Raw genomic sequence first — 57,367 nt, 5'->3', positions numbered from 1 at the left:
TCCAGCTTCATCAGCGCATCCCGATAAACCGCGCAAAGCTATATGAAACAAGGCTTTGCAAGCTTTCGTTGAGAATGCTCATTGAAGACGAACGATGCTTAGAAATACTGGTAATCGGGCAATCGTGAGCTTCGACGGTCCATCGCGACTCACCCTTCACCGGCTCCCGCAATGTCTCACCTTTGCGTCTCGACAGGCTATGCTTTGCGCGCCTCATCCAACCATTAGCGCGATCCGTCTACATGCTGTCATCGTTCTTCACGCCGCTCGTTACGATCATCCTGCCGATCTTCGGCCTGATCTTCGCGGGCTATGCATGCCGCAAGCTGAACTGGCTCGGGCCGCATGCGTCGTCGGAACTGAACCGCTTCGTCGTGTATCTCGCGCTGCCCGCGCTGCTCTTCGACATCATGGCGAAGACGCCGTGGAGCATGCTCGACGAGCCGTCGTTCATCGCGGTGTTCGGAATCGGCTCGGGTGTCGTCTTTGCCGCGACGGTGTTCGTGCGGCTGAAGCAGTCGCGCCATCTCGCCGACGCAAGCCTCGACGGCCTCAACGCCGCCTATCCCAACACCGGCTACATCGGCCTGCCGCTCTGCCTGCTCGCGTTCGGACAGCCGAGCCTCGCGCCCGCCGTCATCGCGACGATCATGACCGTGTGCGTGCTGTTCGCCGTCGCGATCGTGATGATCGAACTCGGCTTGCAGAGCGAGCGTCACATCGGCGCGACGATGCGGCGCGTCGCCAGATCGTTGATGCTGAATCCGCTGTTGATCGCGCCGCTCGCGGGCGCGTTGTGGAGTGGGGCGGGTTTGCATGTGTCGGGCGGCGCGCAGGCGTTTCTAAAACTGCTCGGCGGTGCGGCGAGTCCCTGCGCGCTGGTCGCGCTCGGACTTTTCCTTGGAGAGAAATCTCACGCACGCGATGCCAGGACGGCGAGCGCGCTGGTCGCGGCGAAACTCGTCGCGCAGCCTTTGCTGACGTGGTGGCTCGCGTTCCATGTATTCACGCTGCCGCCGATGTGGGCGAAGACGGCCGTGCTCCTGAGCGCGCTGCCGACGGGCACGGGCCCCTTCATGCTCGCGGAGTTTTATCGACGGGAGGCGGCGGTGACATCGACGGCGATTCTTTTTTCGACGCTCGTCTCGCTGGTCACGGTCACGCTTTGTCTCGCGGCGATGCTTGCGTGAAAACGCAAAAAAAGCGCCCGGCGGGGATGAGACGCCGGGCGAAACCACCATCTGACTGATGGGTGGAGGAGGCCTGTTCTTCGCGCTAAGGCTTCAGGTCACTGCGTGCGTTGCGCACGCATCGCGACGGTCTGCGCATGGCGCTGCTGATACGGCAGCAATTGCGGGTACGTACTGATGTTGACGGCGTCGAGGTCGCCATTGCGGCGGGCGGTGGCCAATTCGGCCTTCACTTCGGCGCGCGTTTTGGCGCCATCGGCGGTCGCTTGCGCTTGCACGTATTCGGCGGCAAACGCGGGCGCGGTGGCGACGAGAGCGGTGGAAATCAGCAATGCTTTGATCAGAGTGCGTTTCATCAAGAGTCTCCTTTGGCCCATGCAGTCCCATGCAGAGGAAGTGCATCGGTTGAATGCAGTCTAGGAGAAAAGCTATCGGACATTAATATCGATTGAACCAACACATTGTTGTCGTTAATCGTGGAAATGCTGGCATGCAGCGCTTTGGTGCGCGAGCGTCCGATCGTTCTAATTATTGTGAATTCAGTAAGAATTAGTTGGCGGTATCGGGATTTTTCTGCGAACGCTCCATAGTTAAGCTTCGTTCCACTCGATCGATTCCGATCGTTTCAACGAACTTCCCGAAGGTGTCTCATGAAACGCATCCTCTCCGCACTCATCGCTTCTGTCGCTCTGCTGGCCGCCGCGGGCGCCGCGCAAGCCGCCGATGCATCGTCGACGTCGTGCCAGGGCCCGGCATCGCAATGCAACGTATTTTTCGGACAGTAAGCGCGACGAGTTGGCCGCGTTTGACCAGAAAGAGCGCCCGAGGGCGCTCTTTCCACGTTTACCGTTTCAAAACTAAACGTGATGCCACCATCTCCTCAACTTATCCACATTTTCTGTGCATAACTTTGTGGAAATCGCGGTCGGAAGGGCGAGGGCATGCGCCATCGCCCGGGTTGCACCGCTATTGCGCACTGCACACTTGGCGCGCATGCAGGTTCGCAATCCGGCGCCTATGATAAGCAGTCGTATAAGCGGTTCGTCGGCGGCCTCATGCGGCGAGATGTGCCGAAGCGTTCGTCGATATCCGCCGCCGCCCGATGTCTTTGTTCACTCATTCACAGGAAACCAAGTCATGCCCTACAAAGTTGCGGTGGTCGTCGGAAGCCTGCGTCGTGAGTCGTTCAACAAGCAGCTCGCGCACGCGCTCGTCTCGCTTGCGCCGGGCGATTTCACGTTCGAGTTCCTCGATATCGGCAACCTGCCGCTCTACAGCCAGGACTACGACGCCGATTTCCCCGAAGCCGCGCGCACGCTCAAGCAGAAGCTCACCGAGGCGAACGCGCTGCTGTTCGTCACGCCGGAATACAACCGCTCGATTCCGGGCGTGCTGAAGAACGCGATCGACTGGGGCTCGCGGCCGTGGGGACAAAGCGCTTGGGGCGGGAAGCCGGGCGCGGTGATCGGGACTTCGGTCGGGGCGATCGGGACGGCGCTCGCGCAATCGCATCTGCGCAACGTCTGCGCTTATCTCGATGTCGCGCTGCTGGGACAGCCGGAGATGTTCATCAAGCACGACGAGACGCGCATCGATGCGAACGGAAACATCGTGAGTGAGGACACGCGCAAGTATCTGCAGGGGTTCATGGATAAATACGTCGCGTGGGTGAAGGATCACGCGAACGTTTGATCCGCTCAACGCATCTCAGAAAAAACGGCCCGCACTAGCGGGCCGTCGTTCATTGTGAGCTTGCTTCCGACGTCAAACGTGGTGATGCCCCGTCACGCGGTCCCAGCCATGACGTACTGCAGCCTTGAAGCGCTCCCACGTATCGCCGCCGCCATCCGGATGGCGGCCTTCCCAGTCGCGTTGCAGCTCGTATTCCATCTGGTCGTCCCACTGGCGGTTGCGGAAACGATCGTCGTTGCCGAGTGTCGCGCCGTAGCGATACGCGCCTTCGTAATCCTCGTACGGCAAGCCCGACTCCGCGTACTTCGAGTCATAGTGCGTGCGGAAATCGCCCTCGTATTCCATGTACTCGTCGGGGACGGTTTGCGGGCCGAGCGCTCCCGGCGCACCGACCGGCGTTGCAGAGGGCACTGCACCGCGCGTCGCGAAGGAATCGTTGGCGGCGGCGTCGGTGCCGTCGAGCGCGTTCACCGGGCGCCAGTCGGCCGCCGTATCGCTACGCGTGCCGGGCAGCGGATCGCGGGCGGCTGCTGCGGCTGCGTCGCGATTCTTTTCCGGATCGTACTCATACGTCGCATCGCGCCCGCCGAGCGCATCGCTATCGGCGATGGCGTCGCGCACCGCCGATCCCGCCGGGCTCGCGCCGAGCGCACCGTGGCCGGCGAGCGCATCGCGTTCAGAGACGGAATCGGCCCCAAGCGGATCGCGCTGGGCGGGCGAGCCGATGTCGCTCGCCGTCAGCGGATCGCGTCCGGCGGGCGCGCCGCGAGCGAGTGAATCTTCGCGCGTCGCGGGCATGTCGAGCGGTCCGAGCGGATCGGCGGCGGGGCTTTCGGTGAAGGTGTCACGCGGCGCGAGGGTCGCGGGGTCCTGCGCACGCAACGGGTTGCCGAGCGGATCGGCGAGCGGATCGAGCACCGGCTGCGCCGCTGCGACCGACGGATCGCCGACGTCCGCGCGCGGATACGCCCGCGCGCGATTCACCTCCGACGACGTGCGATACACGGAATCCTCATCCACCGGCCGAGTCCCCGGCACGGCGCTGCCGCTACCGAGGCCAAGTTCGTCGAGCAGCGAATGATCGCGGGTATCCGATGCTGGCGCCGATGGCGAATGGCCGAGCGTGCCCCAACTGGCGGCGCGTTCGTCGATGTCAATCGCGCCCTGGTCGGCGAGCGTCGTGCGGGCGATGTCGGCCTGCGCTTCGCTGTCGGTATCGACGGCGACAAGGACCGCCCCGCGCCGAACCGCTTCCGAATAATGCGCGACTTCCGGCGGCTGGTCGCGCCCGCCGAACAGCATCGAGAAGAAGCGCTCGATGTTCGCGAGCACGCCCGGTTCGGCGTGTGTTTCGGCGTCGGGTGCGAGCGACGGTTCGGCTGCATCGTCGCGCTGCGGGTTAGCCTGCAATTCGATGTCGCCGTGCGAGAAGCCGGCGGCCGTCAGGGCCGAACGCGCGTTATCGGCCTGGCCGTAAGTGTCGAAAACGCCGATGACGGTGTGTCGCATGATGCCTCCTGCAAAGGGATGTGGTCTCTGGACGCGGCACACGCGAAACCGGTGCGGCGCATGTCACAACCCTCACGCAACTCGCGTGCCGGATGCCGCCCGGCGATCGACGCGCGCGGCGTGCGGTATCGGCGGCGCGCTTTTTTTACAAAATCGGTAGAAACGAAGCGACTTCCACGATCGGCTTCAATGAGCCGCGTCGCCGGTCGCGCGATCGGCGGAACGCGTTGCGCGGCGGGCCGCCTCGCCGCCTTCCCGGATCGCCTGCAGGAGCGAGTCGAGCAGTGCGATGTCGAACGGCTTCGACAGCACGCGTGCATCGACCTGGCGCGCGCGGTCGAGCTCTTCCGCATAGCCGGTGACGAGGATCGTCGGCACGGGCGGCGCGAACGTCTGCAAGATTTCAGCGAGATCGATACCGTTCAGCCGCCCCGGCATGTGGATGTCCGAGAGCACGACATCGAACGGAAATGCGTCGGCGGGCGGATCGGCGTCTCGCGCGGCTTCGAGCAGGACGAGCGCGGCATCGGCGTTGAAGACGCACGTCACGCGGTGGCCCATCATCGCGAGGAGCGCCTCGGTGCCCGCCGCGACCTCCTCGTTGTCTTCGACGAGCAGCACGTTCAGCCCGTGCGTTTCGACGCGCGCCGCCGGTTCCTCCTCGACGGCCACGCTCGGCGGATTCACCGCGCCCGCGCGCGGCAGGTAGAGTCGCACCGACGTGCCCGCGCCGATCGCGCTGTCGATCGTGGCGAGCCCGCCCGCGCGCTCGCAGAACGCGAACACCTGCGGCAGACCGAGGCCCGTGCCCATGCCTTTCGGCTTGGTCGTGAAAAGCGGCTCGAACGCGCGGCCGAGCACGTCGGAACTCATGCCGGCGCCAGTGTCCTCGAGCGTCAGTTGCACGAACTCGCCGACGAGCGGAAAGCCGTCCTCTTGCCGGAAGGTGATGTTGTCGGCGAGCACGGTGAAGGTGCCGCCGTTGGGCATCGCGTCGCGCGCGTTCACCGCGACGTTGATGAGCGCGAGCTCCAGTTCGGCGGGATCGACGCGGATCGGCCAGGCGTCGGGCCGCACTTCGACGCTCAGCGCGACCTTCGCCCCGAGCGACGCGCGGAGCAACTCGCGCGCGGCCGTGATCCACTTGGCCGGAGCGATCGTCTCGCTGCGCAACGGTTGCTTCCGCGCGACGCCGAGCAATTGCCGCGTGAGCGACTGGCCGCCCTTCAGCGCGCGTTCCATCGCGGAAAGCTCGCGGTCGAGGCCGAGCGCGCCGCGCCGGCGGGCGATCTGCACGTTGGTGGACACGATCATCAGCAGATTGTTGAAGTCGTGCGCGACGTTGCCCACCAGGTTGCCGAGCGCTTCCATCTTGCGCGCCTGCCGGTACGCGGATTCAATCGAGCGCCGCATCGACGCCTCCGCCCGCCAGCGCTCCCACGCTTCCTCCTCGGTCGCCAAACGCCGGAGCGACAGCCCGATCACGCCCCACAGCACGATGCACGGCGCGAACAGCGACACCGCGAGCACGGTCAGATGTCGATACCATTCGGCCCAGATCGTCGAGATCGGATAGCCGCTCGACACGTACACCGGATATTTGCCGACCCGCCGGAACGCGACGATCTTCATCTCGTTATCGAGCCCCGAGCGCATTTCGACGGTGCCGCTTCGCGTGCCTTCGCGGTACGCCGCACGCAGCGGCGAATGCGGCGCGAGACTCATCCGGTCGGGCGGGCGCGGCGGATACCACGCGAGCACTTCGCCGTCCGAGCGCGACAGGCCGAGCGAGACGGTCGGCTGGTCGCCGATGAGCTCGCGGTAGAACGCATTGAAGTACGCGGGCCGCAGCGCGATTGACACCATGCCGCCGAATCCGCCGCCGCTTTTGAAGCGCGTGACCGCCGTATTGAATACCTGCTCGCCCGCGACGCGCCCTGTCATCACGCGCGACACCTGCTCGAGCGTCTCGCCGCCCTTCAAACCGGCGAAATCCGGGCGGTCGGCGACGGAGACGGACGGCGTCGGATAGGCGCGGCTCGTCGCGAGGAGCGTGCCGTCGGCGCCGAAGATCGACACCGACGCGACCTGCGGATAGCTGCCGCCCATCGCCTTGAGCTTCTTGTAGATCGTGAGGTCGTCGCGGCGGATGGCGACGTCGTCGAGGCCATCGACGAGATCGACCGCGCGCTCGTTGAGCATCACGTTCATGTCGAAGACCTTGAGCGCGTGTTCCTCGGCGACGCGCGCGTTGCGCGTGGCGAGGTCGGTGGCGGCGGCAACGCGCGAGCGGTAGTCGAAGAACGACGTGAACGCGACGTAGATGAACGGCAGCACGATCGCCGCGACCAGCAGCGCGTAAAGCGTCAGCCGCTGGGCGGCGAAGTTGGGCTCGGGCACGACCGGGAACGGCGGCTCGTCCTGCCATTGCTCGGCGGCAGGCCCGCCGTCGGGCTCCTCACGTAGCGACGTCATGGAAAGAACGTTTTGAAATTTTTAACGGGCAGAAAGCGGTCATCTGGAGTTAAAAGAATTGGCGTGCCCTTACTGCAAACGTTTGGCGCGGTATATCGAATGAATAACGCGATTTAACCACGCCGAATCCCTGACCGCCGCATAAAACATGCCGAAAGATAATCGGCTGCCGATTCAAGAGCGGTGATTATTTCCGATTGCTTCCCCTCCGCAACAAATCGAAATCAGCGAGATTTCCATAAGCGCAAACGTACACAAAAGAATGAAGAATATCACTCATAAAAAAACTGAGAAGTATTTTCTCGTTTGACGTAAAAAAACGTAAAAATTGCGTAATGTCGGGGTTTTGGTGAGTTGCTTTGATATCTCATTGATCGGACAATCCAATCGTCTGATGGACTCGCGCCCTAAAGAGCGCAGCCGCAGACCAAGGACCTTTGCGCAGCGTTCTTCCGGGGAAGACACGGGCAAAGCGGCCACGAGCCGCCAGCGCCACGACTGTACAAAGGCAAAACCAAGAACGATTCGGCCGATTGGCGCGAATCCTGCACGGGGCTGGCTTCATGATGCCGAACGACACCCTTATTGCGCGCGCGCCGACCACGCCGCGCACCATCGCCGCCTGGCGTGCCTACGCGCACCTGCGCCGCACCTTGCCGGCTGCCGCCGGCACGCGCCGCCGACAGCGTCCGATCATTTCAAGCGCGCCGAAAAGCGCCCTGGAAAATCGGCCGAATCGTCACGAGCGGGCTTTGTGCGCATTTCCCGCGCATTTCTAGACGATTTCATCTACGCAATTTCCGGGCGTTTCATAAAGACCGCACCGAGTGCCGCCGTAAACGTCTCCGTATGCGCGTCGCACGCACTCAATGAATGCGCACGGCCAAATAAACCGTTTTATCGATCCCGCCGACCATGCCCTTGCCGATTGTTATTGCCGACGATTCCCTGCTCGCCCGCAAGGTATTGACGCGCGCGCTGCCCGAGGACTGGGACGTCGAGATCTCCTACGCCACCAACGGCCGCGAAGCGCTCGACCACTATCGCGCGGGCCGCGCGGCGGTCATGTTTCTCGACCTCACGATGCCCGACATGACGGGCTATCAGGTGCTCGACGCCCTCCAGCACGAGGACCTGAACACGTTCGTGATCGTCGTGTCGGCGGATGTGCAGCCGCTCGCGCAGGAACGCGTGCGCGCGCTCGGCGCGGTCGCGTTCTTGCCGAAGCCCGTGACGCCCGAGGCGTTGCGCCCCGTCCTGAAGGAGTTCGGTCTCCATGCCTGATCCAGCCATGAACGAAGACCAGCGCGACGCGCTGCAGGAAGTCGCCAACATGGCGATGGGCCAGGCGGCGACGCGTCTGTCGAAACTGCTCGGCACCTTCATCGAACTGTCGGTGCCGCGGGTGCGCGTGGTGAGCGTCGCCGAGGCGTCGGCGGCGTTGCGCGCGATGACCGGCATCACCGGAACCGTCACCGCCGTGCGTCAGGGCTTTCGCTCCGACATCAAGGGCGAGGCGATCGTGCTGTGCAAGAGCGGCAGCGTCGAGCAACTGTGCGCGCTCGTCGACGATCCGTACGCCAAGTCGACCTACGAGACGACCTCGCAGACCGAGCTGATCTTCGACGTCGCCAACGTGCTGATGGGCGCCTGCGTGTCGTGCATCTTCGACCGGCTCGGCCGCGCGCCGATCTTTTCGCCGCCGGGCATGCTCGGCACCGATCTCGCCCTCGACGACGTCTTCCAGCCCGACATGCTCGCCTGGAAAACCGCGCTGCTGCTGGAAGTGAATTTCGCGCTGGAGGATCACAGCTTCCGCGCGCACCTCGTCATGCTGATGGCCGAAGACGCGATCCAGCGCATGAACGAAGCGCTCGACGCGCTTCTTTCCAGCTTATGAACGAACTGCGGCTCGTGCTGAGCGAACTGGTCGTCGAGCGGGTCGGATTCGGGATTTTCGTGCTCGATCGCGACCTGAACGTCGTGATGTGGAACCGTTTCATGCAGGACCACAGCGGCAAGACGGCCGAGCAGGTGATCGGCAAATCGATTTTCGCGAGCTTTCCCGAGCTTCCGCGCGTGTGGCTCACGCGCAAGGTCGAAAGCGTGTTCCAGCTCGGCAGTTTCGCGTTCAGCTCGTGGGAGCAGCGGCCGTATCTCTTCAAATTCGACCACGACCGGCCGATTACGGGCGGCGTCGACTTCATGCAGCAGGACTGCACGTTCATGCCGCTCACGCGCGAGCGCGACGTGGTGGCGGTCTGCGTCACGATTTCCGATGCCACGCACGCGAGCATGATGCAGCGCGCCCGTGACGAAGCGGTCGCGAAACTCCAGGAATACGCCGATCGCGACGGCCTGACGGGCATCGCGAACCGCCGCTATTTCGAGCTGCGTCTTGCCGACGAATTCGCGCGCTGGCATCGCTACGGCGGCGAGCTGTCGCTGCTGCTCTTCGACATCGACCATTTCAAGCGCATCAACGACGAACACGGCCATCTGGTCGGCGACACCGTGCTGCGCGTGATGGCCGGGCGCGTCGCGCAGACGGTGCGCGTGCAGGACGTGTTCGGCCGCTTCGGCGGCGAGGAATTCGCGCTGCTCTTGCCGTGCACCGGCTTCGACGACGCGATGTTCGTCGCCGAGAAAGTGCGGCGCGCGATCTGCGAGACGCCAATCGACGTGCACGGCACGCGCGTGACCGTGTCGGCGAGTTTCGGCGGCACGCAGGCGAGAAAGGACGCGACCTCGTCCTACGAGGCGCTCATCAACGAAGCCGATGCCGCGCTCTACAGCGCGAAACGGCAGGGACGCAACCGCAGCGTCGGATTCGTCTGATTGCGCGCGCGGCCGAAGCACCGGCCGGATGAGCGCGAAAAGGGCCGATTATTGCTATACTTTTCGCCGCTTCCGGTGCTGTGCGGACCGGCGCGCGCTGGTCTATCTGTTCGCTTTCGGCAATTTGCCCCCGCCTTCGGGACGCGTGAGCGCAGCGCGCGATCCCTTAAATTGCCCGTGGGGGCGCCACAGCGGAGTTCGACTTGGCCGTTTCCAATCTGAGCGTCGACGATGCCGCCCCTGATGCCGCCAAGGTGAGCACGGGCAGCTCGTTCTATCTCGCGATGCGCATCCTGCCGGCTGCGCAGCGGGACGCGATGTACCAGATCTACGCGTTCTGCCGCGCAGTCGACGATATCGCCGACGAAGGCACGCTGCCCCGCCGCGAGCGCGCGGTCGCGCTCGACCGCTGGCGCGCCGACATCGACGCCTGCTATACCGGCACGCCTAAGAAGTCGCTCGAAGCGCTCACGCGCCACATCCACGCCTTCCAGCTTTCCCGCGACGACTTCCACGCCGTGATCGACGGCATGGCGATGGACGCCGCCGGCGATATCGTCGCGCCCGACGAAGCCACGCTCGACGTGTATTGCGATCGCGTCGCGAGTGCGGTCGGGCGGCTGTCGGTGAGGATATTCGGGATGCACGAAGACGCCGGCCGGCGCCTGGCGCATCATCTCGGCCGCGCGCTGCAACTGACCAACATCCTGCGCGATATCGACGAAGACGCCGGCATCGGCCGCGTGTATTTGCCGCGCGAACTGCTGTCGCGCGAAGGCATCTCGACGACCGATCCCGCATCGATCATCGCCGATGCGCGCTTGCCGGCCGTCTGCGCGCTTCTCGCCGAACGCGCTCGCGGGCACTTCACGCAATCGAACGCGATCATGGCCGCGTCGCCCCGCGCCCAGGTGCGCGCGCCGCGCATCATGGCGGGCGCGTACCGGTGCGTGCTCGACGCCAATCTCAAGCGCGGCTTCGACCTGCCGCGCACGAAAGTCCGTACGCCGCGTTCGCGCCTGTTGTGGATCGTCGCGCGTAACGTTTTCTGATGTCCCGACTCGTGCACGTGATCGGCGCCGGCCTGTCGGGCCTCGCCGCAGCGGTCCAATTGCAGCGGCGCGGCGCGCGCGTCGTGCTGCACGAAGCCGCGCCGCACGCGGGCGGGCGCTGCCGGTCGTATTTCGACGCGACGCTCAACGCCACGATCGACAACGGCAACCACTTCATCGTGTCCGGTAATTACGCGACGCTCGCGTATGCGCGCGCGATCGGCGCGGCCGAAGAACTGGTCGGCCCGACGCAGCCCGACTATCCGTTCTTCGATTTGAAGGACAGCGCGCGCTGGACGCTGCGTCTGTCGTCCGGCCGTCTGCCGAAGTGGATCTTCGACCCGCAAGCGCGCGTGCCCGGCACGCAGCCGGCCGACTATCTGCCGCTCGCGTCGCTGTTGTGGGCGAAGCCAGGCCGCACGGTCGCGGAGTCGATGCGCGCGCAGGGCCGTGTCTGGGACGCGCTCGCGCGGCCGTTCCTGCGCGCGGCGATGAACGCCGAGCCCGCCGAGGCGAGTGCGCTGCTCGCCGCGCAAGTGCTGCGCGAAACGCTCGCGGCGGGTGGGCAGGCGTGCCGGCCGCTAACGGCGAAGGCTGCCTTGGGCCGCGCGTTCGTCGAACCGGCGCTGAGGCTTCTGCAATACGGCGGCGCCGATATCCGGCTCGGCGCGCGGCTCGAAGGCATCGGCTTTACCGGCAGCGATTCTCAGCCGCGCGTGAGTTCGCTCGATTTCGGCAGCGGGCCGCTCGCGGTCGCGGCGAGCGACGGCGTCGTGCTCGCCGTGCCGCCGGACGTCGCGCAGACGCTCGTGCCGGAACTGACGGCGCCGAATGAATTCCGCGCGATTCTGGTAGCACATTTCGCGGTCGATCCGCCGCATGGCTTCCCGCCGATGACGTGCGTGCTGAACGGCGTCGGCCACTGGCTTTTCGCCTACGACGGCCGGATGTCGATGACGGTCAGCAGCGCCGACCGTTTGATCGACACGCCGCACGACGAACTCGCCAAAATGCTCTGGCGCGAGGTGGTGGCCGTCGCCGGATTGCCCGCCGCGCCGATGCCGTTGTCGCAAATTGTCATTGAACGGAGCGCGACTTTCGCCGCCATCCCAAGCCAGGAAAGCCTGCGCCCCGCGACGCGCACGCGCTGGCCCAATCTGATGCTGGCGGGCGACTGGACCGCCACCGGCCTGCCCGCCACAATTGAGGGCTCGATCCGCTCCGGACAGCAGGCCGCGGATGCGCTGATGAACCCATCGATGGAAAGATCATGAACGACACCACCATGCCGGGCCTCGAGCGGCTCGCTCCTGTTGCCTCGCAGGGGGCCCGGCTCGACGCAGCGGTCGCGAAAGCGACGGACACGCTGCTCGACGCCCAATTCGCCGACGGCTACTGGCTCTACGAACTCGAAGCCGACGCCACGATTCCCGCCGAGTACGTGCTGCTCGTGCATTACCTCGGCGAGACGCCGAACCTCGAACTCGAAGCAAAGATCGGCCGTTATCTGCGACGTATTCAGCTCGATGACGGAGGATGGCCGCTTTTCGCCGAGGGTGCGATGAACATCAGCGCGAGCGTCAAGGCGTATTTCGCGCTGAAGATGATCGGCGATTCGCCCGATGCCGAGCACATGCGGCGCGCCCGACGCGCGATCCTGGCTGCGGGCGGCGCAGAGCAGTCCAACGTGTTCACGCGTTTGCAACTCGCGCTGTACGGCGCGCTGCCGTGGCGCGCGGTGCCGATGATGCCCGTCGAAATGATGCTGCTGCCGCAGTGGTTCCCGTTCCATTTGACGAAGGTGTCGTACTGGGCGCGCACGGTGATCGTCCCGATGATCGTGCTGAACGCGAAGCGACCGCTCGCGCGCAATCCGCGCGGCGTGCGGATCGATGAGTTGTTTCACGAGGCGCCAGTAAATGTGGGCTTGCTGAAGCGCGCGCCGCACCAGAGCAAGGGATGGTTTGCGTTTTTTCGTGTCGTCGATGAAGTGCTGCGCACCGTGGACGGCCTGTTTCCGCGCACGACGCGCGAGCGGGCGATTCGCAAGGCAGTCGAATTCGTCGACGAGAGGCTGAACGGCGAGGACGGTCTCGGCGCGATTTATCCCGCGATGGCTAATTCCGTGATGATGTATGACGTGCTCGGCTATCCGGAAGATCATCCGAATCGCGCGATTGCCCGACGATCGTTGGAGAAACTGCTCGTCATCGACGAAGCGCCGGAAGGGGAGGCGTATTGCCAGCCGTGTCTTTCGCCTGTCTGGGATACGTCGCTTGCGGCGCATGCGCTGCTCGAAACTGGTATGCCGAAGGCGCGGGCGGCGGTAGCGCGCGGGCTGGAATGGCTGCGTCCGCTGCAGATTCTGGATGTGCGCGGTGACTGGATCTCGCGCCGGCCGGACGTTCGGCCCGGCGGCTGGGCGTTCCAGTTCGCGAACCCGCATTACCCCGATGTCGACGATACGGCCGTCGTCGTGATGGCGATGCAGCGCGCTGACCGCGAAAACGGCACCGCGCTTTATGGAAACGCGATCGCCCGGGCGCGTGAATGGGTCGTCGGGATGCAGAGCAGCGACGGCGGCTGGGGCGCATTCGAACCCGAAAACACGCAGTTGTACCTGAACAACATCCCGTTTTCGGACCACGGCGCGCTGCTCGATCCGCCGACCGTCGACGTCTCGGCGCGCTGTTTGTCGATGCTCGCCGAACTCGGCGAAACGCCCGCGAACAGTGAGCCGGCCCGCCGCGCGCTCGACTACATCCTGCGCGCGCAGGAAAGCGACGGAAGCTGGTACGGCCGCTGGGGCATGAACTACGTCTACGGGACGTGGTCGGCGCTTTGCGCGCTGAACGCGGCGGGTCTTACGCCGACCGATTCGCGCGTTCGGCGCGCGGCCGAATGGCTGATCGGCATCCAGAACGCCGATGGCGGCTGGGGCGAGGACGGCGAAAGCTACAAGCTCGACTATCGCGGATTCGAAGCGGCGCCAAGTACCGCGTCGCAGACCGCGTGGGCCTTGCTCGGTTTGATGGCGGCGGGCGAGATCGATCACCCGGCGGTGGCGCGCGGCGTCGCGTATCTGCAAGCGACGCAGCGCGAGCACGGTCTGTGGGACGAAACGCGGTTCACCGCGACGGGTTTTCCGCGGGTTTTCTATCTGCGTTATCACGGGTATCGCAAGTTTTTCCCGCTGTGGGCGCTGACGCGTTATCGGTATATGACGCGCGAAGGTTTATCGCGCGTGACGGCGGCGATGTGAGCGATGCGCGGACGGGCGTGCCCGTGCTCGCCGTTACCGGCATGGCGTTCGAGGCGAAAATCGTTCGCGGACGCGGCATCGATGTCGTGTTCGCCGCGCGCGCCGACTGGCTCGAACGCGCGCTGAGCGAAGCGGTGGCGCGCGGGTGTTCGGGCATCGTCAGTTTCGGGACGGCGGGGGGGCTAGCGCCGGATCTCGAAGCAGGGACGTTGATCGTGGCGGATGCGGTGGTTGGACCGTTGGGTCGGATTGCTACCGATGTGACTTGGTCGAATCGTATCGCCGGTGCTTTGCCTGTTGGCTTCCGGATGCTGCGCGGGGTGATGGCTGGGGTGACGGCGCCGGTTACAAGCGAGCAGGAGAAATGGTCGTTGTTTCAGTCGACGGGAGCGCTTGCTGTCGATATGGAGTCGCATATTGCGGGGGCGATTGCTTCCGCGCGTGGCTTGCCGTTTGCGGTCTGTCGCGCAATCGTCGATCCGGCTTGGCGGACTTTGCCGACTGCTGCGACCGCCGGTTTGCGTGACGATGGGCATACGGCTATCGCGCCTATTCTTCGCGAGTTGTTGCGGCAACCGTCGCAGTTGGGCGCGTTGCTGCGGCTCGCTGGTGATGCGCGCGCGGCGCGGACGTCGCTCGTGCAGGCGCGGCAGGCGATGGGTGCTGCTGGGGCGCTGGCGTTTGATTGAGACTTCGGATACAACTGGTTGATACAACACCGCTGTTCCAAGTTAGGAAGCGGAGGAAAACTTCGTCTTCAAAATATGCCCGACGCGCATCCCTCGACTCTTAATCGCGTAGCGGAGCATACAACCCATGACAGCACGCCCGAAACAATCGTTTGTACTTTCACTCGAGCTTCATGTTCGACTTGGCCGAGAAAGAATGCAAAACGAGGGCAGGCGTCGCGTGCGTGATTCTTTGTGCTGCCGCGATAGAGGCTTTAGTTGGCGACATCGCGCTGTGCCTGATCGCCCGAAAAGACGTCGCGGATAGTGATCGTGAAAGATCTCAGCAGGCACGCAGCAGTTTTGAGCAGAAGCAGGCTATATTCACCACCTCAGCCATATCTCCCCTGGACGCTATTGAAGAGTCTAGCGTCATTGCCTTCAGGAATGTCACCCAAAACAAATCGTCGGGGCTGGACCCGTACTTCGTTGATAAATGAAGCCGATGCTTTGCCTCGTTCTCTAGCCAAGTTAAGCAAAATCTTTAAATTCAGATAACGGGTTTGAACAGATCAGGCTGGTTGGGGCTTATCGACACCGCAGAGGTAGCGACTTGGAGCCCGGATGTAACCCGGGAATTCATTAACGCGACACTGCGGTCCTTACCGGATACAGACGCGTTTCATTATCTCAAGAGTAAAGCGAAGATTTGACTGAGGAGTTTGGCCGCGGCGCAACGGCTTAGGCAAAATAGAATGAAGGAACGGGCACTCCACAATTGGCGCGAATATAATTCGGCTGCAGGAGCGGGTAGGCGGATTCTTTTGACACCACCGAGACTTTTGCGGAAAACTTGCGTGATGCGTTGACCGGTTGAATCCGTCACGGCTTTTTGTGTCTATACAGCAGCGCATCAAGCGTTTCCTTCTGCTCACTGCATGCATACAAAACTCTGAGTGGTCAGCAAATGCAAGATCGATAACGGTCGAGCTTTAGATGGATCGGGAGTGCGAGTGTTTGAGGTAACTCGTGCGACCCGAACAATCTGAGGACACAAGTGGTCCAAGCGGCTCAAACAGCTTCAGCCCACCAACGGCCAACTCCCTTCAAAAGCATTCGAATCTCGAATCCCGATTCACAAAACCCCGCCACATTTCCCCCCATCCCGCATACCATTCAGCCGAGGCGACAACAAAGCTGAGCCATGCGAAGCTCATCCCATAGGACTAACGGTCCGGATTGAGCGATACGTTCTGGCAAGCGAGGGTCGGACATGCGGCGATTGCCATCATTGATTGCATTGCGTTTTTTCGAGGAAACAGCGCGTCATCTCAGTTTCAACCGTGCGGCCCGGACGCTTTGCGTCACGCAAGGCGCCGTCAGCCGGCAGATCAAGGCGCTGGAGGAATCGCTCAAAGTGAAGCTGTTCGAGCGCGACCACAAGGGCATTCGCCTCACGCCAGCGGGCGCCGTGCTGATGCCGTGCGTCTCCGGAGCTTTCGATCTGATCGAGCGCGGCACGCGTCAGTTGGAAGGCGTCCCCCGTCGCGAGAGGCTCATCGTCTGTTTGCCACCGACCTTCGCTACACAATGGCTGTCTTCGCGCCTGAACGCCTTAGCGGTCGGGTTGCCCGGCGTCGAACTCTCGCTGCGCACGCAACCGAACGACGCCTGCCACTGCGCGATACGCTTCGGCCGTGAACCGCTCGCGCAGGGGTATTCGGAACTGCTGATGACGGAGCGCCATGCGCTCGTCGGTGCGGCGACGCTGGAGGGCCAGGACATCGCGCCGCTTCTTGAACGCCTGCCGGCGCTGCACGTGCTGCACGACGACATCCGCCTCGATCTCTGGCCCAACTGGCTCGCCGCCGCGCGCCTGCCGCAACGTTTCGCCGACGACGGCATCGAATTCTCGAGTCTTGAGCTGGCCATTCACGCGGCCCGGCGCGGCGTAGGTCTCGCGGTCGTGGACCTGAACATGATCGCTGACGAACTTGCGGACGGCGTCCTCGTGAAGATGTCGGACGTGGAGGTTATCGGCCCTTACGGATACTGGCTCGACGTGCCGGAGAGGCACGTCGAGTCCAGGCATGTGAGCGCGTTGGCCGCGTGGCTGCTGTCGGAAGTGGCCGGCGCGCGTCCTCACTATGCGTGATCAGGCGCCGCTCGCTTCGCGCAGCGTGAGGTTTTTCGTCTCCGGCGCCCAGGCGATCGAGACGATCATGCCGATCAGCAGAACGCCTGCGAGCGCAATCATCGTCGTGGGGAAGCCGAATCGCGCGATGCCGACCGGCAGCAAGAACGTGCCGAGCGCCGATCCGAGCCGGCTGCACGCGATCGCGAGTCCGACGCCGCAGGCGCGCACGTCGGTCGGGAAGCACTCAGGCGGAAACACGCCGACGAGATTGCTGAACGCCGACATCGTCAGCGTGAAGACGGCGAACGCGAGGATCATCGCAAGCGTCGCCGACGAGGGCAGCACGCTCAGCGCAAGCAGCATCGCGCACGTGACAGCGAACGAGCCGATTAGGAAACTCCGGCGCGGCAACTTGATCGTGAGCCCGATGCCGATCACCGCGCCGATGACCAGAAACGCGTTCAACAGCAGATCGGCGCCGAAGCCGTCGTTCAATCCGACGATCTTGAGAATGTCCGGCAGAAACGTATAGATGGCAAAGTAGGGAATGACGAGGCAGACGAAGAACGCGCAGTTGAACAGCGTGCGCCGGATCAGGTCGGGGCAGAAGAGCCGCGCATAGCCGCCTTTGCTGCCGTGTTCGTTCGTTGCGCCGTCTGCATCAAGCGCGACGTGCGGCCCGAAGTGCTTGCGGACGATCGCGTGCGCTTCGGCGGCGCGCCCTTTTCCGAGGAGCCAGCGCGGCGACTCCGGCGTGCCGATGCGCAGCAGCAGCACGATCAGCGCGGGCACGCTCGCCGACGCCAGGAGCCAACGCCAGGCGTCCGGAACCGTATCGCCGTAGTGTAGGCCGAGCACGTTCGCGGCCACGTAGCCGATCGTCCATACGACGCTGAACGAGCCGAGCAACGCGCCGCGATGTTTGCGCGGCGAGAACTCCGCGAGAATCGCGTGGCCGACCGTGAAGTCGCCGCCCATTCCGATGCCGATCAACACGCGCAGCAGAAACAGTTCGAGCGGCGAGGTCGCGAAGAATTGCATGAATGCCGCGACGGTGATGATCACGAAACTCGTCAGAAAGATCCGCTGGCGGCCCAGCCGGTCCGACAGCCAGCCGAAAAACAGGCTGCCGAGGAAGATGCCGATAAGCGCGGAACTGCCGAGCGCGCCCATCCAGAACGAATCGAGCGGAATCTGCCGGTCCAGCGACGATAGCGCATAGCCGACGGTGCCCAGCGCATAGCCTTCGGTGAAATGCGCGCCGAAAGTCAGGCCCGCGATCTTGACGTGAAAGCGGTTGAGCGGAATGTCGTCAAGGGCGACGGGGTGTGGCGGGTGGTGCGGTTGATCTGTTGCGATTGCAGGCTGTGCGATCAATCCCGGCGGGGCGGTTTGTATGTCGTGTTGGGTCATCGGCGTCTCATTTTTTTTAGATCGCCAAGGACGCCACGCGCCGCGCAGCGTCCTCGGCGGGCAAATCAACGGCCGAGGCCGCTCATCATCATGTATTTCAGTTCGACGTATTCATCGAGCCCGTACTTCGAGCCTTCGCGGCCCAGTCCCGATTGCTTGACCCCGCCGAACGGCGCGACCTCCGTCGAAATGATTCCTTCGTTGATACCGACCATGCCGGTTTCGAGCGCATCCGCGACGCGCCACGCGCGGCCCAGATCGCGCGTGTAGAAGTACGCGGAGAGGCCAAACGGCGTGTCGTTGGCGCGGTAAATTGCCTCCGCTTCCGTGACGAACCGAAAGCACGCGGCGACCGGGCCGAAAGTCTCTTCCTGCGCGACGAGCATGTCCTCGCTCGCGTCGGTTAATACCGTCGGCTCGTAGAACGTCCCACCAAGCAGATGCGGCCGTCCGCCTGTCAGCACCGTCGCACCGTGCCCCAACGCGTCGTCGACGTGACGTTGCACCTTGTTCAGCGCGGCTTCGTTGATCAGCGGTCCCTGGTCGACCTCGAACTTCAACGCATCGCCGACGCGCAGTTTGCCGACGGCTTCCGCCAGGCGCCGCGTGAACGCGTCGTAGATGCCGTTCTGTACATAGAAGCGGTTCACGCACACGCAGGTCTGTCCGGTGTTGCGGAATTTCGAGGCCATCGCGCCCTGGACGGCGGCTTCGAGATCGGCGTCGTCGAAGACAATGAACGGCGCGTTGCCGCCGAGTTCAAGCGAGAGCTTCTTGAGCGTCGCAGCCGATTGCGCGGCAAGCAGCTTCCCGACGCGCGTCGAGCCGGTGAACGACAGTTTGCGCACAACCGGCGACGACGTGAGCGTCTCGCCGATCGCGACGGCATCGCCCGACACTATGTTGAACACGCCCGGCGGAATACCGGCCTCTTCCGCAAGCACGGCGAGCGCGAACGCGGAAAGCGGCGTTTCCTCCGATGGCTTCAGCACCATCGTGCAACCGGCCGCGAGCGCGGGGCCGGCCTTGCGCGTGATCATCGCAAGCGGGAAGTTCCACGGCGTGATCGCGGCAACGACGCCTACCGGTTCGCGCGTCACCACGATCTTTGAATCGGGTTTCGGGTTCGGAATCACGTCGCCGTAGCTGCGTTTGGCTTCCTCAGCAAACCATTCGAGGAAGCTCGCCGCATACGCGACTTCGCCTTTGGCTTCGGCAAGCGGCTTGCCCTGCTCGCGCGTGAGTAGTTCGGCGAGGGCGTCGCGGTGGGCGAGCATCAGTTCGCCCCAGCGCTTCACACGCGCGCTGCGTTCCTTCGCCGTCAATGCACGCCAAACGGGGAAGGCGAGTTCGGCGGCGTCGATGGCGCGCTGTGTTTCACGCGCGCCGGCCTTCGCGACCTCCGTGATGACTTCCCCCGTCGCCGGATTGCGGACCGGATAGGTCCCTTTGCCCGCGTGCCAGACGCCGTCGATGTAATAACCGTTGCGCAAGAAGCTCATGCCGCCTGCTCCAGTGCGTCGCAGAACGCGCCGCGCGTCGGGCGCGGTTCGCGCGCGATCCGGCGGCCTGCCGTGTAGTCGTTGATGAGATCGCAGGGCGTGTAGTTGCGCTCGAGTTCGTGGAGTTCGTCGGCGTCGAGTGGCGTGTCGAGCGCGGCCAGCGCGCTGTCGAACTGCGCCGGCGAATCCGCGCCGACGAGCATGCTCGCCACGCCGCTCTTCTGCAGCACCCACGCCTGTGCGATCTGCGCCGCGCTCACATTGCGCCGCGCGGCGACCCGAGCGACCGATGCCGCGATCTGCCGCGAAGCCGGATCGCCGTACATCTGCGCAGTGAAGAAGTCGGTTTGATTGCGTGCGGATGCCGCGTCGCAGGTGAGAAGACCGCGCGCCAGCGGACTGAACACGGAAACCCCGAGCCCCTGGTCGGCGCAATACGGCATCATTTCGCGCTCTTCCTCGCGATAGGCGAGGTTCAACTGCAACTGCATGTTGATCGGCCTGTGCCAGCCGTGGCGCTCGCACGCCTGCATGATCTTCGCCAATTGCCACGTGTACATCGTCGAGACGCCGATGTAGCGCGCCTTGCCCGAACGCACGACGTCGTCGAGCGCGCCCATGGTTTCCTCGACCGGCGTGTTCACGTCGAAGTAATGCAGCATGTAGATATCGACGTAATCCATGCCGAGCCGCATCAGCGACCCGTCGATGCCGTCCATGATGTGCTTGCGCGAATGGCCGCCTGCGTTCTGATACGCGCCCATGTCGTAGCCGACCTTCGTCGTGACGACGATTTCCTCGCGGCGCGCGAGCCTCCCGAGAATCCGGCCGACGACTTCCTCCCCGACACCCGTCGAATAGAAATCCGCGAGGTCGATGAAGTTGACGCCCGCTTCCAGCGCGTGGCGCACGATCGGTTCGCTTTGCCGTTCATCGAAGATCCAGGGTTTCCATTGCGGCGTCCCCATGTTCATCGTGCCCAGGCACAAGCGCGACACCTTCAGGCCGGATTGGCCGAGGCGAACGTATTCCATTGTCGATCTCCTGGCCGGACGCGCGGTCCGGCGCGTTGTGATTTAGCGCTGATTCGGCGTGTAGAAGGGGTTCGAGACGTCTCGCGAGGCGGCGAATACCTCTTCCTTGCCGGGCAAGCCGAGCATCGCGGCCTGAATGGCGTGTTTCGCCGCGCGATAGTTGTTCCGGTAGACGGTGTCGAGGTCGTCGGTCTTGGGATTGACCCAGTTCGCCGAGACGACCACCCACTCGTTCTCAGCTTCCGGCGGCAGCGTGCCATCCTCGAGCGACTCGACAACCGCCTTCGCAATCCCCGCCTGCGACGCGCCCCAAGTGGCGTTGCCGTGGAATTCGCCTTCGATTTGCGCTTTATTCACATACAAAGTGAGCGGTTTTGGCGGGCACGCCGGGCCGCGCGATCACGACGAACGGAGCATGTCCCGCCGTTGGCGTCGCGAGCGCGGTGGCGAACGCCTGACCCGCCGGGCCGCTGCGCGGGCCGACGAGCACGTTGATGTGAGCGAGGTTGACGCCAGGGCCCTCGAAGCCCTCGCCGATAAAGAGATTTGCTTGCATCGCGAGTTCCGGTTTCGTTTAAAAGTGAACGACGAACCGATTGTGCGAGAACGCGCGACGCAGGCTGAATCGATGATTTCTCAACACGGATATGAGCAAACGTAATGTCCGGATTTGCCCTTAGGCGAGGGGAGAACTTGCTTTCTGCGGGTTAACCCCTATGTCTGTATAATAAGGGAAAACCCTTATTCGAGATGCGCGCCGAAAAACGCGCGTCCACCGGCAGAGAGAGGTATCGAAATGAATTTTCACACCCGCAAATGGGTCAAGCCCGAAGACCTGAACCCCAACGGCACGCTGTTTGGCGGCAGTTTGCTGCGCTGGATCGACGAAGAAGCCGCCATCTACGCGATCAGCCAGTTGGACAATCAGCGCGTCGTGACGAAGTTCATGTCGGAGATCAACTTCGTCAGTTCGGCGCGTCAGGGCGACGTGATCGAACTCGGCATGACGGCGACGCATTTCGGCCGCACGTCGCTAACGCTGCGCGCGGAAGTGCGCAATAAGATCACGCGTAAGAGCATTCTCACGGTCGAGAAGATGGTGTTTGTGAATCTCGACGAGAACGGCGAGCCCGCACTGCACGGCCGCACGCAGATTCGCTACGCCGACGAGCTTTTCGAAGCGTATCGGCGCGGCAAGGTCGAGGCGCCGACGGCTTCGGAAGACGAAGCGCGGTTAGAAGAATTGATGCACTGATACACCGCGTGGCGCGACAAAAAGCCCGACTGGCGCAGGCCGGTCGGGCTTTTTAATCTTGAAAGGGACAGCCGCCTACTTGCTAGCCGGCGCCGCACCGGGATCTTCATACTTCGGCACGTCCTTGCCGCCGCTCGAACCGGATGAAGACGCAGGATCATCATAAGTCGGCAAACCCTGCTCCTTGCTGCCGCCGCCCGCGCCGCCCGGCGGCGTCGCGCTCGCGCCGTCGGGCGCAGCTGCATCGGGCTCGTCGCCGTAATCGGGCAGCGCCGCGCCGGTGCCGCCCGTGAGCAGATACTGCCGCCGCTGCGTGTACGCGTCGCGCACGAACGCGTATTTGTCCAGCGCCGCCTGCGACAGAATATCGGTCGCGCCGAGCAGATCCGCCCGCGAGCTCACGAAATTCACGCCGAAGAGAATATTGCGCACGGCCGGATCGGTGTAGCTGACCGGGTCGAGCCGATACGCCACCAGCCAGTTCGTCGCGTCACGCACGGAACTCGGCCCGAACACCGGCAGCACCAGATACGGCCCCGACGGCACACCGTAATGCCCGAGCGTCAGCCCGAAATCCTGGTGGTGCTTCGGCAGCCCGGCCTGCGAGGCGATATCGATCAAACCGCCTATGCCGAACGTCGAATTGAACGCGAAGCGCACCAGATCCTGCGCGGCATCGGTGATCTTCAACTGCACCAGATTGTTCGCGAAATTGCCGACGTCGCCGAGGTTCGAAAAGAAGTTGCTGACCGCCGTGCGAAACGGGCTCGGCGTCCAGTCGACGTAGAACTGCGCGACCGGCCGGGCGATATAGGTGTCGAGGCCGTCGTTGAACTTGAAGATGGCGCGGTTCATCGGTTCCAGCGGATCGCCCGGCCGGCGATCCGGCCCGGTCGCGCAGCCGGCGGTCGCCAGCACGCCTGCCACGGCAAAACTCACCCCGAGCGTCCGGACACGTCCGGCGGCCAAAGCCCTTCTCATTCTTCAATTCCTCTTAAGTTATCGTGCCGCCGCGCCGCCCGCAGCCGCGCGCGCTCGGCCGCTTGCACCTTGCGCGGCTTGCCCATCAGCACCGGCTGGAACACGACCGCGCCGATCAGCGTGCAAAAGAGCGATAGCGCGAGCAGCCGCCCCATGCTCGACGTCCCCGGATGATGCGAAAACCACAGGCTGCCGAAAGCGGTCGCCGTCGTCGCGGCGCTGAACATCACGGCGTGCGTGAGGCTCGACTGCAAAAGCCGCGTCTGTCCCGAGCGCCACGCCATCACGAAATAAATCTTGAAGGCCACGCCGACGCCCAGCATCAGCGGCAACGCGATGATGTTCGCGAAATTGAGAGGCATGTCGAACACAACACACACCTCGAGCGTGACGATCGCGGAAACGAGCAAAGGTATCAAAGTTCTTAAAACGTCGCCAAGACGGCGCAGCGTGATCCACAAAAGGATCGCGATCGCGATCAGCGAAAGCGCCGCGGCCTGCTGGAACGCCTTGATGATCGTCTCGGCCGAATGGCGAATCGAGATCGGTCCGCCGATCGCGTCCGGCTCGGATTTCTGGACAGCGTCGGCGAAGCGGGCGAGCAGGCGGTCGTCGTTCTGGTCGACGCCCGGCGGCACCTTCGGCGACACCTCGACGAGCGCCTTGCCATCGGGCGTCACCCAGTTGTCGACCATCGATTGCGGCAGCGTCGAGCGCGTGATCTCCGACGGCTGTAAAAGTGCGCGCAGACGGGCGAGTGCGAGGCGCAGCGGCTCGGCCATCGCGACCTCGGCGCGGTCGCGGGCGGCGGCATCGGCCTGGGCGAGCTTCGCGAGCGTCTGCGACAAATGCTTCGCTTCGGCGTCGCCGGGGCCCGGGTGTTCGTCGGCGGCGAGCGCGAGCTGGTTCGACAGGCGTTTCAAAGTCGCGACCCTCACCGCATCCGTCACGGGAGAAGCCACCGTCTGGTTCAGCGCCGGCAGCAATTGCGCGGCGGCCGCGGCGATCAGTTCGAGCTTCTTCGGCTGATCGGCGGGAATCAGCGAGGCGAGCGTCGTCACGCGGCCGACTTCGGGCAGCTTTGCCAAACGCGCCTCGATGCGTTCTGCGTCGGCAAGCGACGGCGCGAGCACCGACACATTGTTGATGGCCGCTTCCGGCGCGTCTTTCAGCGCAAGCAACGTCGCCATCGACTCGGTGTGCGGGTCCTTCAGATGCAGCGGATTGAAGTCGAAACGCAGGTTCAGGAGCAGCGGCAGCGCGCCGATCACGATGATCAGCGTGCCGATCAGGACGGGCTTGCGGTTGCGATCGAGGTATTCGTCGACGGGTGCGAGCGCGGGAAAACCGGGCGAGCTCGGCTCGCCGGGCGGCGCGAACACCTTCAGCAGCGCGGGCAGCAGCGTCATGTTCGTCACGTACGCGATGATCATGCCTACGCCCGCGATCAGCCCCAGTTCCGACACGCCGCGATAGGCGGTCGGCAGGAACGAGAAGAAGCTCGCGGCGGTCGCGGCGGCGGCGAGCGTGAGCGGCACGGCGACGTGCCGCGCGGTTTCGGCGAGCGCGACGTCGAGCCGCCGGTGCCGGTGACGCTCCTCGCGATACCGGACGCCGAACTGAATCCCGAAATCGACCCCCAGCCCGACGAACAGCACCATGAACGCGACCGAAATCATGTTCAGCGCGTGAACCATCATCAGGCCGAGCGCGGCCGTGATCGCGAGCCCGACGAACAGCGTGATGAACACCGCGAGGATCATCTTCCCCGAGCGCAACGCGAGCCACAGGATCACGAGCACGACGATGAAGGTCGCGATGCCGTTCACCTCGGCGCCGTCCTTGACGGAGGCGAATTCCTCGTCGGCGAGCGGCTGGGCGCCCGTCAGCCGCACGGCCGCGCCGTATTTCTGCGCGAGGCCGAGTTCTTTGGCGGTCGCGCGGATGGCGTCGGAGGCGCCGGCGCCGGCTTCGAGCGCGTTGAAATCGAGCACCGGCTGAACCGTGACGAACGCGCGCGCGGGGCCGCCCGTCGGCGACGGATCGGCGAGATTGCGCCACGAGAACGCCGCCGGCTCGTTCGCGAGCACGCGGTCGAGCACGTTCGCGCTCTGATTCAGCAGTTTCGACATCTGCCCGAGCGTCACCTGCCCGAGTTGCAGCGGCAGGTTCAGGCTCGTATTGAGCGTCTGCGCAAGGCCGGTGAGCGTGGGATCGTGGGCGAGCGTGTTGATCAGCGGGCGCGCCTGCACGAGTTGCTGCGTGGTTTGCGCGACTTTGTCGGAAGAAAGATAGAGCAGGCCGTTATGCTCGAAGAATTCACCGCCCGATGGCTGCGTCACCGATTTGAACCGGTCCGGGTGCTTCGCGAGCGCGGCGGCGAGTTCGCTCGCGGCGGCATCGGCGAATTCGGGCGCCTGCGCCTCGACTACGACCAGAAGCGTCGAGCCGCGTTGCGGGAAGGCTTCGTCCATCGCGTGACTTCGGGCAGCCCATTCCGGCTCCGTCTCGATTAGCTGGCTCACGTCGGTGCTGATCTTGAAGTGATGGACGACGTAGATCGAGCTCAGCAAGGCGAGCAGCAGCGAGACGGCGATGATCCACGCCGGCCGGCGGATGGCAACGGTGACGAGGCGGGTAAGGTGGGACGTCAGCATGAAGACGAGTACCGTCGAGGTCCTGTTTTGAGTGCGGGCTGTAGAGGACAAAACCGGGGGAAGTCCACAGCCGGGGATCGCGCAAGTATACCGGGGCCGTGCTCCAAGGCGCGGCCGCTTCCTTGAACTGTCAGCGCATCGGCGAGTCGATATACTGGCTTGCCGCCGGTTTGAAAACCCATCAAATCCGCGCGATCAGCTTCCATACCATACAGAGAACGGGTTCCATGAAACGCTATTTGTCCCTTTGCTTCACCTTCCTCGTCGCCGCGTTGTTCGTTTCGGGCAACGCCTTCGCCCAGGCGAGCCCCGATGCGGTGGTGAAAAACGCCGTCGAAGGCACCGTCGCCGCGATGAAGGCCGACCCGCAAGCGCGCGGCGGCGACATGTCGAAGATCACGCAGCTCGTCGAGACGCGCTTCGTGCCCGCCACCGACTTCGAGCGCATGACGCGCATCGCGGTCGGCAAGGCGTGGGCCACGGCGACGCCCGAGCAGCAGAAGCAGCTCTACGAGCAGTTCCAGAAGCTCTTCGTGCGCACTTACGCTTCGTCGCTGCTGCAATTGCGCGACCAGGACGTCAAGTTCGTCTTCGACAGCCCGAAGGTCGATGCGAGCACAAAGGACGTCGTCGTCGAGTCGCATGTAATCTCGACCGGCGGCGACAACCCCGTGCGCTATCGCCTCAGCAAGTCGGCGCAGGGCTGGAAAATCTACGACATCGACATGATGGGCGCCTGGCTCATCCAGGTCTATCAGCAACAGTTCGCGGGTCAGCTCTCGTCCGGTGGCGTCGATGGCCTCATCAAGTTCCTGACCGAGCACAACGCGCGCACGGCCGGTTGATCCCTTCTGCGACGGTCAGGTGCGGCGGTGCTCCACCGCGTACTTGATCAGCTCGGCCTGACCGTCGATATCGAGTTTCCGCTTCAGATTCAATCGGTGCGTTTCCACCGTGCGCACCGACAACCCATGCTGCAGCGCAATCTGCTTGCTCGACAGCCCGAGCGCGAGCGCGTCCAGAATGTCGCGCTCACGCGGTGTCAGGCGTTCCAACGGCGTCTGCATCGATTGCGCCTGGATCATCCGCATCGCCAGTCCCGCGCTGAAAAAAGTCTTGCCGGCGAGCACCGCGTCGATCGCGTGGATGATTTCCGTCGCCGGCGAATCCTTCAGCACATAGCCGCTCGCGCCCGCCCGCACGGCCTGCGCGACATATTCGATGTTGTCGTGCATCGACAGCATCAGCACGCGAATCCCCGGAAAACGCTCGTGAAAGAGCGCGGCCAGCTCGATGCCGCTCATCCCCGACATGCCGACGTCCATCAGCGCGAGGTCGGGCGGATTGGCTTCGTCGGCGGCGAGCGCGAGCGCTTCGGCCGCGTTGCCCGCCTCGCCGATCACGCGCAGGTGCGGCGCGGCGTCCAGCCGGGCGCGCAGGCCGTCGCGCACGAGCGGGTGGTCGTCGATCAGGACGAGTCGCGCGGGTTCAGAAGTCATCGGTCAGTCCTTGCAGGGTGGGGGCGGCGAGCGGCAGCGGCACCGTGGCGGCGACCACCGTGCGCCCGACCTGCGACACGATCTGGAGCGTCGCGCCGAGCCCGTCGAGCCGCTCGCGCATGTTGCGCAGGCCGACGCCGCTCTTCGGATCGGCGAGCGCGGCGCTCACGTCGAAGCCTTCGCCATTGTCCGCGATCGTGAGCGAAACGGCGTGCGGCGCGAGCTCGAGCGTGAGCGCGGCGCGCGTCGCCTTCGAGTGGCGGACGATGTTGGTCAGCGCTTCCTGCGCGATGCGAAAAAGCACGGTGTTGACCGGATCGGGGAGCGCCGCGCGCAAGCCCGGCGGCGCGTCTTTCGTCACCGATTCGAAGCGTACGTCGAGCACGCCCTGTTCGCTCAGCTCGCGCGCGAGTTGGTCGAGCGCGGCGGCGAGCCCGAGGTCGTCGAGCATCGCGGGGCGCAGCGCATGCGAGATGCGGCGCACTTCGCGCAGCGTGCCGGCGAGGCGCCCGAGCCCGGTGGCAAGCGCGGCTTCGGCGGCGGGTTCGCGCGTTTCGGCGCGCTCGAAGCGTGCAAGCGCCGATTCCAGCAGCAATTTCACGGAAACCAGCATCTGGCTGATGCCGTCGTGCAGTTCGCGCGAGAGGCGCGCGCGTTCCTGCTCCTGCGAATCGACGACCTGCCGCGCGAGGCGCTTCAGCTTGGCGTCGGAACTGCGATGCTCGCTGATGTTCAGCACGGCCGTGCACACGGCGATCACGCCGAGCGCCGCCAGCGCGATCGCGCCGATCCACGCCATCGTGCGATCGATGTTCGCGTGCGCTTGCGCGTCGATGCGCGCGAGCGTCGTCTCGACATCCTCCATATAAATACCGGTGCCGATCATCCAGCCCCAGCGCGGCAGCGGCACGACGTAGCCGAGCTTCGGCGCGAGCTTGCCCGTCGACGGACGCCGCCACACGTAGCGCACGTAGCCGCCGCCGCGCGACGCCTCGGTGATCAGCTTCTGGAGGGTCAGCGCGCCGGCGGGGTCGCGCATCAGCCACAGGTCGCGGCCGACGAGATCCGGCTGGCGCGGATGCATCAACGACGTGCCGTGCATCGTGTAGACGAAAAAATAGCCGTCCGCGCCGAAGTCGAGACGCTGCAGCGCATCGAGCGCCTGCTTCTTGCGCGCTTCTTCTTCGTCGGGGGTGCCGGTGGGGGCGTCGTAGTACGGCGCGACCGTGCTCTGCGCCAGTTCGACGTAATGCCGCAGCTCGATTTCCTTGCTTGAGAGGTACGCGGCCTGCGTCGTCGCGTGCTGCGATTCGGCGAGCGTGGTCGCCTGCTGGTGAACCCCGTATTCGATCCCGCCGATCGCGACGGCGAACGGCACGATCGCCAGCAAGAAAATCTTCGCTTTGAGATTCATGTCGAACTTCATGACGGCAAAAGGCGGTGGTTACGTAATTCTACGTAGAGCGGTTACGTAGTTGTCCGCTTGTAAGGCCTGCGGCGAAGGCGAATACTACACGCCCATAGCGTCCTTGACGCCATGCTCCCGCTTTTGTCAATCAGACCGCGGCGGGTATTTCAAACTAAAAGACAGGAGACACCATGAATCGGGCTTCCGGATTCCTGGTCTGGATCGCGGTCGCGCTACTCGGCGCGTTCGCATTCGGAACAATTGCACTCGCGCATGGAGAGCGCATCAGCGCGCTTTGGGTCGTCATCGCCGCGGTTTGCGTGTATTTGATCGCGTACCGCTTCTATTCACGCTTCATCGCGAGCAAGGTGCTTCAGCTCGACGGCCTGCGCGCCACGCCGGCCGTACGTCACAACGACGGCCTCGACTACGTCCCGACCAACAAGTACGTGCTGTTCGGCCACCATTTCGCAGCGATCGCGGGCGCGGGTCCGCTCGTCGGCCCGGTGCTCGCCGCGCAAATGGGCTACACGCCCGGCATGCTGTGGATTCTCGCGGGCGTCGTGTTCGCGGGCGCGGTGCAGGACTTCGTGGTGCTCTTCATCTCGACGCGCCGCGACGGCCGCTCGCTCGGCGACCTCGTCAAGATGGAACTCGGCCTCGTGCCGGGCGTGATCGCGCTGTTCGGCGCGTTCCTGATCATGGTGATCATTCTCGCGGTGCTCGCGCTGATCGTCGTGAAGGCGCTGACCGGCTCGCCGTGGGGCACGTTCACCGTCGGCGCGACGATTCCGGTCGCGATCTTCATGGGCATCTACACGCGCTACATCCGGCCGGGCAAGATCGGCGAGGTGTCGGTGATCGGCTTCATCGGCCTGATGCTCGCGATCGTGTACGGCCAGCATGTGGCCGAATCGGCGACCCTCGCGCCCTACTTCACGTTCACCGGCACGCAGCTCACGTGGATCCTGATCGGCTACGGCTTCATCGCTTCGGTGCTGCCGGTGTGGCTGCTGCTCGCGCCGCGCGATTATCTGTCGACGTTCCTGAAGATCGGCACGATCATGGGCCTCGCGATCGGCATCCTGATCGTCGCGCCCGAGCTGAAGATGCCGCAGTTCACGAAGTTCATCGACGGCAGCGGCCCGGTCTGGGCGGGCAGCCTCTTCCCGTTCCTGTTCATCACGATCGCGTGCGGTGCGGTGTCGGGCTTTCACGCGCTGATCTCGTCGGGCACGACGCCCAAGCTGATCGACAACGAAGCCAACATGCGCTTCATCGGCTATGGCGCAATGCTGATGGAATCGTTCGTCGCGATCATGGCGCTAGTGGCCGCCTCGGTGATCGAGCCGGGCGTCTATTTCGCGATGAACAGCCCGGCCGCCGTGCTCGGCACGACGCCTGAAGCGGTCGCGCAGACGGTGTCGAGCTGGGGCTTCCTGCTCACGCCCGACATGCTGACGTCGACGGCCAAAGCGGTCGGCGAGACGACGATCGTCGCGCGGGCGGGCGGCGCGCCGACGCTGGCCGTGGGCATGGCGCAGATTCTGCATCAGGTGATCGGCGGCCCGGCGATGATGGCGTTCTGGTACCACTTCGCGATTCTCTTCGAGGCGCTCTTCATCCTGACGGCGGTCGATGCGGGTACGCGCGCCGGACGTTTCATGCTGCAGGATTTGCTTGGCACGTTCGCGCCGGCGCTGCGTCGCACGGATTCGCTGCCGGCGAATTTGATCGCGACGGCGCTGTGCGTGGCGGCCTGGGGCTACTTCCTGTATCAGGGCGTGGTCGATCCGCTCGGCGGCATCAATACGCTCTGGCCGCTCTTTGGTATCTCGAACCAGATGCTGGCGGGGATCGCGCTGACGCTCGGCACGGTCGTGCTGTTCAAGATGAAGCGCGAACGCTACGCCTGGGTGACGGCCGTGCCGACCGTGTGGCTCCTGATCTGCACGATGACGGCGGGCTGGCAGAAGATTTTCCACTCGAACCCGAAGATCGGCTTCCTGTCGCATGCGTCGGTGCTGAGCCAGGCGCGCGATGCGGGCAAGATCGTGGCGCCGGCGAAGTCGCTGGAACAGATGGACCGCGTCATTTTCAACGACTATATCGATGCCGCGCTGGCGGGGTTGTTCATCTTCGTCGTCGTGAGTATCGTGATCTATGGCGTGCTGGCTGTGATTCGCGCCCGTCGCGAAACGCGTCCGACCGTGCGCGAAACGCCGTTCGAAGCCATGCCGGTCGGTACGCCGACGGGCGCGGCGATTCGCTCGGGGCATTGATGCATTGACCATCGGCTGGGGCCGTGACGGGTTTTAACCTGGTTGCGGCTCCGGTGCGAGCAACTGGAGGACATCATGTTCACCGATCTTCGGCAAGCCGGACGGTATCTCGGGCAGGCGATGCGCCTGATGGTCGGCCTGCCCGACTACGATAATTACGTGTCGCACATGCAGGCGACGCACCCCGACCGGCATGTGATGACGTATGAGGAATTTTTCCGCGAACGGCAGGAAGCGAGGTATGGGTCGGGGGCGGGGAAGTGTTGTTGAGGGCTTAGGGCCTTCTTAGGCGTGAAAAAAGCGCGATGGCGGAGGCTGTCGCGCTTTTTTTGAATCGGGCCGGTTGCCCGACAGATTGTGTAGAGAATTTGAGGATGCAACAGAAAAGTGACTTGCCAATTGAGCGCGCGGCCGACTTGTTCGAACCCGCGAAACTTGCTCATGGAGATCAGTTGAGCCTGCTACGCGGCTCGGCATTCGTTACGGAAAACCGACGGAACCGGTAGCCGAGGAAGATTGGGAAGCCTCCAGCGACGCGTGAACTTTCCGTAACGCTTTATGCGCATCAAGAAGCCGCGCAGAACCGCCCTCAAACCTCCGAAACCAGCACCACCGCCGTCGACGACACACTCTTCGCCGACCGCAGCGCCTTATCCCTCACCGCTGTCATATCTTCGACCTCGCTCGAATACCGGTAACTCGCCGGCAGCAAGCGAAAATCCCCGCCGACCTGCGCCGCCTTCGTCTCGCTGAAGCCGAGCTTGCGCAACGTCCTGCCGAGCAGCGAATAGTCGTCGAGATCGGCTTTGCCGAGATTGATGAGTACGTTGAATTGAGCCATGAGTAAGACTTCCTGCGCGTCCTGTCGAAGAGCCGCGAATCGTACGACGGTCGATGCGCGCCAACCCTGCGCATCGACAAAAAAGCACGAAATCCGACGAGCCAAAAAGCAAACGGGCAGATGTATCGCCCGCTGAGCGACATCACCTGCCCGCCACCAATCAGATGCCGTTCAGTGCGCGGCCGCAGCCGTCGGCTTGGCGCCCTTGTTGTTCTTCGCGCGGCCGATCTCTTCCAGCTTGATCTCGACGTGCTTCGAGAACACATATTCCGCCGGACGCTGCTTGTCGATCGGCAGGTCCTTCGCGTACGCGCCTTCCGTGCGCGGGCCGCGCATCGACACGCCCAGCGCCTTCAGCGGATGCGCGACGGTATCCATCACCGCCGTCGCTTCGAAGCCGCTGTGCACCATGCAGTCGGCGCACTTCTCATAGTTGCCCGTGCCGTACTTATCCCAGTCGGTGGTTTCCATCAGTTCCTTGAAGGTCTTCGCATACCCTTCGCCGAGCAGGTAGCACGGACGCTGCCAGCCGAACACTGTGCGCGCCGGGTTGCCCCACGGCGTGCATTGGTACGTCTGGTTGCCGGCCAGGAAATCGAGGAACATCGCAGACTGGCTGAACGACCAGTTCTTGCCGTTGTTGCCGCGCTTGAAGATTTCGCGGAACAGCGTCTTGGTCTTGTCGCGGTTCAGGAAGTGCTGCTGGTCCGGCGCACGTTCGTACGCGTAGCCCGGCGACACCGTGATGCCATCGACGCCCATCGGCCCGAGCGTGTCGAAGAACGCGGCGACGCGCTCCGGATTCGCATCGTTGAAGAGCGTGCAGTTGATGTTCACGCGGAAACCGCGGCGCTTCGCTTCCTTAATCGCTTTCACCGCCTTGTCGTAGACGCCTTCCTGCGAGACCGAATGGTCGTGCGTCGCCTGGTCGCCGTCGAGGTGGACGGACCACACGAAGTATGGGCTCGGCTCGTAGTCGTCCATCTTCTTTTCCATCAGCAGCGCGTTCGTGCAGAGATACACGAACTTCTTGCGCGCGATGATGCCCTTCACGACCTGCGGCATTTCCTTGTGCAGCAAGGGCTCGCCGCCCGCGATCGAGACGACCGGCGCGCCGCATTCATCGACGGCGCCTAAGCATTCCTCCAGCGACAGACGCTGGTTAAGGATCGGATCCGGATAGTCGATCTTGCCGCAGCCGTTGCAGGCGAGATTGCAGCGGAACAGCGGCTCCAGCATCAGTGCGAGCGGATAACGCTTGTTGCGCGTGAAATGCTGGCGCGCGATATACGCGCCAACCCGGACTTTTTGCAGCATCGGAATAGACAAGTGCGTGCTCCTTATTCTTGGCGTGCGGCTGTGGCATCGACCGCGGCAAGCGGTTGCGTCAGCTTCGCGGGCAATTTGAATTCGACCTTCTCTTCGCGGCCGTCCATCGTCGAGACTTCGACGTGGCCGAACGCGCGCAGGGCGTCGATGACATGGTTGACCATTTCCTCGGGCGCCGATGCGCCCGCGGTAATGCCGACGGTCTGCGCGTTCGCAAACCACTCCGGCTTCACTTCCGAGCCGTCCGCGACGAGGTAGCTCGGCACGCCGCTTTCGGCACCGATCTCGCGCAAGCGATTCGAGTTGGAACTGTTGGTGGCGCCGACGACGAGCAGCACTTGCACCTGGGTCGACAGCTCGCGCACGGCGGCCTGGCGGTTTTGCGTCGCGTAGCAGATGTCGCGCGTATCGGGGCCGACGATATCGGTGAAGCGGCGCTGCAGCGCGTCGATGATGCCGCGCGTGTCGTCGACGGAAAGCGTGGTTTGCGTGACGTACGCGACGGGCGTATCGACCGGCAGTTCGAGCGTTGCGACTTCGGCCTCGCTCTGTACGAGCACGACCTTGCCGGGAATCTGGCCGATCGTGCCTTCCACTTCCGGATGCCCCGCGTGGCCGATCAAAATCAGCGTGCGCCCTTGCGACACATACTGGCGCCCCTGCACGTGAACCTTCGTCACGAGCGGGCAGGTGGCATCGAGCACGTCGAGTCCGCGCGCCTGGGCGTCCGCCTCGACCGTCTGCGCGACGCCGTGCGCGCTGAAGATCGCGACCGCGCCGTGCGGCACTTCGTCGAGTTCTTCGACGAAACGTGCGCCCTTGTTCCGCAAGTTATCGACGACGTGCCGGTTGTGAACGATCTCATGGCGCACGTAGACGGGCGCGCCATGCCGTTCGAGCGCGCGATCGACGATTTCGATCGCGCGGACTACGCCCGCACAAAAGCCGCGGGGTTGAGCAAGGATGATACGCATATTCGGGCGAACTCCGACTGGCGCGGGTTTCGAGTGGACCCGACGCATCGCGTCAGGCCGTCGAGTCCGTCACGTCAACTTGTAGGGCGATTGACGGACTCACGGAAACGTTCGGTAATTAAGAAATGAATCGTTCAAACTTCGCGTCGAAGTTGACCGCGTATTCTAACTCGTTCGCTTTTAGGATGCTTGGAAGGGCGTGCTGGGCGGGCCGCAGAGCGGGGTTTGAGACAATTTCCTCCAAAGCGGAAAAGTGCAATAAACCGGTAGACTGTGCGGCGTTCCGGCCCGGAGTGGCCCTTTTGCTGCGTTGCGGCGGTCCAAACTCCGTCCGCGCGAATCGTAATCGCCGTACAACCCCGTTTAGTCGAAGACCCATCCATCATGTTATTGATCGCCTGGCTTTCGCTTCTCATCTGGCTCGTGCTTGTGTTCGCGCGCGGCGGCTTCTGGCGCGTGCAGCCCGCCGCGCCGCTCTCCGACACCACCCTGCACGCCGTCGGTCAAGCCGAGATCGCGCGCCGCGGCGCGTGGCCGGCGCTCGTCGCCGTCGTGCCCGCGCGCAACGAAGCCGACGCGATCGGCCGGGCGGTCGGCTCGCTGCTGAAGCAGGACTACGCGGGATCGTTCCGCGTGGTCGTCGTCGACGACCACAGCACCGACGGCACCGCCGACGCCGCCCAGTCCGCCGCGCGCGCGCTCGGCCTCGAAGACCGCCTGACTGTGCTCGCCGCCGAGCCGCTGCCGCCCGGCTGGTCGGGCAAGGTGTGGGCGCAGTCGCAAGGCATCGGCGCGATCGAGAAGCTCGGCATTCCCGCCGACTTCCTGCTGCTCACCGACGCCGACATCCACCATCCCGCCGATGCCGCGACGCAACTCGTCGCGCGCGCGATTCTCGAGGATCGCGACCTCGTCTCGCTGATGGTGCGGCTGCGTTGCGATTCGCTGTGGGAGAAGGCGCTGATTCCCGCGTTCGTGTTCTTCTTCGCCAAGCTCTATCCGTTCTCGTGGGTCGGCGACGTGAAGAAGCCGACCGCGGGCGCCGCCGGCGGCTGCATGATGGTGCGGCGCTCGGCGCTGGAAGAGGCGGGCGGCATCGAATCGATCCGGGGCGAACTCATCGACGATTGCAGTCTCGCCGCGCGTCTCAAGCATCGCGACGGACGCGGCGATGCCCGGCCGATCCGGCTCGATCTCGCCGGGCGCAGCGAGTCGCTGCGCCCCTATGACGACTGGCGCGAGATCTGGAACATGATCGCGCGCACGGCGTTCACGCAGTTGCGCTACTCGTCGTGGCTGCTCGCGGGGACCGTTGCCGGGATGGTGCTGATCTATCTCGTGCCGCCGGTGCTCGCCCTGTGGCTCGGCGGCCGCGCGTGGCCCGCATGCGTCGCGTGGGCGCTGATGTGCATTGTCTATGCGCCGATGCTGCGCTACTACCGCCGTTCGTTGCTGTGGGCGCCGCTGTTGCCGCTCGTGGCGCTGTTCTACGTCAGCGCGACGATCGGCTCGGCCGTGCGTTATTGGCGCGGCAAGGGCGGTCAGTGGAAGGCGCGCGTGCAGGCGCCGACGCGGGAAGGCTCCTGAAGCGTGCGCTTCAGGCGACGCGCAGACCGCCGCCCGCAGGCACCGAAGCAAGCGATGGCGCCTGCTTCCTGCGCTCGCGGGTAGGCGCCGTACCGAACGCATCGCGATAGCTCTTCGAGAAGTGGCAAGCCGACTGAAAGCCGCAAGCCATCGTGATATGCATGATCGACATATCGGTTTGCAGCAGCAGTTCGCGCGCACGGCGCAAACGCAATGTCAGGTAATAATGAGTAGGCGTCATGCCGAGATGCTCCCGGAAGATCCGCTGCAACTGCCGCTGCGACATCCCCGCGAGCCGCGCGAGTTCTTCGCGCGAAAGCGGCTCTTCGATGTTGTTCTCCATCAGCGAGATCACTTCGAATAGCGACTTGTTCGCCGATCCCAAGCGTGCGACGAGCGGCATGCGCTGCTGCGCGCTGGTATCGCGAACGTGTTCGACGATGAACTGCTCCGCGATCTGCGTTACCCGCGCCGTGCCGACGCGCGCGGCAATCAGGTTCAGCATCATGTCGAGCGGCGCGACGCCGCCGGTACAAGTCACCCGGTCGCGATCGACGACGAACAACTCCTTCAGAAAACGCGTGTCCGGAAACTCTTCCTTGAGCGCCGACATGTTCTCCCAATGGATCGCGCACGCGTAGCCCGCGAGCAAGCCGGCGCGCGCGAGCGCATACGTTCCGGTGCAAAGACTGCCGAGCACGCTGCCCGTCCGCGCGAAGCGGCGCAGCGCCACGAGGTGCGCGGGCGTGGTCTCCCGCTGCACGTCGATGCCGCCCACCACGAACACGATATCCGGCTGTCCGACGCAATCGACCGGGCCGGTATCGACGGACAAGCCGTTGCTCGCCGTGACCGGTCCGCCTTCGGGACTGACGATCGACCATCGATACAGCGGCTGCCCTGTCAGATAGTTCGCCATGCGCAGCACTTCGATGGCGTTGGTGAACGCGATCATCGTGAAGTTGGGTAGCGGCATGAAAGCGAAATGCGACAGCGACGCCGTGCGATCGGGGGACATGGGGGCCGTGATTCCTTGGAATCTATAGTTGGAGTCCGCCGTGGGGAGCAGCGGATTACGCATTTGATGACGATTGCAACTAGCGTGCCATAAGGCTAAACCCTGAGCCGCCGGGTCAAGCGCGCCCGGCTCTGGGGCAACGAAATAGAGAACGCACGTTTTAAAAGCACGCACGCTCCGCCGCAGTGCAGTGCGCGTTTCAAACACATTGCCGATACCTCAAATCGCGGCACGCCACTTGTCGAAAACAGACGCCCATGTCGGAAAAGGCCAAGAACGCGTCTGAATTCGTAAATTGACGCGCGGGGCGTGGATCAAGAATAGACGCAATCGAAGCGCGGTAACGAAAGGCCTTCAAGGCCACGACCGGCGCCTCGGAAACGATCCATTTTCCTGACCACGGACCTCCCTCATGTCGAATCCGAATCCTTTTTTTGAAGAGTCTCTGGCGACGCGCGACGCCTCGGTACGCGGCGCCGTGCTGAAGGAACTCGAACGCCAGCAGTCGCAAGTCGAATTGATCGCGTCGGAAAACATCGTGTCGCGCGCGGTGCTCGAAGCTCAGGGTTCGGTGCTGACGAACAAATATGCGGAAGGCTATCCGGGCAAGCGCTATTACGGCGGCTGCGAATTCGTCGATGAAGTCGAAACGCTCGCGATCGATCGTATCAAGCAGCTCTTCGACGCGAAGTTTGCGAACGTGCAGCCGCATTCGGGCGCGCAGGCGAACGGCGCCGTGATGCTCGCGCTTGCCAAGCCGGGCGACACTATTCTCGGAATGTCGCTCGATGCGGGCGGGCATCTGACGCACGGTGCGAAGCCCGCGCTTTCCGGCAAGTGGTTCAACGCGGTGCAGTACGGCGTGAACCGCGACACGATGCTGATCGACTACGACCAGATCGAGGAACTCGCGCAACAGCACAAGCCGTCGCTGTTAATCGCGGGATTCTCCGCCTATCCGCGCAAGCTCGACTTCGCGCGCCTGCGCCAGATCGCCGACAACGCCGGCGCGAGGCTGATGGTCGACATGGCGCACATCGCCGGGATCATCGCTGCGGGGCGCCATCAGAATCCGGTCGAGCATGCGCACGTCGTGACGTCGACCACGCACAAGACTTTGCGTGGCCCGCGCGGCGGCTTCGTGCTCACCAACGACGAAGACATCGCGAAGAAGATCAACTCGGCCGTGTTCCCCGGTCTGCAAGGCGGTCCGCTGATGCATGTGATCGCGGGCAAGGCCGTCGCGTTCGGCGAAGCGCTGCAGCCGGGCTTCAAGACTTACATCGATAACGTGCTTGCCAACGCGCAGGCACTCGGCGACGTGCTGAAACAAGGCGGCGCCGATCTCGTGACGGGCGGCACCGACAACCATTTGCTGCTCGTCGATCTGCGTCCGAAGGGCCTGAAGGGCAATCAGGTGGAGCAGGCGCTGGAACGCGCGGGCATCACCTGCAACAAGAACGGCATTCCGTTCGATACCGAGAAGCCGACCGTCACGTCCGGCGTTCGCCTGGGCACGCCCGCTGGCACGACGCGCGGCTTCGGCGTGAACGAGTTCCGCGACATCGGGCGCCTGATCGTCGAAGTCTTCGATTCGCTGCGTGACCATCCCGAGGGCCACGCCGCTACAGAACAACGCGTGCGCCGCGAAATCTTCGCGCTGTGCGAACGCTTCCCCATCTACTGAGAACTCTGGAGCTACAGATGAGCAACCTGCACGACGACAGCATCATCATCGACGGCCTGAACATTTCGAAGTTCGAGCGCTCGGTGTTCGAGGACATGAGAAAGGGCGGCGTGACGGCGGTGAACTGCACGGTGTCGGTCTGGGAAGACTTTCAGAAGACCATCGACAACATCGCTGAAATGAAGCAGCAGATCCGCGAGTACAGCGAGATCCTCACGCTCGTGCGCACCGCCGACGACATCCTGCGCGCGAAGAAGGAAAACAAGACCGGCATCATCTTCGGCTTCCAGAACTCGTATGCGTTCGAGGACAACCTCGGCTATATCGAAGTGTTCAAGGAACTCGGCGTGAACGTGGTGCAGCTTTGCTACAACACGCAGAATCTCGTCGGCACCGGCTGTTATGAAGCGGATGGCGGCCTCTCCGGCTATGGCCGCGAAGTGATTCAGGAGATGAACCGCGTCGGCATTCTCGTCGATCTGTCGCACGTTGGCGCGAAGACGTCGTCGGACGCGATCGCCTGTTCGAAGGTGCCGGTCACGTACTCGCACTGCTGCCCGTCAGGTTTGAAGGAGCATCCGCGCAACAAGTCGGATGAACAGCTCAAGGAGATCGCCGATGCGAACGGCTTCGTCGGCGTGACGATGTTCTCGCCGTTCCTGAAGCGCGGCGCCGATGCGAATGTCGACGACTACCTCGAAGCCATCGACTATGTGATCAATGTGATCGGCGAAGACAAGGTGGGCATCGGCACCGATTTCACGCAAGGCTATTCCACCGAATTCTTCGACTGGATCACGCACGACAAGGGCCGCTATCGCCGTCTGACGAACTTCGGCAAGGTCGTGAATCCGGAAGGCATCCGCACGATCGGCGAGTTCCCGAACCTCACCGCCGCGATGCAGAAGGCGGGCTGGAGCGAGTCGCGCATCAAGAAGGTGATGGGCGAGAACTGGCTGCGCGTATTCGGCGAAGTCTGGAACGTCTGATCGACCCAATATAAAAAGGACCCTCACGATGCAACCCCAACTGCCTATCGACGTCGATCCGAACACCGGCGTCTGGACCACCGACGCGCTGCCGATGCTCTACGTGCCGCGCCACTTCTTCACGAACAACCACACGGCGGTCGAGGAAGCGCTCGGCCGAGACGCCTACGCCGAGATCCTCTACAAGGCCGGCTACAAGTCCGCGTATCACTGGTGCGACAAGGAAGCGAAGCAGCATGGCTTGACCGGCATGGCCGTGTTCGAGCACTACCTGAAGCGCCTGTCGCAACGCGGCTGGGGCATCTTCACGATCGTCGAATCCGATCCCTCGACTTCGCATGCGCGCATCGAACTGCACAACTCGTCGTTCGTGCTCGCGCAGCCGGGCAAGCAGGGCAAGCTCTGCTACATGTTCGCGGGCTGGTTCGCGGGCGCGATGGACTGGGTGAACGACACGGCCGCGCCTGAAGCGAAGAAGGGCCCGCGTTCGCATTCCATCGAAACGCAGTGCGCCGCCGAAGGGCACGACCACTGCGTGTTCGAAGTGTCGCCGCTCGCGTCCTAAGCGCGTAAAGCATATCCATTCCGAGGTCGATCGCGATGCGTTACCCCAACCTTTTCAAGCCTCTCACGCTGAACAAGCTGACCCTGCGCAACCGCATTGTCAGTACCGCGCACGCTGAGGTGTATGCGGAGCCGGGCGGCCTGCCGGGCGACCGCTATATCCGTTACTACGAAGAGAAGGCGAAGGGCGGTGTCGGCCTCGCCGTGTGCGGCGGTTCGAGCCCGGTATCGATCGACAGCCCGCAAGGCTGGTGGAAGTCGGTCAATCTCTCGACCGACAAGATCATCGATCCGCTCGCGCGTCTCGCCGAAGCGATGCATCGTCATGGCGCGAAGATCATGATCCAGGCGACGCACATGGGCCGCCGTTCCGCGTGGCATGGCGAGAGCTGGCCGCATCTGATGTCGCCTTCGGGCGTGCGCGAGCCGGTGCATCGCGGGAACGCGAAGATCATCGAAGTGGAAGAGATTCGCCGCATCATCGCCGACTTCGCCACGGCCGCGAAGCGCGTGAAGGACGCGGGCATGGACGGCATCGAGATTTCGGCGGCTCACCAGCATCTGATCGACCAGTTCTGGAGCCCGCGTACCAACTTCCGCACGGACGAATGGGGCGGGTCACTGGAAAACCGTCTGCGCTTTGGCACAGAAGTGTTGAACGCCGTGCGTGAAGCGGTGGGCGCGGATTTCTGCGTCGGCCTGCGCATGTGCGGCGACGAATTCCATGAAGACGGTCTCAATCACGAGCAACTGAAAGAGATCGCGCAGGCAATGTCGGAGTCGGGCTTGATCGATTACGTCGGCGTGATCGGTTCGGGCGCGGATACGCACAATACCCTCGCGAACTGCATGCCGCCGATGGCGTTGCCGCCCGAACCGTTCGTGCATCTCGCAGCGGGCATCAAGTCGGTGGTGAAGCTGCCGGTGATGCACGCGCAAAGCATCCGCGACGCGGGTCAGGCCGAGCGGCTGCTCGCGAACGGCATGGTCGATCTGGTCGGCATGACGCGCGCGCAGATCGCCGATCCGCACATGGTCATCAAGATCCGCGATGGCCGCGAGGACGAGATCAAGCAGTGCGTCGGCGCGAACTATTGCATCGATCGGCAGTACAACGGCCTCGACGTGCTGTGCGTGCAGAACGCCGCGACCTCGCGCGAAGAGACGATGCCGCATGTGATCGAAAAGACGCGCGGGCCGAAGCGCAAGGTCGTGGTCGTCGGCGCGGGTCCGGCCGGATTGGAAGCGGCGCGCGTGGCGAAGTCGCGTGGGCACGATGTCGTGCTGTTCGAGAAGAACGACTACGTCGGCGGTCAGATCATGCTGGCCGCGAAGGCGCCGCAGCGCGAGCAGATGGCGGGCATCGTACGCTGGTTCGACATGGAGACGAAGCGCCTGGGCGTCGACCGGCGCCTGGGCGTCGCCGCCGACGACAAGATGATCATGGCCGAGAAGCCGGACATCATCGTGCTCGCGACGGGTGGCTCCGCGTTCACGCAGCAGGTGCCGGCGTGGGGTGTCGAAGAGGGCCTGGCGGTCAGCGCATGGGACGTGCTCTCGGGCAAGGTCGAGCCGGGCAAGAACGTGCTCGTCTACGACGGTGTCAGCACGCATGCGGGCGCAGGCGTCGCCGATTTCATGGCGAGCCGCGGCTCGAACGTGGAGATCGTGACGCCGGACGTGAAGGTCGCGGACGATGTCGGCGGCACTACATTCCCGATCTTCTACCGCAGGCTGTATGCACAGGGCGTGATCCACACGCCGAACTACTGGCTCGACAAGGTGTACGAGGAAGACGGCAAGAAGATCGCCGTGATCCGCAACGAGTACACGGAAGAGCAGGAAGAGCGGGCGGTCGATCAGGTGGTGATCGAGAACGGCAGCACGCCCAACGACGAACTCTACTGGAAGCTGAAGCCGGAGTCGCTGAACCTCGGTCAGGTCGACGTGCACAAGCTCTTCGCATCGGAGCCGCAGCCGTCGCTTTCCGAAGAACTCGGCAACGGACGCTTCCTGCTGTTTCGCGTCGGCGACTGCATCTCCATGCACAACATCCACGGCGCGATCTACGACGCGCTGCGTCTTTGCAAGGACTTTTGACGATGAGCCCCGTGTTTGTCATCACCGTCTTGCTGTGGGTATCGGTGGCCGGTCTCGCGTTCGCGCTCGTGAAGCGCGCAGCGTACTGGCGCGAAGGGCGGGCCACCGCCGCGGGCGCTTACGGCTGGGCCAACCTGTTCACGATCCCCAAGCGCTATTTCGTCGACCTGCATCACGTGGTCGCGCGCGATCCGTATATCGCGAAGACGCACGTCGCGACCGCGGGCGGCGCGATCCTCGCGATGGCGCTCGTGTTCCTCAACTACGGCCTCGCGATTTACTCGCCGTGGCTCGACAAGCTGATCTTTCTCGCGGCGTTGATCATGCTGGTGGGCGCGGTGTTCGTATGGCGCCGGCGTCATGGCGCGAAAGCGGTGCCTGCACGCCTCTCGCGTGGACCGTGGGACAGCCTTCCGCTCCTGCTCGGTTCGTTCGCGCTCGGCCTCGCGCTCTTTATCGTGCTGCCGGCTTCGGCGATGTCGGGTGCGCTTGCGATCCTCGTCGCGTTGCTGATCGCGGCGGGCGCGTTCACGATGACCTTCGGCGCGGCGCGCGGCGGTCCGATGAAGCACGCGATGGCGGGCCTGCTGCATCTCGCGTTTCATCCGCGCCAGGAGCGCTTCACGGGCAAGAGCCACGAACATGACGTCGTCCCGCCGACGGCGCTCAAGATGCCCGTGCTCGACGCGAAGGAATACGGCGTCGGCAAGCCGGTGGAGTTCCGCTGGAACCAGTTGCTGAGCTTCGATGCTTGTGTGCAATGCGGCAAGTGTGAAGCGGCCTGTCCGGCGTTTGCAGCGGGTCAGCCGCTGAACCCGAAGAAGCTGATTCAGGATCTCGTGACGGGCATGGTCGGCGGAACGGATGCGGCGTATGCAGGCAGCCCGACGCCTGGCATTCCGCTCGGCAAGCACGGCGGCGCACCGGGCAAGCCGCTGATTTCGAGCCTGATCGAAGCGGACACGATCTGGTCCTGCACGACCTGCCGCGCCTGCGTGCAGGAGTGCCCGATGCTGATCGAACATGTCGATGCGATCGTCGACATGCGGCGCAACCAGACGCTCGTCGAAGGCATCGTGCCGGGCAAGGGGCCGATCACGCTGTCGAACCTGCGTGAGACGGGCAGTTCGAACGGCTACGACATAGGCGCGCGCTACGACTGGGCCGTCGACCTGCAAGTGCAGGTGGCGCAGCCGGGACGTCCGGTCGACGTGCTGCTGATCGCGGGCGAAGGCGCGTTCGACATGCGCTATCAACGCACGCTGCGTGCGCTCGTCAAGGTGCTGAACAAAGCCGGTATCGATTATGCGGTGCTCGGCGGCGTGGAAACCGATACGGGCGACACGGCGCGCCGTCTCGGCGACGAAGCCACGTTCCAGCAATGCGCGAAGCAATTGATCGATACGCTCTCGCAGTATTCGTTCAGGAAGATCGTCACCGCCGATCCGCACGTCATGCACAGCCTGCGCAACGAATATCGCGCGCTCGGCGGGTTCTACGAGGTGCAGCATCACACGTCGCTGATCGCGGAGATCGTCGCGAGCGGCAAGCTCTCGCCGCGTGCCACCGCCGCGCTAGCTGAGAAGAAGATCACGTACCATGATCCGTGCTATCTCGGCCGATACAACGGCGAGACGGAGGCGCCGCGCCAGTTGCTGAAGACGATCGGCATCAAGGTCGTCGAGATGGAACGCAACGGCATGCGCGGACGCTGCTGCGGCGGTGGCGGCGGCGCGCCGCTCACCGACATCCCGGGCAAGCAGCGCATCCCCGACATCCGTATCGCCGATGCGCGCGCGGTGAACGCGGAGATCGTCGCGGTCGGCTGCCCGAATTGCACGGCGATGCTGGAAGGCGTCGTGGGCCCGCGTCCTGAAGTGCTGGATGTGGCCGAACTCGTTGCCGCAGCGCTGGAGTAACGCGATGAACGACAACATCAAACGAATCGATCCGCGCCGTCCGTTCACGATCACGGCCGAAGGGCTCAAGCGCATCACACTGGGCGCAATCGGCACGGGCGGCGGCGCGATGAATCTAGCAGCCGCGTTCGGCGGCCATCGCGAGCAAGCGAAGCCGCGCCGCACGAACGCCGCACCGCAGCGCACGCTGCTGGTCGCGGCGCACACGGACCGCGGCGCGCTCGATGACCACGGACGCCAGGCGCTCGCCGCCGCCGCGTTGATCGCGGACGCGCAAACCGAAGTGGTTCTGCTAGCGTTTGGCGAATTCAGCGACGACGCCGCCGCGCTCGGCGCCGACAAGCTGATCGCGCTACCCGCGTTCGACCGGCGCAGCTTCGCGCCCGGGGACGAGCTGAACGCGCTCGCCGCGTGCGTCGCCGCGTATGCGCCGGTGCATATATTCCTGCCCGACAACGCAACCGGCGACGGCGACCTCGGCAGACGTTACGCGGCGCGGGCGAATGCGAGTGTCGCGACGCACGTCGTCGAAATCGATGCGAAGCACGTCGCGATGTATGTGCAAGGCGGCAAGGCGTTCGCCTCGCGCACGCTGCCCGAAGTGATCCTGCTCGCGCCGAACGCCGTCGATCCGAAGCTGCCGTTCTTGGGCGCCGGAGAGCGCGTCGAGCCGATCGGCGTGGCGGCATCGGCAGATAGTTATCGCGATCTCGGCATCGAAGAGATCGATGCCGCGCAGGTCGCGCTCGAAGAAGCCGATTTCATCGTGTCGGCGGGGAACGGCGTAGGCGACGTCCCCGCGTTCGAACGCCTCGCGCAGACGCTCGGCGCCGCGATCGGCGCGAGCCGCGTCGCGGTCGACGACGGCAAGTTCACGCGCGACAAGCAGATCGGTGCGACCGGCAAGACCGTCGATGCGAGCGTCTACATCGCGTTCGGTATCTCGGGCGCGGTGCAGCACTTGCAGGGCATCAAGGATTGCCGGCATGTGATCGCCGTGAACCTCGACGCCAGCGCGCCGATCGCCAAGCGCGCGAACCTCACGATCATCGCGGACGCGCAGGAAACGATCGCCGCCCTGACCGATGCCGCGGCCGGCGCGCGCAGCGCGCGCGGCACGGGCGCCGCGTTGTTGAGCACGAAGCCGGTTGCAGAAGGAGCACTCGCATGAAGATCGCCGTACTGGTTTCGATCGGGCGCCATCCGGTGAGTGGCGCTGCGCGCTACAGCCGCAACGACGCCGCCGCGCTGACGATGGCCCTGTCGATCGCTAAGGAACGCCGCGCCTCGCTCGACGTGCTACATGCGGGCGATCCGTCCAATCCCGCGTTGCAGGAATATCTCGCGCTGGGCGCGTCGCGCGTCGAAGTGCTCGACGTCGAGGGTGACGCAATCGCTGCGCTCGCCGCACGCCTGCAAGGCTACGACCTCGTCGTGACCGGCACGCGTGCCGAAGGCGCCTTCGACAGCGGCATGCTGCCCTATCGCCTGGCCGACGCGCTCGGCATCGCGCTCGTGGGCTCGGCGGTCGACGTATCGGTGAAAGAGGCGGGCGTCGAAGTCCGGCAATTCATGCCGAAGGGACTGCGCCGCCGCGTGCAGGCCGCGCTCCCCGCGCTCGTCGCCGTCCATCCGATGGCGAACGCTGCGCCGCGCTACGCCTACGCGCGTTTGCGCGAAGGCACGGTCGTGCCGGTCGTCACACGCGCCCCGGCCGACGCTGAAAACCTGCAATGGACCGTCAAGCCGGCGACGGCAAAACCGGTGCGCCTCGCCGCCGCCGAAAAGCGCTCGGGCCATGCGCGCATGCTTTCGGCAACGACGACCGAGAGCCGCGGCGGCAGCGTCGTAATTGAAGGGAGTTCCGTCGAAAAAGCACAAGTGATTCTGGCGTATTTGCGCGAGCATCAACTCGTCGATTACTGATTTTTCGAACCCACAAAGCGGGCCTTCAGAAGGCTCGAGAGCTCACCTAGGCACAACGGAGCACACGATGAAAGTTTCGGCAGACGTTCGCGCGATGATCGAACGCCGCAAGAAGGGCCATACGCTCGAAGCGCCGTTCTACACGAGCGAAGATATCCACGCACTCGATCTCGACGCCATTTTCCGGCGCCACTGGATCCAGGTCGCGGTCGAACCGGACGTGCCCGAGCCGGGCGATTACACGACCGTCGAAATCGGCCACGATTCGATCCTGATCGTGCGCGACGACGACATGCAGATCCGCGCGTTCCACAACGTCTGCCGCCATCGCGGCGCGCGCCTGTGCAACTCGGAGAAGGGGTCGCTCGGCAATATCGTGTGTCCGTACCATAGCTGGACCTACAACCTGAACGGCGACCTGATGTTCGCCGAGCACATGGGCGACCAGTTCGACCGCTGCAAGCACAGCCTGAAGAAGGTGCATGTGGAGAATCTCGCGGGCCTGATCTTCATCTGTCTCGCCGAAGAACCGCCTGCCGATTTCAGCGTGATGCGTGCCGCGATGGAACCGTACATGTTGCCGCACGGCCTTGCCAACACGAAGATCGCAGCGTCGATCGATATCGTCGAGGAAGGCAACTGGAAGCTCACGATGGAGAACAACCGCGAGTGCTATCACTGCGTCGCGAACCATCCCGAGCTCACGATTTCGCTCTACGAATACGGCTTCGGTTATCAGCGCACACCTGCCAACGAAGAAGGCATGGCCGCGTTCGAAGAAACCGTCGCGCGCCGCACCGCGCAGTGGGAAGCGATGAACCTGCCGTCGGCGGAAATCGAACGGCTCGCCGATCTCGTCACCGGCTTTCGCACGCAGCGCCTGCCGCTCGACCGCGATGGCGAATCGCAGACGCTCGACGCGAAGGTCGCATCGAAGAAACTGCTCGGCGGCTTCGAGCAGGCCGATCTGGGCGGGCTTTCGTTCTGGACGCAGCCGAACTCGTGGCATCACTTCATGAGCGACCACATCGTGACGTTCTGCGTGATCCCGCTCTCGGCGGGCAGAACGCTCGTGCGCACGAAGTGGCTCGTGCACAAGGACGCACGCGAAGGTATCGATTACGACGTGAACAATCTCACGGCCGTGTGGCGCGCGACGAACGATCAGGACCGCACGCTCGTCGAGTATTCGCAGCGCGGCGCAACGAGCAGCGCATACGAGCCGGGCCCGTATTCGCCTTTCACCGAAGGCCTCGTCGAGAAGTTCTGCGAGTGGTACATCGCGCGTCTCTCCGACTACGCCGAAGCACCCGAAGCTCAACAACCAGCCGATCCAGCGACGGCTCCGCACGGCGAGAAAGTCGTGTCCTTCATGCGCTAAAGGCGCCGCCTGAAACAGGAAGCAGGAGAAACAGATGATGCGCGATCAGGCGGTCTTTCAGAGTACGAGCCGTGTCACCCAGCCGCAATTCTGGGGGGCGCTGCCGGCGCGCTGGGACAGTGATACCGACGACACCCTCGTCTGCTGCCATGTCCGGCAGGAAACGCACGACGTGAAGAGCTTTTTCTTCCGTGCGCCGGCCGAACGCGCGTTCGTCTTCGAGCCGGGGCAGTTCATCACGCTGGAACTCGACATCGACGGCGAGACGATCAATCGCTGCTACACGATCTCCTCGCCGCCGACGCGGCCGCACACGATCTCGATCACGGTCAAGCGCGTGCCGGGCGGCAAGGTCTCGAACTGGCTGCACGACAACTTGCAGCCGGGTTCGAGCGTCCGCGTGCTCGGGCCGTCGGGTGAGTTCACCTGCGCGCGGCATCCGGCGCGCAAGTTCCTGTTTCTCTCGGCGGGATCGGGCGTCACGCCGCTGATGTCGATGAGCCGTGCGCATCACGAGTTGGGCGAAGACAGCGACATCGTGTTCGTGCACAGCGCCCGCACGCCCGACGACATCATCTTCGCGCGCGAGCTCGATCTGATCGCGTCGAACCAGACGAATTTCCGCACGGCGTTCGTGTGCGAGCGCGTTGGGGCGCGTACGAGCTGGCCGGGCGTCACCGGCTTTCTGACGCTGCCGCTCCTGAAGCTGATCGCGCCGGACTTTCTTGAACGCGAAATCTTTACCTGCGGGCCTGCACCGTACATGAAGGCCGTGCGCGATCTGCTCGACGAAGGCGGCTTCGATCGCAAGCAGTATCACGAAGAAAGTTTCTCGTTCGAAACGATCTCGGAAGTCGCCGCGCAACTGACGACGGCGCATGTCGCCGATGCGTTGCAGGGAACGCTGACCGAAGAGGTCGTCGGCTTTGCACCGGCGCCCGCGCCGGTCGAGACGAAGTTCAAGGTGAGCTTCGCGAAGAGCAATCGCGAGATCGAATGTGGCAGCGGGCAGCACGTGCTCGATGCCGCGAAGAAAGCGGGCGTGCGACTCGCGGCATCGTGTACGCAGGGCATGTGCGGGACGTGCAAGGTCAAGCTCGTTTCGGGTGAAGTCGAGATGAAGCACGCGGGCGGTATCCGCCAGCGCGAAATCGATCAGGGGATGGTGCTGCTGTGCTGTAGCAAGCCGAAGACGGATCTCGTCGTCGACAAGTAAGACAATTACTGATGACAGGCGACGTCGCAACAAGACAACTGGACGTCGCAAAACAACGTTACACGCCAATTCTGGCTGGCGATTCTGAGTGCTCAACGGCACGGACGGGAACGGGAGAACGACGATGAGACTGATCAAGAAACTGCTCGTCTTGAGCACAATGAGCGCGGCGCTGGCGGCAGTGAGCGTCGGCGTTTCGGCCGATACGAAACCCACCATCAAGATCGGCTACGTGGAAGGATGGGACGACAGCGTCGCGACCTCGAACGTGGCGGCGCGCATCATCGAGAAGCGCCTGGGTTACGAAGTGAAGCTCGTGCCGGTGGCAGCCGGCGTGATGTGGCAGGGCGTGGCGCGTGGCGACCTCGACGCCACGCTGTCCGCGTGGCTGCCGATCACGCACGGCGCGTACTGGAACAACTTCAAGGACAAGGTCGTCGACCTGGGTCCGAACTTCAATGATGCGAAGATCGGCCTGATCGTGCCGGAAAGCGTCGATGTGAAGAGCCTCGACGATCTGCAGGCGAAGAAGGCGGAGTTCGGTTCGCGCATCGTCGGTATCGATGCGGGCGCGGGCGTCATGCAGAAGACGAGCGAAGCGATCAAGGCTTACAAGCTCGACTACCAGTTGATGCCGAGCTCGGGTAGCGCGATGACGGCGGAACTGGCGCGTTCGGAAGCGGCGAGCAAGCCGATCATCGTGACGGGCTGGAAGCCGCACTGGATGTTCGCGAAGTACAAGCTCAAATTCCTCGAAGATCCGAAGAAGGTGTTTGGTGAGGCCGAGCATGTGGATAGCGTCGTGAATCCGGAGCTGGAGAAGAAGGCGCCGACGGTTGTCGCGTTCCTGAAGAAGTTCCAGTGGAAGCCGGGCGAGATCGACAGCGTGATGCTCGCGACGCAAAACGGCGAGAAGCCGACGGCCGCCGCCGATGCATGGATCGGCGCGCATGGCGATCGGGTGGATAGCTGGGTGAAGTAGGGGGGTCGCTGGCGCTCGGGGGTCGGGTTAGGGGTTCAACCGTTTGATGCGCTTGGGCCTCTATGAAACTTGTTTTCTTAGTGGTCTATTTGCTCTGCCCCTGTCCGGGGCGGGACTCACTTTCTTTGCTGCTGCAAAGAAAGTAAGCAAAGAAAGCAGCTTCCAACCGCCAGTACAAACAAACCCTCACTCGCGTAAGAACGGATTGGCGCTGGAGAGTAAGTGTCGCCCTCACGGTAGAACCGGGCTTGGCTCGCGGACCCACTGTGTCAACGCGCACTTGCTCTGAGTGGTATGCGCTCCGTTTGGCGCCGTCCTCGCTTCGCTCCGACGTCGGGTTCACAAAAGCCATCTCTTGCTTGCGCTCCTACGAGCCTTGATTCCCTGCGTCGTGCACCCCACGTCTGAGCGCGTAGCGCGAGGACGGATGTATGACTGCTGCACCTGTCCGCTGTACTGCGAGTTGCCGCAGTGGGTCCGCGAGCCAAGCCCGGTTCTGCCATGAGGGCGACACTTACTCTCCAGCGCCAATCCGCTTTTACGCGAGTGAGGGTTGGTTAGCTTTGGCGGTTGGAAGCTGCTTTCTTTGCTTACTTTCTTTGCAGCAGCAAAGAAAGTGAGTCCCGCCCCGGACAGGGGCAGAGCAAATAGACCGCTAAGAAAGCAAGTTCCACCGAAGCCCAAGCGCATCAAACGGTTGAAACACCAACCCAACCCCAACCCCAACCCCAAGCGCCAGCGCCTACAGCACGACCGTACGATCCCCATTGATAAAAACCCGCCGCTCGATGAACGCCTTCACTGCCCGCGCGAGCGTGATGCATTCCACGTCGCGTCCTGTCGCGAGCAGCCTCTCCGGGCTGTACGAATGATCGACGCGTTCCACTTCCTGCTCGATGATCGGGCCTTCGTCGAGATCGTCGGTGACGAAGTGAGCCGTCGCGCCGATCAGCTTCACGCCGCGCGCATGCGCCTGGTGATAGGGCTTCGCGCCCTTGAAGCCAGGCAGGAACGAGTGATGGATGTTGATCGCGCGCGCCGCGAGCTTGCGGCTCGTCTCGCCGGAAAGGATCTGCATGTAGCGCGCGAGGATCATCAGCTCGGCGCCTGAACTCTCGAACAAGTCAATAAGGCGCGCTTCCTGTTGCTGCTTGGTATCGGCGGTGATCGGAAGGTGATGGAACGGTAGACCGTGCTGCACAGCAAGTGGTTCGAGATCGCGATGATTCGACCCGATCCCGACGATATCCATCTTCAGCTCGCCCATGCGCCAGCGGAACAGCAGGTCGGCAAGGCAATGCTCCAGCTTCGACACCATGATCAGCACCTTCGGCCGCGCGCCGACGTCGTGCATCGCCCACGTCATGTGAAAACGCACCGCGATCGATTCGAACTCGCGCTTGAGCGCCTCGATCTGCAACGTCTCGTCGCGCTCGACGCCATGAAACACGCAGCGCACGAAGAAGCGCTCGCTAAGATCGTCGTCGAAGACGGTCAGTTCGTCGATGTAGCAATGATGCCGGTCGAGAAAGCCGACGACGGCGGCAACCTGCCCCGCCGCGCTCGGACACGCCACGGTAAGCACCAGTTGATGAGGACGGGAATCGGCGGACATGCGCTCTCCACTATCGGATAGGACCGCGCCGCGAATACGGCGCGCATGTTCGCAGTAGAGCAAATGCAGGGCACGCGCGGATAGAAGCTAAACGCCGTGACGCTGGAACGGGAGCGTCAAAGCGTCATTCGATGCCGCATTCGTCCAGCAGCCACTGGCGAAACGCTGTGATCGTGGGAGTCGGGGCGCGCTGGGTGGCAAGTAAATAGCCGCGCTCGGTCACGACGGGCGCGTCGAAGAGCGGTACGAGTTGTCCCGTCGCGATCAGTTCATCGACGAGCGGCGCCCAGCCGAGCGCGACGCCTTGCCCCATGATCGCCGCATGCGCAACGAACGCGTAGCTGTTGAACGTGATGCCGCGATGCGCGGGCGGCGCATCAAGTCCGTGCGCGGCGAACCAGCCATTCCACGAGAGCCAGCGCGCGGGCGAGGTCGGTTCGAGATGCAGTAAAGGGAGCGTCGCGAGATCGGCGGGCACGCGCGGCTTCGCATTGGCCGCGAGAAACGACGGGCTGCACACCGGCGTGACTTCCTCGGCAAACAGCTTCACGACATCATGCGCGCCCCAGTCCGCGGTTAGATCGCCGAAAGCGATCGCGATATCCGCATGATCGTGCGACGTATCGAACACGTTTTGCGACGTGATGATCTTCACGTCGACATCGGGCATCAGCGCCTTGAACTGCGAGAGCCGCGGCATCAGCCAATACGTGGCGAAGCCGAAATCGGTGGAGAGCGTGAGCGTGCGTGGCGTGTGGCGCGCGCGGATACCGGCGGTGGCTACGCGGATCGTGTCGAGTGCCTGCCGCACGGCTTCGAAGAGACGCGTGCCGTCTTCGGTCAGCGTGACGCCGCGATGGCCGCGCTCGAAGAGCGGCGCGCCGAGCGCTTCCTCGAGTTGCACGACGCGCTGGCTGACGGCCGGCTGCGTCGAGCCGAGTTCGCGCGCGGCCGCGGTGAAGCTCGCGAGACGCGCAGCGGACTCGAACATCGATAGCGCCTGCATCGGCGGCAAGCGGTCCTGCCTCGGCATAACTCCCCCTTATGGGCACATAACGAATTGCCGTCTTCACAGCGCGGTTATGACCGGCAATAGTGGCGTTCATGGCCACGCTCGCGCGCGGCCGCTTGTTCGATTCTATTCGAGGCACGTTCACATGCTCAGCACGAAACAAAATATCCTTATCCTCATGGCCGACCAGATGACACCGTTCGCGCTCGCCGCTTACGGGCATCGCCTGACGAAGACGCCGAATCTCGATCGGCTCGCGAAAGAGGGCGTCGTGTTCGATTCGGCCTATTGTGCGAGCCCGTTGTGCGCGCCGTCGCGTTTCTCGTTTCTGTCGGGCAAGCTGCCTTCCAAAATCGGCGCATACGACAACGCTGCAGAGTTTCCGTCGCAAACGCTGACGTTCGCGCATTACCTGCGCGCGGAGGGGTATCGCACGGTGCTCTCGGGCAAGATGCATTTCTGCGGCGCCGATCAGTTGCATGGCTTCGAGGAGCGCCTCACCACCGACATCTATCCCGCCGATTTCGGCTGGACGCCCGACTGGGAGCACTTCGAAAAGCGCCCGACGTGGTATCACAACATGAGCTCGGTGATAGACGCGGGTCCCTGCGTGCGCACGAATCAGCTCGACTTCGACGATGAAGTCACGTTCACCACACGTCAAAAACTTTTCGACATCGCGCGCGAACGCAACGCCGGCCGCGACGCGCGGCCGTTCTGCATGATCGCTTCGCTCACGCATCCGCACGACCCGTACGCGATCCCGCAGAAGTACTGGGATATGTATCGCGACGAAGACATCGATATGCCCGTGCATCGCGATTCGCTCGAAGCCAGTGATCCGCATTCGAAGCGCCTGCGCTACGTCTGTGAGACGGACCGCACGCCACCCACCGACCAGCAGATTCGCAACGCACGCCGCGCGTATCATGGCGCGATCTCCTACGTCGACGATCAGTTCGGCGCGATCCTCGAAGCGCTGAAGGACTCGGGGCTCGATAAGGACACGATCGTCGTCGTCACGTCGGATCACGGCGAGATGCTCGGCGAGCGTGGCCTCTGGTACAAGATGACGTTCTTCGAAGGCGGCTGCCGCGTGCCGCTCATCGTGCATGCGCCGCGGCAATTCGATGCGCATCGCGTGAGTCAATCGGTGTCGCATCTGGACTTGCTGCCGACGCTCGTCGAACTCGGCCGAGGCAAGCCGTGCGACGCATGGCCCGATGCGCCCGATGGTCAAAGCCTCTTGCCGCATCTGCGCGGCGAACGCGATGCGCACGACGAAGCCATTGGCGAATATCTCGGCGAGGGTGCGATAGCGCCGATCGTGATGCTGCGGCGCGGGCGCTTCAAGTTCATCCACACGCCCGCCGACCCCGATCAGCTCTACGATCTTCAAGCCGATCCGCTCGAACGCAACAACCTGGCATCGAACGCGGACCATGCAAAGGAAACCGCCGCGTTCCGTGAAGAGATAGCAAAACGTTGGGACCTTGCCGCGCTCCACGATCAAGTCATCACGAGCCAGCGCCGCCGCCACTTCCACTTCGAAGCGACCACACGCGGCGTGATCGAATCGTGGGACTGGCAGCCGCATGTCGATGCGAGCCAGCGCTATATGCGCAATCACATCGATCTCGATGCGCTGGAGGCGATGGCTCGCTTTCCCGCCGTCGCTCATTCCTGAACCCCACCTACCCACACCAAGGAAGCCGACATGAAAAAGCCCTTCAAACAAGCGGTATTCGGCGCGGTCCTGCTATGCGCGGCGACGATCGCGTCGGCTGCCGAGCCGCAAGCCTGCACGCAAGTGCGCATGGCGGGCCCAGGCTGGACCGACATCGACGCCACCAATGCAATGACCGGCGTCGTGCTGAAGGCGCTCGGCTACAAGCAGAACGTGGCGAACCTCTCGGTGCCGATCACTTACCAGGGCTTGAAGAAAGGGCAGATCGACGTGTTCCTCGGGAACTGGATGCCAGCGCAGGCGCCGCTCGTGAAGCCGTTCGTCGAGGAGAAATCGATTGAAGTCGTGCATCCGAATTTGAGCAACGCGAAGTTCACGCTCGCCGTTCCCGACTATGTGGCAGCGGCGGGCGTCCATACGTTCGCTGACCTCGCGAAGAACGCCGACAAGTTCGACAGCAAGATCTACGGCATCGAGCCGGGCGCGCTGGCGAACCAGAACATCAAGAAGATGGTCGACGACAAGGCATTCGGCATGGGCGGGTGGAAGCTCGTCGAGTCGAGCGAGACGGCCATGCTGACGCAAGTCGATCGAGCCGTGCGCGACAAGAGGTGGATCGTATTTCTCGCGTGGGAACCGCACTTGATGAACACGAAGTTCAAGCTGACCTATCTCGATGGCGGCGACCGGTACTTCGGCCCGAACTACGGCGGCGCCACTGTGAACACGGTCGCGCGTTCGGGTTATGAGGCGCAATGCCCGAACGTCGCGCGGCTCTTTAAGCAACTCACGTTCAACGTGGATCTGGAGAACGGCGTCATAACGGAAGTGCTCGATAAGAAAGCGAACCTCGACCTGGCCGCGACCGATGCACTGAAGCGCCATCCGGAATTGCTCAAGACCTGGCTCGACGGCGTGAATACCGCGAGCGGCGCGAACGGCCTGCAGGCGGTGCAGACGGCGCTTGGCGTGAAATAGCGGCGTAGTCGCAACTGGACAGATTCGCGTCGCAATGGGTCGAGCGGCCATCAATATGAACCCTTACTTTTACGTCATCGACGCATGCGTAAATGTAAATACGTCGCTCAAGCTGCACTGCAACCCCAAGCCCCACGTCAGACGAAGGCCGCCAACGTCGCGCGGCGGCTTTCGCTTCGTCCATTCAAACACGCAGGTCCAGCAGGGGAAAGCCAGATGAAGAAAAGAAATGCCGCCCGGCTCGCAGGACTCACGCTCGCGGCTGGCGCCGCCAGCGCGCCCGCGATCGTCCATGCGCAGAGCAGCGTCACGCTATACGGCATCATCGATGCGGGCATCACCTATGTGAACAACACCGGTGGCGCGCATGCCTGGAGATTCGACGACGGCATTTCATACGGCAACCGTATCGGCTTCAAGGGCGTAGAGGATCTCGGCGGTGGCCTGCAAGCGGTCTTCGTGCTCGAATCGGGCTTTCGCCTCGGCACCGGGCGCTACACGTTCGGCGGCGCAGAATTCGGGCGGCAGGCGTATGTGGGCCTGAAGAATTCGTGGGGCACGTTCTCGCTCGGCAACCAGCTCGACATGACCGAGGAGTTCGTCTATCTCTACAACATCTCGGCGTGGGGCAGCGGCTACGCGATCCACCAGGGCGATTTCGACCGCATGAATGGTGACCGCCTGCCGAACTCGGTCAAGTTCCTGTCGAACGATTTTGCCGGCTTCACGTTCGGCGGCATGTATTCGTTCGGCAACCAGGCAGGCAACTTCCATCAGAACAGCGCGTGGAGCGTGGGCGCGCACTATGCACGCAACACGTTCAACATCGGCGCGGCCTATACGCAGTTGAACAACCCGTTTGGCATCTACGCGTTCGACCCCTACGCGATGATCGGCACGCGCACGTTCCTCGGCCAGCCGACCGTTTCCGTCGATCCGGCGACGGGCGCCGTGACGGACCTGTACAGCACCAACGCGTTTCCGGTCGACAAGCAGGGCGCGTTCGCGATCGGCGCCGCGTACTCGTTCGGCGACTTGATGCTTTCGGGCAACTTCACCTACACGACGATCAAGGGCTTGGGCGAGACCTCGCACATGCAGGTGTATGAGGGCGGCGCGTCGTACAGCTTCACGCCGGCGCTCGCGCTCTATGGCGGCTATCAGCACACGCGTTTCGAAGGCAATCACTGGAATCAGGGATCGCTCGGGCTGCATTACCTGCTGTCGAAGCGCACCGACGTCTATATCTCCGGCGACTACCTGCGCGCATCGGATGGCGTGAACGCGGTGATCGGCTACAGCTTCACGCCGTCGTCGTCGAACACGCAGAGCGACGTGCGGATCGGCATGCGGCATTCGTTTTAAACGCTACTCGCTAACGGCGGCTTCCCATGCTTGCGCGGAAGCCGTCGTGCGCAATGCGCTGCGGTCGTGCCGCGGACTCGTGCCGAAGCGCACCCGATACGTGCGCGAAAAATGCGACGGCGACTCAAATCCGCACGCGACGCACACCGCCATGATCGACATGTCGGTCTGCTGCAGCAATTCACGCGCACGCGTCAAGCGCAGGCCGAGATAGAAATGCGTCGGCGTATCCTTCAGCGCCGAGCAGAAGAGGCGTTCGAGCTGGCGCCGCGTCACGCTGATCGATTCGGCGAGTTCATCGGGCGAGAGCGGCTCTTCCATGTGCTGCTCCATCACGCCGATCACCTGAATCAGCTTGCGATTGTGGATGCCGTAGCGCGCGGCGATCTCCATGCGCTGATGATCCGAGCGCTGCCGGATGCGCCCGAGCACGAACTGCTCCGACACCTGCGCCGCGAGTTCCGCGCCATGGCGACGTGCTATCACATCGAGCATCAGATCGATCGATGCGGTGCCGCCCGCGCACGTGATGCGCCGCTCGTCGATTTCGAACAACTCCTGGCTCACCTCCAGCGACGGATAGCGCTCCTTGAATGCCGACGCCGCTTCCCAGTGCACGGTCGCGCGCTTGTGTTCGAGCAAGCCCGCTTCGGCGAGCAGGAAGCTCCCCGTATCGATGCCGCCGAGCGTCACGCCCGCGCGATCCAGCCGCCGCAGCCAGTCGCCGATCTCGCGCGTATAGCACTTAAGCGGCTCGAAGCCCGCGACGACGAACACGGCGCTCGCGTCCTTCACGGTATCGAAGGAGCCTTCCGCGTTGAGCGAAATGCCGTTGCTCGCGGCGACGGGGCCGCCGTCGGCGCTCAGAATGTGCCATTGATACAGCGCGCCGCTGAAGCGGTTCGCCACGCGCAACGGTTCGATCGCCGACATGAAGCCGATCGACGAGAACTCGGGCAGCAGCAGGAAGCAGAAGTCTTCGGTCATCGAGTGGGAAACGCCAGGAGGCAACTCGTCAACGTATCAAGCCGAAAAGCGGTGCGCAATCGGGCGTCGCCCGTAGGGGGTGTTTCAACCGTTTGATGCGCCTGGGCTTCGATGGAACTTGCTTTGGTGTCGGTCTATTTGCTCTGCCCCTGTCCGGGGCGGGACTCACTTTCTTTGCTGCTGCAAAGAAAGTAAGCAAAGAAAGCAGCTTCCAACCGCTAGTACAAACGAACCCTCACTCGCGTAAAAGCGGATTGGCGCTGGAGAGTAAGTGTCGCCCTCACGGCGGAACTGGGCTTGGCTCGCGGACCCACTGTGGCAACGCGCACTTGCTCTGAGTGGTATGCGCTCCGTTT

48 protein-coding genes and 1 pseudogene are annotated in these 57,367 nt (G+C 63.7%); 31 read left to right on the top strand and 18 right to left on the bottom strand.

The window, feature by feature from the left end:
- The first annotated feature begins 242 nt into the window (after positions 1-242).
- Positions 243-1,190, top strand: a complete 948-nt coding sequence (locus AWB67_RS21295) for an AEC family transporter (protein WP_087658209.1) — start codon at positions 243-245, stop codon at positions 1,188-1,190.
- A gap of 98 nt (positions 1,191-1,288) precedes the next feature.
- On the opposite strand, the gene AWB67_RS21290 is transcribed toward AWB67_RS21295, so the two are convergent.
- Positions 1,289-1,546, bottom strand: a complete 258-nt coding sequence (locus tag AWB67_RS21290; protein WP_087658208.1) for a DUF4148 domain-containing protein — start codon at positions 1,544-1,546, stop codon at positions 1,289-1,291.
- 294 nt (positions 1,547-1,840) lie between these two features.
- Between AWB67_RS21290 and AWB67_RS43010 the strand changes: the two genes are divergently transcribed.
- Both AWB67_RS43010 and AWB67_RS21285 read left to right on the top strand, forming a co-directional pair.
- Entirely contained in the window at positions 1,841-1,975 is a 135-nt protein-coding gene (locus tag AWB67_RS43010) for a hypothetical protein (protein WP_268808093.1), read from the top strand.
- Between the two features lie 352 nt (positions 1,976-2,327).
- Positions 2,328-2,882: an NADPH-dependent FMN reductase gene (locus tag AWB67_RS21285; protein WP_087658207.1), complete on the top strand. Its 555-nt coding sequence runs from the start codon at positions 2,328-2,330 to the stop codon at positions 2,880-2,882.
- A gap of 72 nt (positions 2,883-2,954) precedes the next feature.
- Here AWB67_RS21285 and AWB67_RS21280 read toward each other — a convergent pair whose 3' ends face one another.
- Complete coding sequence (locus AWB67_RS21280; RefSeq protein WP_087658206.1) at positions 2,955-4,391, bottom strand: hypothetical protein; 1,437 nt, start codon at positions 4,389-4,391, stop codon at positions 2,955-2,957.
- Positions 4,392-4,577: 186 nt separating this feature from the next.
- Positions 4,578-6,866 carry a hybrid sensor histidine kinase/response regulator family protein gene (locus AWB67_RS21275; RefSeq protein WP_087658205.1) on the bottom strand — a complete coding sequence of 763 codons (2,289 nt, stop codon included), beginning with the start codon at positions 6,864-6,866 and terminating at the stop codon, positions 4,578-4,580.
- Positions 6,867-7,399: 533 nt separating this feature from the next.
- Here AWB67_RS21275 and AWB67_RS21270 point away from each other — a divergent pair.
- The 10 genes from AWB67_RS21270 (at position 7,400) to AWB67_RS21225 (ending at position 16,841) form a co-directional block, all read left to right on the top strand.
- Positions 7,400-7,645, top strand: coding sequence for a hypothetical protein (locus tag AWB67_RS21270; RefSeq protein ID WP_087658204.1), 246 nt, complete (start codon positions 7,400-7,402; stop codon positions 7,643-7,645).
- Positions 7,646-7,781: 136 nt separating this feature from the next.
- Positions 7,782-8,150: a response regulator gene (locus AWB67_RS21265; RefSeq protein ID WP_087658203.1), complete on the top strand. Its 369-nt coding sequence runs from the start codon at positions 7,782-7,784 to the stop codon at positions 8,148-8,150.
- Complete coding sequence (locus tag AWB67_RS21260) at positions 8,143-8,766, top strand: chemotaxis protein CheC (RefSeq protein WP_087658202.1); 624 nt, start codon at positions 8,143-8,145, stop codon at positions 8,764-8,766. The genes AWB67_RS21265 and AWB67_RS21260 overlap by 8 nt, the downstream gene beginning before the upstream one ends.
- Positions 8,763-9,704: a GGDEF domain-containing protein gene (locus tag AWB67_RS21255; RefSeq protein ID WP_087658201.1), complete on the top strand. Its 942-nt coding sequence runs from the start codon at positions 8,763-8,765 to the stop codon at positions 9,702-9,704. The genes AWB67_RS21260 and AWB67_RS21255 overlap by 4 nt, the downstream gene beginning before the upstream one ends.
- A gap of 203 nt (positions 9,705-9,907) precedes the next feature.
- Positions 9,908-10,756 (top strand): presqualene diphosphate synthase HpnD, encoded by an 849-nt coding sequence (gene hpnD / locus AWB67_RS21250; RefSeq protein WP_087658200.1) that lies wholly within the window; start codon positions 9,908-9,910, stop codon positions 10,754-10,756.
- Positions 10,756-12,030, top strand: coding sequence for a hydroxysqualene dehydroxylase HpnE (hpnE, locus tag AWB67_RS21245; protein WP_087658199.1), 1,275 nt, complete (start codon positions 10,756-10,758; stop codon positions 12,028-12,030). Before hpnD ends, hpnE begins: the two co-directional genes overlap by 1 nt.
- A gap of 11 nt (positions 12,031-12,041) precedes the next feature.
- Entirely contained in the window at positions 12,042-14,018 is a 1,977-nt protein-coding gene (gene shc, locus AWB67_RS21240) for a squalene--hopene cyclase (protein ID WP_235025250.1), read from the top strand.
- A 41-nt stretch (positions 14,019-14,059) separates the two neighbouring features.
- The gene (locus AWB67_RS21235) at positions 14,060-14,707 is read left to right on the top strand and encodes a phosphorylase (RefSeq protein WP_087658238.1); all 648 of its coding nucleotides are present in this window, start codon (positions 14,060-14,062) and stop codon (positions 14,705-14,707) included.
- Positions 14,708-14,880: 173 nt separating this feature from the next.
- Positions 14,881-15,186: a hypothetical protein gene (locus AWB67_RS21230; protein WP_087658197.1), complete on the top strand. Its 306-nt coding sequence runs from the start codon at positions 14,881-14,883 to the stop codon at positions 15,184-15,186.
- Between the two features lie 773 nt (positions 15,187-15,959).
- Positions 15,960-16,841 carry a LysR family transcriptional regulator gene (locus AWB67_RS21225; RefSeq protein WP_087658196.1) on the top strand — a complete coding sequence of 294 codons (882 nt, stop codon included), beginning with the start codon at positions 15,960-15,962 and terminating at the stop codon, positions 16,839-16,841.
- On the opposite strand, the gene AWB67_RS21220 is transcribed toward AWB67_RS21225, so the two are convergent.
- The 4 genes and pseudogenes from AWB67_RS21220 to fae all read right to left on the bottom strand — a co-directional run bounded on the left by AWB67_RS21220 (position 16,842) and on the right by fae (position 21,328).
- Entirely contained in the window at positions 16,842-18,236 is a 1,395-nt protein-coding gene (locus tag AWB67_RS21220) for an MFS transporter (RefSeq protein WP_087658195.1), read from the bottom strand.
- A gap of 65 nt (positions 18,237-18,301) precedes the next feature.
- Positions 18,302-19,738: an NAD-dependent succinate-semialdehyde dehydrogenase gene (locus AWB67_RS21215; protein WP_087658194.1), complete on the bottom strand. Its 1,437-nt coding sequence runs from the start codon at positions 19,736-19,738 to the stop codon at positions 18,302-18,304.
- A complete protein-coding gene (locus AWB67_RS21210) occupies positions 19,735-20,772 on the bottom strand; it encodes an aldo/keto reductase (RefSeq protein ID WP_087658193.1) in 1,038 nt (345 codons plus the stop codon). Before AWB67_RS21210 ends, AWB67_RS21215 begins: the two co-directional genes overlap by 4 nt.
- Before the next feature lie 42 nt (positions 20,773-20,814).
- Positions 20,815-21,328: pseudogene (gene fae / locus AWB67_RS21205) on the bottom strand (formaldehyde-activating enzyme).
- Between the two features lie 240 nt (positions 21,329-21,568).
- Here fae and AWB67_RS21200 point away from each other — a divergent pair.
- A complete protein-coding gene (locus AWB67_RS21200; protein ID WP_087658192.1) occupies positions 21,569-22,027 on the top strand; it encodes an acyl-CoA thioesterase in 459 nt (152 codons plus the stop codon).
- A 75-nt stretch (positions 22,028-22,102) separates the two neighbouring features.
- Here AWB67_RS21200 and AWB67_RS21195 read toward each other — a convergent pair whose 3' ends face one another.
- Both AWB67_RS21195 and hpnN read right to left on the bottom strand, forming a co-directional pair.
- Positions 22,103-23,008 carry an MlaA family lipoprotein gene (locus tag AWB67_RS21195; RefSeq protein WP_087658191.1) on the bottom strand — a complete coding sequence of 302 codons (906 nt, stop codon included), beginning with the start codon at positions 23,006-23,008 and terminating at the stop codon, positions 22,103-22,105.
- A complete protein-coding gene (gene hpnN, locus AWB67_RS21190) occupies positions 23,005-25,665 on the bottom strand; it encodes a hopanoid transporter HpnN (RefSeq protein WP_087658190.1) in 2,661 nt (886 codons plus the stop codon). The genes AWB67_RS21195 and hpnN overlap by 4 nt, the downstream gene beginning before the upstream one ends.
- Positions 25,666-25,892: 227 nt before the next feature.
- Between hpnN and AWB67_RS21185 the strand changes: the two genes are divergently transcribed.
- Positions 25,893-26,510: an MlaC/ttg2D family ABC transporter substrate-binding protein gene (locus AWB67_RS21185; RefSeq protein WP_087658237.1), complete on the top strand. Its 618-nt coding sequence runs from the start codon at positions 25,893-25,895 to the stop codon at positions 26,508-26,510.
- 15 nt (positions 26,511-26,525) lie between these two features.
- Here AWB67_RS21185 and AWB67_RS21180 read toward each other — a convergent pair whose 3' ends face one another.
- Both AWB67_RS21180 and AWB67_RS21175 read right to left on the bottom strand, forming a co-directional pair.
- Positions 26,526-27,164 (bottom strand): response regulator, encoded by a 639-nt coding sequence (locus tag AWB67_RS21180; RefSeq protein ID WP_087658189.1) that lies wholly within the window; start codon positions 27,162-27,164, stop codon positions 26,526-26,528.
- The gene (locus tag AWB67_RS21175; RefSeq protein WP_087658236.1) at positions 27,154-28,578 is read right to left on the bottom strand and encodes a cache domain-containing protein; all 1,425 of its coding nucleotides are present in this window, start codon (positions 28,576-28,578) and stop codon (positions 27,154-27,156) included. The genes AWB67_RS21180 and AWB67_RS21175 overlap by 11 nt, the downstream gene beginning before the upstream one ends.
- A gap of 185 nt (positions 28,579-28,763) precedes the next feature.
- Between AWB67_RS21175 and AWB67_RS21170 the strand changes: the two genes are divergently transcribed.
- A complete protein-coding gene (locus AWB67_RS21170) occupies positions 28,764-30,854 on the top strand; it encodes a carbon starvation CstA family protein (protein WP_087658188.1) in 2,091 nt (696 codons plus the stop codon).
- 75 nt (positions 30,855-30,929) lie between these two features.
- On the top strand, positions 30,930-31,124 hold the full coding sequence (locus tag AWB67_RS21165; protein ID WP_087628751.1) for a YbdD/YjiX family protein: 195 nt from the start codon (positions 30,930-30,932) through the stop codon (positions 31,122-31,124).
- 319 nt (positions 31,125-31,443) lie between these two features.
- Here the strand turns inward: AWB67_RS21165 and AWB67_RS21160 are convergent, their stop codons facing one another.
- From AWB67_RS21160 to ispH, 3 genes are all read right to left on the bottom strand, one after another.
- A complete protein-coding gene (locus AWB67_RS21160) occupies positions 31,444-31,695 on the bottom strand; it encodes a hypothetical protein (protein WP_087658187.1) in 252 nt (83 codons plus the stop codon).
- A gap of 171 nt (positions 31,696-31,866) precedes the next feature.
- Positions 31,867-33,024, bottom strand: coding sequence for an adenosyl-hopene transferase HpnH (gene hpnH / locus AWB67_RS21155; RefSeq protein ID WP_087658186.1), 1,158 nt, complete (start codon positions 33,022-33,024; stop codon positions 31,867-31,869).
- 11 nt (positions 33,025-33,035) lie between these two features.
- Entirely contained in the window at positions 33,036-33,998 is a 963-nt protein-coding gene (ispH, locus tag AWB67_RS21150; RefSeq protein ID WP_087658185.1) for a 4-hydroxy-3-methylbut-2-enyl diphosphate reductase, read from the bottom strand.
- A gap of 384 nt (positions 33,999-34,382) precedes the next feature.
- Between ispH and AWB67_RS21145 the strand changes: the two genes are divergently transcribed.
- Positions 34,383-35,585: a glycosyltransferase gene (locus tag AWB67_RS21145; RefSeq protein ID WP_087658184.1), complete on the top strand. Its 1,203-nt coding sequence runs from the start codon at positions 34,383-34,385 to the stop codon at positions 35,583-35,585.
- A gap of 10 nt (positions 35,586-35,595) precedes the next feature.
- Here AWB67_RS21145 and AWB67_RS21140 read toward each other — a convergent pair whose 3' ends face one another.
- Positions 35,596-36,603 carry a GlxA family transcriptional regulator gene (locus tag AWB67_RS21140; protein WP_087658183.1) on the bottom strand — a complete coding sequence of 336 codons (1,008 nt, stop codon included), beginning with the start codon at positions 36,601-36,603 and terminating at the stop codon, positions 35,596-35,598.
- Positions 36,604-37,015: 412 nt separating this feature from the next.
- Between AWB67_RS21140 and AWB67_RS21135 the strand changes: the two genes are divergently transcribed.
- The 10 genes from AWB67_RS21135 to AWB67_RS21090 all read left to right on the top strand — a co-directional run bounded on the left by AWB67_RS21135 (position 37,016) and on the right by AWB67_RS21090 (position 49,367).
- Positions 37,016-38,290 carry a serine hydroxymethyltransferase gene (locus AWB67_RS21135; RefSeq protein ID WP_087658182.1) on the top strand — a complete coding sequence of 425 codons (1,275 nt, stop codon included), beginning with the start codon at positions 37,016-37,018 and terminating at the stop codon, positions 38,288-38,290.
- Between the two features lie 17 nt (positions 38,291-38,307).
- Positions 38,308-39,279: a dipeptidase gene (locus tag AWB67_RS21130; RefSeq protein ID WP_087658181.1), complete on the top strand. Its 972-nt coding sequence runs from the start codon at positions 38,308-38,310 to the stop codon at positions 39,277-39,279.
- Between the two features lie 28 nt (positions 39,280-39,307).
- Complete coding sequence (locus tag AWB67_RS21125) at positions 39,308-39,844, top strand: DUF5943 domain-containing protein (RefSeq protein ID WP_087658180.1); 537 nt, start codon at positions 39,308-39,310, stop codon at positions 39,842-39,844.
- Between the two features lie 35 nt (positions 39,845-39,879).
- On the top strand, positions 39,880-41,943 hold the full coding sequence (locus tag AWB67_RS21120; protein WP_087658179.1) for an NADH:flavin oxidoreductase: 2,064 nt from the start codon (positions 39,880-39,882) through the stop codon (positions 41,941-41,943).
- A gap of 2 nt (positions 41,944-41,945) precedes the next feature.
- The gene (locus tag AWB67_RS21115) at positions 41,946-43,862 is read left to right on the top strand and encodes a (Fe-S)-binding protein (protein WP_087658178.1); all 1,917 of its coding nucleotides are present in this window, start codon (positions 41,946-41,948) and stop codon (positions 43,860-43,862) included.
- A gap of 4 nt (positions 43,863-43,866) precedes the next feature.
- Positions 43,867-45,033, top strand: coding sequence for an electron transfer flavoprotein subunit alpha/FixB family protein (locus AWB67_RS21110; protein ID WP_087658235.1), 1,167 nt, complete (start codon positions 43,867-43,869; stop codon positions 45,031-45,033).
- Positions 45,030-45,788, top strand: a complete 759-nt coding sequence (locus AWB67_RS21105; RefSeq protein ID WP_087658177.1) for an adenine nucleotide alpha hydrolase family protein — start codon at positions 45,030-45,032, stop codon at positions 45,786-45,788. The genes AWB67_RS21110 and AWB67_RS21105 overlap by 4 nt, the downstream gene beginning before the upstream one ends.
- Positions 45,789-45,855: 67 nt before the next feature.
- Positions 45,856-47,169: an aromatic ring-hydroxylating oxygenase subunit alpha gene (locus AWB67_RS21100; RefSeq protein WP_087658176.1), complete on the top strand. Its 1,314-nt coding sequence runs from the start codon at positions 45,856-45,858 to the stop codon at positions 47,167-47,169.
- Between the two features lie 34 nt (positions 47,170-47,203).
- Positions 47,204-48,385 carry an FAD-binding oxidoreductase gene (locus AWB67_RS21095; protein WP_087658175.1) on the top strand — a complete coding sequence of 394 codons (1,182 nt, stop codon included), beginning with the start codon at positions 47,204-47,206 and terminating at the stop codon, positions 48,383-48,385.
- A 124-nt stretch (positions 48,386-48,509) separates the two neighbouring features.
- Entirely contained in the window at positions 48,510-49,367 is an 858-nt protein-coding gene (locus tag AWB67_RS21090) for a glycine betaine ABC transporter substrate-binding protein (RefSeq protein WP_087658234.1), read from the top strand.
- Positions 49,368-50,109: 742 nt separating this feature from the next.
- Here AWB67_RS21090 and purU read toward each other — a convergent pair.
- On the bottom strand, positions 50,110-50,982 hold the full coding sequence (gene purU, locus AWB67_RS21080; protein ID WP_087658173.1) for a formyltetrahydrofolate deformylase: 873 nt from the start codon (positions 50,980-50,982) through the stop codon (positions 50,110-50,112).
- A 124-nt stretch (positions 50,983-51,106) separates the two neighbouring features.
- Positions 51,107-52,015, bottom strand: coding sequence for a choline sulfate utilization transcriptional regulator (locus AWB67_RS21075; RefSeq protein WP_087658172.1), 909 nt, complete (start codon positions 52,013-52,015; stop codon positions 51,107-51,109).
- A 124-nt stretch (positions 52,016-52,139) separates the two neighbouring features.
- On the opposite strand from AWB67_RS21075, the gene betC reads away from it, so the two are divergent.
- The 3 genes from betC to AWB67_RS21060 all read left to right on the top strand — a co-directional run bounded on the left by betC (position 52,140) and on the right by AWB67_RS21060 (position 56,024).
- The gene (betC, locus tag AWB67_RS21070) at positions 52,140-53,681 is read left to right on the top strand and encodes a choline-sulfatase (protein WP_087658171.1); all 1,542 of its coding nucleotides are present in this window, start codon (positions 52,140-52,142) and stop codon (positions 53,679-53,681) included.
- A gap of 30 nt (positions 53,682-53,711) precedes the next feature.
- Entirely contained in the window at positions 53,712-54,659 is a 948-nt protein-coding gene (locus AWB67_RS21065) for a choline ABC transporter substrate-binding protein (protein WP_087658170.1), read from the top strand.
- A 216-nt stretch (positions 54,660-54,875) separates the two neighbouring features.
- Positions 54,876-56,024: a porin gene (locus tag AWB67_RS21060; RefSeq protein ID WP_087658169.1), complete on the top strand. Its 1,149-nt coding sequence runs from the start codon at positions 54,876-54,878 to the stop codon at positions 56,022-56,024.
- 3 nt (positions 56,025-56,027) lie between these two features.
- Here AWB67_RS21060 and AWB67_RS21055 read toward each other — a convergent pair whose 3' ends face one another.
- Entirely contained in the window at positions 56,028-57,011 is a 984-nt protein-coding gene (locus tag AWB67_RS21055; RefSeq protein WP_087658168.1) for a GlxA family transcriptional regulator, read from the bottom strand.
- Between the last annotated feature and the right edge of the window lie 356 nt (positions 57,012-57,367).

The organism is Caballeronia terrestris, from assembly GCF_001544515.1.
GTDB lineage: Bacteria > Pseudomonadota > Gammaproteobacteria > Burkholderiales > Burkholderiaceae > Caballeronia > Caballeronia terrestris.
Note: the sequence above shows the minus strand (reverse complement) of the source record. Positions and strands in the feature narration are given on the sequence as shown.

Bases quoted from the DNA above. Each gene is read 5' to 3' on its own strand.
- AWB67_RS21095 (WP_087658175.1), top strand. From the start codon at position 47,204: ATGATGCGCGATCAGGCGGTCTTTCAGAGTACGAGCCGTGTCACCCAG.
- AWB67_RS21130 (WP_087658181.1), top strand. From the start codon at position 38,308: ATGAGCAACCTGCACGACGACAGCATCATCATCGACGGCCTGAACATT.
- AWB67_RS21060 (WP_087658169.1), top strand. From the start codon at position 54,876: ATGAAGAAAAGAAATGCCGCCCGGCTCGCAGGACTCACGCTCGCGGCT.
- AWB67_RS21090 (WP_087658234.1), top strand. From the start codon at position 48,510: ATGAGACTGATCAAGAAACTGCTCGTCTTGAGCACAATGAGCGCGGCG.
- AWB67_RS21175 (WP_087658236.1), bottom strand. From the start codon at position 28,578: ATGAATCTCAAAGCGAAGATTTTCTTGCTGGCGATCGTGCCGTTCGCC.
- purU (WP_087658173.1), bottom strand. From the start codon at position 50,982: ATGTCCGCCGATTCCCGTCCTCATCAACTGGTGCTTACCGTGGCGTGT.
- AWB67_RS21260 (WP_087658202.1), top strand. From the start codon at position 8,143: ATGCCTGATCCAGCCATGAACGAAGACCAGCGCGACGCGCTGCAGGAA.
- AWB67_RS21200 (WP_087658192.1), top strand. From the start codon at position 21,569: ATGAATTTTCACACCCGCAAATGGGTCAAGCCCGAAGACCTGAACCCC.
- AWB67_RS21160 (WP_087658187.1), bottom strand. From the start codon at position 31,695: ATGGCTCAATTCAACGTACTCATCAATCTCGGCAAAGCCGATCTCGAC.
- AWB67_RS21105 (WP_087658177.1), top strand. From the start codon at position 45,030: ATGAAGATCGCCGTACTGGTTTCGATCGGGCGCCATCCGGTGAGTGGC.
- AWB67_RS21225 (WP_087658196.1), top strand. From the start codon at position 15,960: ATGCGGCGATTGCCATCATTGATTGCATTGCGTTTTTTCGAGGAAACA.
- AWB67_RS21285 (WP_087658207.1), top strand. From the start codon at position 2,328: ATGCCCTACAAAGTTGCGGTGGTCGTCGGAAGCCTGCGTCGTGAGTCG.
- AWB67_RS21220 (WP_087658195.1), bottom strand. From the start codon at position 18,236: ATGACCCAACACGACATACAAACCGCCCCGCCGGGATTGATCGCACAG.
- AWB67_RS21165 (WP_087628751.1), top strand. From the start codon at position 30,930: ATGTTCACCGATCTTCGGCAAGCCGGACGGTATCTCGGGCAGGCGATG.
- AWB67_RS21215 (WP_087658194.1), bottom strand. From the start codon at position 19,738: ATGAGCTTCTTGCGCAACGGTTATTACATCGACGGCGTCTGGCACGCG.
- AWB67_RS21125 (WP_087658180.1), top strand. From the start codon at position 39,308: ATGCAACCCCAACTGCCTATCGACGTCGATCCGAACACCGGCGTCTGG.
- AWB67_RS21290 (WP_087658208.1), bottom strand. From the start codon at position 1,546: ATGAAACGCACTCTGATCAAAGCATTGCTGATTTCCACCGCTCTCGTC.
- AWB67_RS21075 (WP_087658172.1), bottom strand. From the start codon at position 52,015: ATGCCGAGGCAGGACCGCTTGCCGCCGATGCAGGCGCTATCGATGTTC.
- hpnN (WP_087658190.1), bottom strand. From the start codon at position 25,665: ATGCTGACGTCCCACCTTACCCGCCTCGTCACCGTTGCCATCCGCCGG.
- AWB67_RS21230 (WP_087658197.1), top strand. From the start codon at position 14,881: ATGTTCGACTTGGCCGAGAAAGAATGCAAAACGAGGGCAGGCGTCGCG.
- AWB67_RS21255 (WP_087658201.1), top strand. From the start codon at position 8,763: ATGAACGAACTGCGGCTCGTGCTGAGCGAACTGGTCGTCGAGCGGGTC.
- AWB67_RS21170 (WP_087658188.1), top strand. From the start codon at position 28,764: ATGAATCGGGCTTCCGGATTCCTGGTCTGGATCGCGGTCGCGCTACTC.
- AWB67_RS21180 (WP_087658189.1), bottom strand. From the start codon at position 27,164: ATGACTTCTGAACCCGCGCGACTCGTCCTGATCGACGACCACCCGCTC.
- AWB67_RS21295 (WP_087658209.1), top strand. From the start codon at position 243: ATGCTGTCATCGTTCTTCACGCCGCTCGTTACGATCATCCTGCCGATC.
- shc (WP_235025250.1), top strand. From the start codon at position 12,042: ATGCCGGGCCTCGAGCGGCTCGCTCCTGTTGCCTCGCAGGGGGCCCGG.
- AWB67_RS43010 (WP_268808093.1), top strand. From the start codon at position 1,841: ATGAAACGCATCCTCTCCGCACTCATCGCTTCTGTCGCTCTGCTGGCC.
- AWB67_RS21115 (WP_087658178.1), top strand. From the start codon at position 41,946: ATGAGCCCCGTGTTTGTCATCACCGTCTTGCTGTGGGTATCGGTGGCC.
- betC (WP_087658171.1), top strand. From the start codon at position 52,140: ATGCTCAGCACGAAACAAAATATCCTTATCCTCATGGCCGACCAGATG.
- AWB67_RS21275 (WP_087658205.1), bottom strand. From the start codon at position 6,866: ATGACGTCGCTACGTGAGGAGCCCGACGGCGGGCCTGCCGCCGAGCAA.
- AWB67_RS21100 (WP_087658176.1), top strand. From the start codon at position 45,856: ATGAAAGTTTCGGCAGACGTTCGCGCGATGATCGAACGCCGCAAGAAG.
- AWB67_RS21195 (WP_087658191.1), bottom strand. From the start codon at position 23,008: ATGAGAAGGGCTTTGGCCGCCGGACGTGTCCGGACGCTCGGGGTGAGT.
- hpnE (WP_087658199.1), top strand. From the start codon at position 10,756: ATGTCCCGACTCGTGCACGTGATCGGCGCCGGCCTGTCGGGCCTCGCC.
- AWB67_RS21055 (WP_087658168.1), bottom strand. From the start codon at position 57,011: ATGACCGAAGACTTCTGCTTCCTGCTGCTGCCCGAGTTCTCGTCGATC.
- ispH (WP_087658185.1), bottom strand. From the start codon at position 33,998: ATGCGTATCATCCTTGCTCAACCCCGCGGCTTTTGTGCGGGCGTAGTC.
- AWB67_RS21140 (WP_087658183.1), bottom strand. From the start codon at position 36,603: ATGTCCCCCGATCGCACGGCGTCGCTGTCGCATTTCGCTTTCATGCCG.
- AWB67_RS21120 (WP_087658179.1), top strand. From the start codon at position 39,880: ATGCGTTACCCCAACCTTTTCAAGCCTCTCACGCTGAACAAGCTGACC.
- AWB67_RS21265 (WP_087658203.1), top strand. From the start codon at position 7,782: ATGCCCTTGCCGATTGTTATTGCCGACGATTCCCTGCTCGCCCGCAAG.
- AWB67_RS21210 (WP_087658193.1), bottom strand. From the start codon at position 20,772: ATGGAATACGTTCGCCTCGGCCAATCCGGCCTGAAGGTGTCGCGCTTG.
- AWB67_RS21145 (WP_087658184.1), top strand. From the start codon at position 34,383: ATGTTATTGATCGCCTGGCTTTCGCTTCTCATCTGGCTCGTGCTTGTG.
- AWB67_RS21135 (WP_087658182.1), top strand. From the start codon at position 37,016: ATGTCGAATCCGAATCCTTTTTTTGAAGAGTCTCTGGCGACGCGCGAC.
- AWB67_RS21235 (WP_087658238.1), top strand. From the start codon at position 14,060: ATGGCGTTCGAGGCGAAAATCGTTCGCGGACGCGGCATCGATGTCGTG.
- AWB67_RS21065 (WP_087658170.1), top strand. From the start codon at position 53,712: ATGAAAAAGCCCTTCAAACAAGCGGTATTCGGCGCGGTCCTGCTATGC.
- AWB67_RS21185 (WP_087658237.1), top strand. From the start codon at position 25,893: ATGAAACGCTATTTGTCCCTTTGCTTCACCTTCCTCGTCGCCGCGTTG.
- AWB67_RS21110 (WP_087658235.1), top strand. From the start codon at position 43,867: ATGAACGACAACATCAAACGAATCGATCCGCGCCGTCCGTTCACGATC.
- AWB67_RS21280 (WP_087658206.1), bottom strand. From the start codon at position 4,391: ATGCGACACACCGTCATCGGCGTTTTCGACACTTACGGCCAGGCCGAT.